Source organism: Chitinophaga terrae (ex Kim and Jung 2007) (assembly GCF_900107795.1).
Taxonomy (GTDB): Bacteria; Bacteroidota; Bacteroidia; order Chitinophagales; family Chitinophagaceae; genus Chitinophaga; species Chitinophaga terrae.
In genome coordinates, this window is the sequence record NZ_FNRL01000001.1 from 1 (window position 1) to 57,671 (window position 57,671).

At 47.0% G+C, this 57,671-nt stretch carries 51 protein-coding genes (1 of these 51 running past the window's edge); 29 read left to right on the forward strand and 22 right to left on the reverse strand.

The annotated features are described in order from the left end of the window. Positions 1–543 precede the first annotated feature (543 nt). On the forward strand, positions 544–1,158 hold the full coding sequence (locus tag BLV62_RS00005; protein ID WP_089757377.1) for a 2,3-bisphosphoglycerate-dependent phosphoglycerate mutase: 615 nt from the start codon (positions 544–546) through the stop codon (positions 1,156–1,158). 45 nt (positions 1,159–1,203) lie between these two features. Here BLV62_RS00005 and BLV62_RS00010 read toward each other — a convergent pair whose 3' ends face one another. From BLV62_RS00010 to BLV62_RS00030, 5 genes are all read right to left on the reverse strand, one after another. Further along, positions 1,204–1,662: a GyrI-like domain-containing protein gene (locus BLV62_RS00010; RefSeq protein WP_089757378.1), complete on the reverse strand. Its 459-nt coding sequence runs from the start codon at positions 1,660–1,662 to the stop codon at positions 1,204–1,206. Positions 1,663–1,726: 64 nt separating this feature from the next. After that, entirely contained in the window at positions 1,727–2,476 is a 750-nt protein-coding gene (locus tag BLV62_RS00015; RefSeq protein WP_089757379.1) for an SDR family NAD(P)-dependent oxidoreductase, read from the reverse strand. Position 2,477: 1 nt separating this feature from the next. Then, the gene (locus BLV62_RS00020; RefSeq protein WP_089757380.1) at positions 2,478–3,161 is read right to left on the reverse strand and encodes a hypothetical protein; all 684 of its coding nucleotides are present in this window, start codon (positions 3,159–3,161) and stop codon (positions 2,478–2,480) included. A gap of 87 nt (positions 3,162–3,248) precedes the next feature. Continuing rightward, positions 3,249–3,533, reverse strand: a complete 285-nt coding sequence (locus tag BLV62_RS00025; protein WP_089757381.1) for a winged helix-turn-helix domain-containing protein — start codon at positions 3,531–3,533, stop codon at positions 3,249–3,251. 5 nt (positions 3,534–3,538) lie between these two features. Then, a complete protein-coding gene (locus BLV62_RS00030; protein ID WP_089757382.1) occupies positions 3,539–4,114 on the reverse strand; it encodes a hypothetical protein in 576 nt (191 codons plus the stop codon). A gap of 91 nt (positions 4,115–4,205) precedes the next feature. Here BLV62_RS00030 and BLV62_RS00035 point away from each other — a divergent pair, with 91 nt between their 5' ends. The 5 genes from BLV62_RS00035 to BLV62_RS00055 all read left to right on the forward strand — a co-directional run bounded on the left by BLV62_RS00035 (position 4,206) and on the right by BLV62_RS00055 (position 8,521). Beyond that, positions 4,206–5,057, forward strand: a complete 852-nt coding sequence (locus tag BLV62_RS00035; protein WP_089757383.1) for a class I SAM-dependent methyltransferase — start codon at positions 4,206–4,208, stop codon at positions 5,055–5,057. A gap of 26 nt (positions 5,058–5,083) precedes the next feature. Next, a complete protein-coding gene (locus BLV62_RS00040) occupies positions 5,084–5,974 on the forward strand; it encodes an AadS family aminoglycoside 6-adenylyltransferase (protein WP_089757384.1) in 891 nt (296 codons plus the stop codon). A 58-nt stretch (positions 5,975–6,032) separates the two neighbouring features. After that, positions 6,033–6,902 (forward strand): helix-turn-helix domain-containing protein, encoded by an 870-nt coding sequence (locus tag BLV62_RS00045; RefSeq protein WP_089757385.1) that lies wholly within the window; start codon positions 6,033–6,035, stop codon positions 6,900–6,902. A 113-nt stretch (positions 6,903–7,015) separates the two neighbouring features. Further along, the gene (locus BLV62_RS00050) at positions 7,016–7,429 is read left to right on the forward strand and encodes an OsmC family protein (RefSeq protein WP_089757386.1); all 414 of its coding nucleotides are present in this window, start codon (positions 7,016–7,018) and stop codon (positions 7,427–7,429) included. A 54-nt stretch (positions 7,430–7,483) separates the two neighbouring features. Beyond that, on the forward strand, positions 7,484–8,521 hold the full coding sequence (locus BLV62_RS00055) for an alpha/beta hydrolase (RefSeq protein WP_211117787.1): 1,038 nt from the start codon (positions 7,484–7,486) through the stop codon (positions 8,519–8,521). Between the two features lie 68 nt (positions 8,522–8,589). On the opposite strand, the gene BLV62_RS00060 is transcribed toward BLV62_RS00055, so the two are convergent. Then, entirely contained in the window at positions 8,590–8,838 is a 249-nt protein-coding gene (locus BLV62_RS00060; protein WP_089757388.1) for a hypothetical protein, read from the reverse strand. Continuing rightward, entirely contained in the window at positions 8,835–9,134 is a 300-nt protein-coding gene (locus tag BLV62_RS00065; protein WP_089757389.1) for a hypothetical protein, read from the reverse strand. Before BLV62_RS00065 ends, BLV62_RS00060 begins: the two co-directional genes overlap by 4 nt. 183 nt (positions 9,135–9,317) lie before the next feature. Here BLV62_RS00065 and BLV62_RS00070 point away from each other — a divergent pair, with 183 nt between their 5' ends. The 7 genes from BLV62_RS00070 (at position 9,318) to BLV62_RS00100 (ending at position 16,279) form a co-directional block, all read left to right on the forward strand. Then, complete coding sequence (locus BLV62_RS00070) at positions 9,318–10,121, forward strand: SDR family oxidoreductase (RefSeq protein WP_089757390.1); 804 nt, start codon at positions 9,318–9,320, stop codon at positions 10,119–10,121. Positions 10,122–10,187: 66 nt separating this feature from the next. Next, positions 10,188–11,096 (forward strand): helix-turn-helix domain-containing protein, encoded by a 909-nt coding sequence (locus tag BLV62_RS00075; protein ID WP_089757391.1) that lies wholly within the window; start codon positions 10,188–10,190, stop codon positions 11,094–11,096. 98 nt (positions 11,097–11,194) lie between these two features. Further along, entirely contained in the window at positions 11,195–12,034 is an 840-nt protein-coding gene (locus BLV62_RS00080; protein ID WP_089757392.1) for an SDR family oxidoreductase, read from the forward strand. A 2-nt stretch (positions 12,035–12,036) separates the two neighbouring features. Next, positions 12,037–12,291, forward strand: a complete 255-nt coding sequence (locus tag BLV62_RS00085) for an Atu4866 domain-containing protein (protein ID WP_089758143.1) — start codon at positions 12,037–12,039, stop codon at positions 12,289–12,291. Positions 12,292–12,305: 14 nt separating this feature from the next. Beyond that, entirely contained in the window at positions 12,306–13,223 is a 918-nt protein-coding gene (locus tag BLV62_RS00090; RefSeq protein WP_089757393.1) for a helix-turn-helix domain-containing protein, read from the forward strand. A gap of 356 nt (positions 13,224–13,579) precedes the next feature. Further along, positions 13,580–14,152: a hypothetical protein gene (locus BLV62_RS00095; protein ID WP_089757394.1), complete on the forward strand. Its 573-nt coding sequence runs from the start codon at positions 13,580–13,582 to the stop codon at positions 14,150–14,152. 6 nt (positions 14,153–14,158) lie between these two features. Then, positions 14,159–16,279: a cation:proton antiporter gene (locus tag BLV62_RS00100; protein WP_089757395.1), complete on the forward strand. Its 2,121-nt coding sequence runs from the start codon at positions 14,159–14,161 to the stop codon at positions 16,277–16,279. 6 nt (positions 16,280–16,285) lie between these two features. Here the strand turns inward: BLV62_RS00100 and BLV62_RS00105 are convergent, their stop codons facing one another. Next, on the reverse strand, positions 16,286–17,233 hold the full coding sequence (locus BLV62_RS00105; protein ID WP_089757396.1) for a helix-turn-helix transcriptional regulator: 948 nt from the start codon (positions 17,231–17,233) through the stop codon (positions 16,286–16,288). A gap of 90 nt (positions 17,234–17,323) precedes the next feature. Here BLV62_RS00105 and BLV62_RS00110 point away from each other — a divergent pair, with 90 nt between their 5' ends. The 4 genes from BLV62_RS00110 (at position 17,324) to BLV62_RS00125 (ending at position 22,531) form a co-directional block, all read left to right on the forward strand. Further along, the gene (locus BLV62_RS00110) at positions 17,324–18,478 is read left to right on the forward strand and encodes an FAD-dependent oxidoreductase (protein ID WP_089757397.1); all 1,155 of its coding nucleotides are present in this window, start codon (positions 17,324–17,326) and stop codon (positions 18,476–18,478) included. A 13-nt stretch (positions 18,479–18,491) separates the two neighbouring features. Then, positions 18,492–19,706: an MFS transporter gene (locus BLV62_RS00115; protein WP_089757398.1), complete on the forward strand. Its 1,215-nt coding sequence runs from the start codon at positions 18,492–18,494 to the stop codon at positions 19,704–19,706. 104 nt (positions 19,707–19,810) lie between these two features. Then, positions 19,811–21,217: an aminotransferase-like domain-containing protein gene (locus BLV62_RS00120; protein ID WP_168927863.1), complete on the forward strand. Its 1,407-nt coding sequence runs from the start codon at positions 19,811–19,813 to the stop codon at positions 21,215–21,217. 87 nt (positions 21,218–21,304) lie between these two features. Then, positions 21,305–22,531, forward strand: coding sequence for an MFS transporter (locus BLV62_RS00125; RefSeq protein ID WP_089757400.1), 1,227 nt, complete (start codon positions 21,305–21,307; stop codon positions 22,529–22,531). A gap of 145 nt (positions 22,532–22,676) precedes the next feature. Here BLV62_RS00125 and BLV62_RS00130 read toward each other — a convergent pair whose 3' ends face one another. From BLV62_RS00130 to BLV62_RS00185, 12 genes are all read right to left on the reverse strand, one after another. After that, complete coding sequence (locus tag BLV62_RS00130) at positions 22,677–24,005, reverse strand: MutS-related protein (RefSeq protein ID WP_089757401.1); 1,329 nt, start codon at positions 24,003–24,005, stop codon at positions 22,677–22,679. A gap of 32 nt (positions 24,006–24,037) precedes the next feature. Next, complete coding sequence (locus BLV62_RS00135) at positions 24,038–25,342, reverse strand: MutS-related protein (RefSeq protein ID WP_089758144.1); 1,305 nt, start codon at positions 25,340–25,342, stop codon at positions 24,038–24,040. A gap of 8 nt (positions 25,343–25,350) precedes the next feature. Next, positions 25,351–27,663, reverse strand: a complete 2,313-nt coding sequence (locus BLV62_RS00140) for a Gldg family protein (RefSeq protein WP_211117789.1) — start codon at positions 27,661–27,663, stop codon at positions 25,351–25,353. Positions 27,664–27,674: 11 nt separating this feature from the next. Next, entirely contained in the window at positions 27,675–28,601 is a 927-nt protein-coding gene (locus BLV62_RS00145) for an ABC transporter ATP-binding protein (RefSeq protein ID WP_211117791.1), read from the reverse strand. Positions 28,602–28,634: 33 nt separating this feature from the next. Then, positions 28,635–29,519 (reverse strand): hypothetical protein, encoded by an 885-nt coding sequence (locus tag BLV62_RS00150; RefSeq protein WP_089757404.1) that lies wholly within the window; start codon positions 29,517–29,519, stop codon positions 28,635–28,637. An 11-nt stretch (positions 29,520–29,530) separates the two neighbouring features. Continuing rightward, the gene (locus BLV62_RS00155) at positions 29,531–31,003 is read right to left on the reverse strand and encodes a RagB/SusD family nutrient uptake outer membrane protein (RefSeq protein WP_089757405.1); all 1,473 of its coding nucleotides are present in this window, start codon (positions 31,001–31,003) and stop codon (positions 29,531–29,533) included. Positions 31,004–31,012: 9 nt separating this feature from the next. Then, the gene (locus BLV62_RS00160) at positions 31,013–34,639 is read right to left on the reverse strand and encodes a SusC/RagA family TonB-linked outer membrane protein (protein WP_168927864.1); all 3,627 of its coding nucleotides are present in this window, start codon (positions 34,637–34,639) and stop codon (positions 31,013–31,015) included. A gap of 430 nt (positions 34,640–35,069) precedes the next feature. Next, positions 35,070–36,305 (reverse strand): FecR family protein, encoded by a 1,236-nt coding sequence (locus BLV62_RS00165; RefSeq protein ID WP_089757407.1) that lies wholly within the window; start codon positions 36,303–36,305, stop codon positions 35,070–35,072. Positions 36,306–36,487: 182 nt separating this feature from the next. After that, complete coding sequence (locus BLV62_RS00170; protein WP_089757408.1) at positions 36,488–37,078, reverse strand: RNA polymerase sigma factor; 591 nt, start codon at positions 37,076–37,078, stop codon at positions 36,488–36,490. A gap of 277 nt (positions 37,079–37,355) precedes the next feature. Continuing rightward, positions 37,356–38,462, reverse strand: a complete 1,107-nt coding sequence (locus tag BLV62_RS00175) for a TlpA disulfide reductase family protein (RefSeq protein WP_089757409.1) — start codon at positions 38,460–38,462, stop codon at positions 37,356–37,358. A gap of 20 nt (positions 38,463–38,482) precedes the next feature. Then, positions 38,483–39,964 carry a RagB/SusD family nutrient uptake outer membrane protein gene (locus BLV62_RS00180; RefSeq protein ID WP_089757410.1) on the reverse strand — a complete coding sequence of 494 codons (1,482 nt, stop codon included), beginning with the start codon at positions 39,962–39,964 and terminating at the stop codon, positions 38,483–38,485. A 10-nt stretch (positions 39,965–39,974) separates the two neighbouring features. Beyond that, entirely contained in the window at positions 39,975–43,400 is a 3,426-nt protein-coding gene (locus BLV62_RS00185; RefSeq protein ID WP_089757411.1) for a SusC/RagA family TonB-linked outer membrane protein, read from the reverse strand. Positions 43,401–43,716: 316 nt separating this feature from the next. On the opposite strand from BLV62_RS00185, the gene BLV62_RS00190 reads away from it, so the two are divergent. From BLV62_RS00190 to BLV62_RS00205, 4 genes are all read left to right on the forward strand, one after another. After that, positions 43,717–44,259 (forward strand): RNA polymerase sigma-70 factor, encoded by a 543-nt coding sequence (locus BLV62_RS00190; protein ID WP_168927865.1) that lies wholly within the window; start codon positions 43,717–43,719, stop codon positions 44,257–44,259. Positions 44,260–44,301: 42 nt separating this feature from the next. Further along, entirely contained in the window at positions 44,302–45,462 is a 1,161-nt protein-coding gene (locus tag BLV62_RS00195) for a FecR domain-containing protein (protein WP_089757413.1), read from the forward strand. Between the two features lie 78 nt (positions 45,463–45,540). Next, positions 45,541–46,122 carry a TetR/AcrR family transcriptional regulator gene (locus BLV62_RS00200; RefSeq protein WP_089757414.1) on the forward strand — a complete coding sequence of 194 codons (582 nt, stop codon included), beginning with the start codon at positions 45,541–45,543 and terminating at the stop codon, positions 46,120–46,122. A 44-nt stretch (positions 46,123–46,166) separates the two neighbouring features. Continuing rightward, positions 46,167–46,955, forward strand: coding sequence for an SDR family NAD(P)-dependent oxidoreductase (locus BLV62_RS00205; protein ID WP_089757415.1), 789 nt, complete (start codon positions 46,167–46,169; stop codon positions 46,953–46,955). 48 nt (positions 46,956–47,003) lie between these two features. On the opposite strand, the gene BLV62_RS00210 is transcribed toward BLV62_RS00205, so the two are convergent. After that, positions 47,004–48,026, reverse strand: a complete 1,023-nt coding sequence (locus BLV62_RS00210) for an LLM class flavin-dependent oxidoreductase (protein ID WP_089757416.1) — start codon at positions 48,024–48,026, stop codon at positions 47,004–47,006. Between the two features lie 138 nt (positions 48,027–48,164). Between BLV62_RS00210 and BLV62_RS00215 the strand changes: the two genes are divergently transcribed. Further along, a complete protein-coding gene (locus tag BLV62_RS00215; RefSeq protein WP_089757417.1) occupies positions 48,165–49,523 on the forward strand; it encodes a S41 family peptidase in 1,359 nt (452 codons plus the stop codon). Between the two features lie 3 nt (positions 49,524–49,526). Further along, complete coding sequence (locus BLV62_RS00220) at positions 49,527–50,576, forward strand: glycoside hydrolase family 43 protein (RefSeq protein ID WP_089757418.1); 1,050 nt, start codon at positions 49,527–49,529, stop codon at positions 50,574–50,576. 145 nt (positions 50,577–50,721) lie between these two features. Here the strand turns inward: BLV62_RS00220 and BLV62_RS00225 are convergent, their stop codons facing one another. Further along, entirely contained in the window at positions 50,722–51,855 is a 1,134-nt protein-coding gene (locus BLV62_RS00225) for a dienelactone hydrolase family protein (protein ID WP_089757419.1), read from the reverse strand. 283 nt (positions 51,856–52,138) lie between these two features. On the opposite strand from BLV62_RS00225, the gene BLV62_RS00230 reads away from it, so the two are divergent. The 6 genes from BLV62_RS00230 to BLV62_RS00255 form a co-directional block, all read left to right on the forward strand. Further along, the gene (locus BLV62_RS00230; RefSeq protein ID WP_225889596.1) at positions 52,139–52,954 is read left to right on the forward strand and encodes an alpha/beta fold hydrolase; all 816 of its coding nucleotides are present in this window, start codon (positions 52,139–52,141) and stop codon (positions 52,952–52,954) included. A gap of 217 nt (positions 52,955–53,171) precedes the next feature. Continuing rightward, the gene (locus tag BLV62_RS00235; RefSeq protein WP_089758145.1) at positions 53,172–54,035 is read left to right on the forward strand and encodes a helix-turn-helix domain-containing protein; all 864 of its coding nucleotides are present in this window, start codon (positions 53,172–53,174) and stop codon (positions 54,033–54,035) included. A gap of 9 nt (positions 54,036–54,044) precedes the next feature. Beyond that, complete coding sequence (locus BLV62_RS00240) at positions 54,045–54,932, forward strand: NAD-dependent epimerase/dehydratase family protein (protein ID WP_225889597.1); 888 nt, start codon at positions 54,045–54,047, stop codon at positions 54,930–54,932. Positions 54,933–55,209: 277 nt separating this feature from the next. Beyond that, positions 55,210–56,100: an SDR family oxidoreductase gene (locus BLV62_RS00245; protein ID WP_089758149.1), complete on the forward strand. Its 891-nt coding sequence runs from the start codon at positions 55,210–55,212 to the stop codon at positions 56,098–56,100. A 1-nt stretch (position 56,101) separates the two neighbouring features. Then, positions 56,102–57,028, forward strand: a complete 927-nt coding sequence (locus BLV62_RS00250) for an NAD(P)H-binding protein (RefSeq protein ID WP_089757421.1) — start codon at positions 56,102–56,104, stop codon at positions 57,026–57,028. A 12-nt stretch (positions 57,029–57,040) separates the two neighbouring features. After that, positions 57,041–57,671 carry the 5' portion of a helix-turn-helix domain-containing protein gene (locus BLV62_RS00255; RefSeq protein ID WP_089757423.1) on the forward strand. Its footprint extends 296 nt past the window's final position, so 631 of the gene's 927 nt are visible here — the first part of the coding sequence; it begins with the start codon at positions 57,041–57,043; its stop codon lies beyond the right edge, outside the window.

A 57,671-nucleotide genomic window follows, 5' to 3' on the forward strand; every position in this document is an offset into this window, starting at 1 on the left:
AAGTGTGTTAATCGTATTAGGTGAGATTGAAATTACTTTGCAAGACGCCTGTGCGTTTAAGATTCTCAAGTGTTAATCGTATTAGGGTGAGATTGAAATTTAAATAAGGGAGTGTATGATTGGGCGATAGAGAATGTGTTAATCGTATTAGGGTGAGATTGAAATCTGTTAGAGGCAATGCACGTCTGGCTGTGTAGAAAGTGTTAATCGTATTAGGGTGAGATTAAAATTAAATTTAATTGTTAAACAAACAATTTGCAACGTGTTAATCGCATTAGAGTTAGATTGAAATGACACATACTCGACCAGGGGACACGCCAGCAAACGAAGCGTGTTAATCCTATCAGGTAAGATTGAAACAAAACGTTCCCGGCGCTGGCATCCCGAAGCTGGATAAATGTTAATCGTAATACTACCAATTACCGCAATAATCACAACGGCAGCCGGTACAAAAATGATATTAATTGTATCACCAAACGCCTAATAAAAAGTGCGCTCACCAAACAATCCCCCCTCCCATCTGTTATCCCACAAAAAAAACATATGCAATCAACCCTCTTCCTCGTCCGTCACGGTCAGTCACTCTGGAACCTGGAGAACCGCTTCACTGGCTGGAAAGACATAGACCTAACGCCAACAGGCATTGCAGAAGCCGAAAAAGCAGGTATTGAATTGAAAGGCCAACACATCGATATCGCATTTACTTCTACTCTCGTACGAGCTCAACATACCCTGGATATTATACTGAAAGCCTGCGACGACCAGCAGATCCCGGTGATAAAAAATGCTGCACTCAATGAACGCTCATATGGCAATTTAGAAGGACTCAATAAAGCTGAAACTGCCAGGAAATATGGCGATGAACAAGTACATATCTGGCGCAGATCTTTCGATGTAGCCCCTCCGGGAGGCGAAAGCCTTAAAGATACTTACAACAGGGTGATCCCCTATTTTGTACATACCATTTTACCATATATGAAAGAAGGCAAAAATGTATTGATCGTCGCTCATGGCAATAGCCTTCGCTCGCTGGTTATGTTCCTCGATCAGTTGACGCCGGGACAGATCATAGATAAAGAAATTGCTACAGGGGTACCGCTTACCTATTACCTGACGGATAAACAAATGGATGGCCTTCAATATGAACCTATAAAATAAAACAAGAGGACGGCTCATAAGCAATTGAGCCGTCCCCACTCCTAACTAAATCGATAAAAAAACATCCACCGTCGCATTCGCCCAATCCCAGCTTCTCGCATCATACACCTCAAAATCAAATTTGTAACCACGGGAAATATCCGAACTCCATATCTCACGCCATTTATCTGCTACGCAATCCGGCATTTTACCCTGCGCTGTTAATTTGTTGTATTCCCCTTCCGGGATAAACAAATGTTCCATGCCTTCGGGAACGGCCGATTCATCATTTACCCGGCTACCGATGAAGTAGGCGTAAGGCGCAGTATGATCACTGTCGTAGTCATAGTATACGGCATATACTTCCTCCCCCGCTTTCTCTTTTACTTTTGCTGCATAATTTCCCTGTTGAAATTCCTGCCACAGGTTACCGCAATCAATGGCTGACTGACCATTGGCATTAGTGGTTTTTCCTTTAAGTTTGATTCCCGCTAGATGGAACCCTGGTTGTTTAACTATACTCATTGTGTTATTGGGATTAAGAACATCAAAAGTATTCAATTATTCCTTACTCCCAATTATTAAATAGCTAGCCGGCAGATATGCCGCCATCAATCGCCAGGGCGGCGCCGGTGATCATCTTGGAGTTATCGGATAACAGGAAGCCAATAAAAGGCACGATGTCTTCAACGGTCGACACGCGGCCTAACGGCATGGTAGCTGCAATCTGTTCCAGCAGCCCAGGAGTTCTGTTAATCCCAGCCAGCCACTGCTCTGTAGCCAGGGCGCTTATCACGAGCGCGTTCACCCTTACCTGGTTGCCGGCATATTCGAGTGCTGCAGCCTTGGTTAGGCCAATCACGCCATGCTTCGCAGCTACGTAAGCGGCTATACCTTTTCCCACTCCCTTTACTCCGGCAGTACTGGCTGTGTTAAGTATACTTCCGCCGGTTGCTTTCATAGCCTGTATTTCATGTTTCAGTGCATAGAAAGTCCCGGTTAGATTAACGTTTATGCTATCCGTGAACTGCGTCGCGGAAGTAGCGTCCAGCGGTGAAAAATAATGATTGCCGCCGGCGTTGTTGAAAGCGGCATCCAAACGGCCATACAGTTTGATAGCAGTATTCACCGCCTGCGCTACCTGTTTCTCGTCTGTTACGTCTGCCTGTATAAAAGTGGCTTCCCCGTTTGTTGAGCGGATTTCCTTTTCAACTTCTTCTCCTTCCTTCTTTCTTCTTCCGCAAAAAACAATCCTGGCGCCCAGGCCTGCCAAAGCCTTTGCCGTGGCGGCCCCTAAACCGGAGGTGGCGCCGGTGATCATAATTACTTTGTCTTTCATACTATTGTCTGTTTTTAGTGATGGTAAAACCGGTAGCTATCAGCCAGATGTAAGAACCGAAGCGGGCAACGGGCAACAGTATCATCAGCGGTGGAAACAATAAACTTAAAGTGGAGAGTTCCGCGATGGCAGCCAGGATAAGTCCTAACCAGGCGACCCATTTAGGAGTGTATTTTCCGAATAAACAGGGAACTGCAATACCAGCCATCAGTAGGCCCAACGCTACAACCTGCGCCACTCCTCCCGTTGCAAAACCAAATAACTGGATAGCGTGCATGGTCGCCAGATCATCTGCTACGCCAGGCTGTACCAGCACCCAGCTACACAATGCCGACAGGGTCATAAACACTGATGCGGCTATACCGCCAAATAAAGCGATGCTTACTCCTGTAACATTTACCCCCAGGAAACTCAGCCTGCTGGTAACGGCAGCGGTAAATAATCCCAGCGGTACGGCTGCGCCAAATTGCAGGAAGGCGCTATACCGGGTCGCATCTGTAAACGTAAACAGCCGATGCTGCGCCTCCGCCAGCGGCACAAAAGGATTCGGGAATCCCATACCTTTTGTTAGTATCCCAAGAAGCATCAGGCTGCCCGCAAAAAGTGAAACATGTACTATCGCCAGGATGCCGGGATGCGGGCCCCTGTGTTTATCAAACGGCGAATAAATAGAAGAAACAGACATAAAACTGGTTTATGGTTAGATAATGGATAAGCATTTTATCATTAATGTAGTTTATATTATAAACTAAATAGGTAAAAAAAATCTGCACTATAAATGCAGGTATTTTTTTATGTCCTCCACATACTTCTCAAAAGCTTTACGCCCCTTATCTGTCAGTTTGCAAATAGTATGCGGATAGTTGCCTTTAAATGTTTTGATGACTTCAATGTACTTAGCTTCACTGAGCTTCCTGATCTGCTGGCTCAAATTTCCCTGGGTAGTTTGTGTGATCTCCATCAGGTAACTGAAATCCGCCTGCTTCACCTTTACCAATGCCGATACGATAGCCAGTCGCACAGGCGTGCTTAACACAGGATCTAAGCCATTATACATTTCGTTTATGCGGTTTTTGAATATTTAAGTAAATAACCAGGCGCCAGGTAGCCGCCTAACACTGCTATCCCCTGCAACAGCGGCTTTGCCGCATCATTTACCATCACGCTGCCAAGCGCCAGCAACAAGAATAATATGCCCCCTGCTATCAACGGTTTAAAACGCATCACCAGGCCGGAAACCATCGTGCCTATGCCGCCCAGCAACAAGGTATACGTAAAAGGCGCCTGTTTCATCAGCAAACTGATCGCCACTACCAACAGGAAACAAATCCCTATCGTGAGCCACATTTGCTTCAGGAACCAGTTCAACCAGGTTTCTGTACCGGCTTTCATTCCCCTGAAATACCGGAGGGTCCAGACCCCCCCGCTGACTACGGCCACCGGGAAGGGAATAAAATACAACCTGAAGTCTGTAAACGTATGTAAAACATAAAACAACACACTGGCCCCGGCTATCAGCCAGCCCCAAAGCAAAAAGCAACTGCTCATCGCTCTGATATTGTCTTTCGTTTTTGCAATAGTATCTGTTATGATCCTCAGACTTTGCTCCGGATCCAGCTTCATTTCATTTGCTTCCATGAAGTAGCTTTTAGGGTTCAGTTACAAATATAAATATAGTTTACGTTATAAACCAAATTATTTTTTCTGTCATTCTGCGTAACTTAATTGCATGGAACAACGTAATATACAACCAGATAACACCGCCGTAAGAACAGCATTGTGGAGGGCCATGCACCTGCTGGCCGACGCGCCTCCGCACGTGATCGAAGACAATGTAGGACTGCAACTGATCGCGCCCGACGAAGGCTGGCAGAAACGACCCGATATGGACCCTTCGTTTACCAGGCGATTAAGAGCATCTATTGTTGCACGCGCCCGGTTTATTGAAGACCTGATCATCGCCGAACAGGAACGCGGCATCACACAATACGTGATACTTGGCGCCGGGCTCGACACCTTCGCCCAACGCCGGCCTGATATCGCAGCACGACTCCAGGTATATGAAATTGACCAACCCGACACCCAGACCTGGAAACAGCAACGGCTAAACGAATCAGGCTATGGCATCCCGGAATGGCTGCATTTTGTCTCCGTTAATTTCGAAACCAGCTCCTGGTGGGATGCGCTCCTGGCTTCGGGATTTGATGTGAACCGGCCTGCCGTTGTAGTTTGCACTGGCGTCACACTCTATTTAACAAGAGAGGCCATTACCTCCACCCTTAAACAATTATCTGCACTGGCCCCCGGCTCCAAACTGGCTATCACTTTTTACCTGCCCCTGGAACTGATGGACCAGGAAGACCAATTCCTGCAACAGATAGCAATTAAAGGCGCCAGGGAAGCGGGAACACCCTTTATCAGCTTCTTCTCCCCGGACGAAATTATTGCACTGGGTAAAGAAACAGGATTGAAGAACCTGGAAACCGTGTCGACACGCGACCTGCAGACCGTATATTTTTCTGGCCGGGAAGACCAGCTTGCCCCTGCAAGCGGGGAAATTTTCCTGCTGGCAACTACTTAATCTATATAATTATTTTATAGCAAAAAATGCAGGCAAGAGACGAAAAATTACAGGCGATCATCAACTGGGCACAGGAGAATGAAGATATAAGAGCGGCATTGCTTACCAGTTCATTGGTGAACCCACTGGCACGGGTAGACGACTTCAGCGACCTGGATATCGAACTGGTATTCGAAGATATCAATCCCTATGTTTCAGATAACCGGTGGCTATCCCTCTTCGGTACGCCTATTTCTTCCGTAGAAGAAGATGAAACCTGTTTTGACGGCAAACATGCTATGAAAATGGTGTTGTATGACGACCACGTAAAAGTGGATTTCAAACTCTATAAAAGATCCACATTCCTGGAAGATATACAGGCGGATGAGCTACATGAAGACTGGGATGTAGGTTATAAAGTATTGCTGGATAAAGATGGCTTGACCAGGGAACTGAAGCCTCCAACCCGACAGTCGGTTATCATCAAAAAACCTACTGAAAAAAAGTACAACCAGGTGATGAATGATTTCTGGTGGGATACCACCTATGTAGCCAAATGCCTGGCAAGGGACGAGATCTTTTATGCCAAGTTCATGTCAGAAAGCATACTGCGGATCGATTACCTGGTTCAGATACTGGAATGGTATATAGCCAGTGAACATAACTGGAATATTACCACTAACAAATATGGGCGGTATTTTAAAAGATATTTGTCTGCCGATCAATGGCAACAGGTAGAGAGAACATTCTCCGGCAGCCGGCTGGAAGATAACTGGAACGCCCTGTTTGCCTTTGCCGATGTTGTGCATTACTATGGTACGCGCCTGGCGGAAAAGCTGGGATATACCTACCCGTTAGCGCATGAACTGAATGTAAGGAAGTATTTGGAGCATACCAGGAGTTTGTCGTCTGTTAAAGCCGCCCGGTCCGCCGAATAGGCTTTCTTTCATATCTTCGCGGTACCCGGCCTGCGGGCCGGGATTAAACTTTCGGGGAATGAGAAACCAGGTATTCGAATCCAACTACAAGAAATTCGGTATGATCCAGCTGAACCAGCAAACCCTGGATCATGTAAATACAGCACAGTATAAGCCTTATATCAAAGTATTGTACCTGCCGGCAGGATATGCGCTGACCGTGGATTTCCGGCAATTTACCACCACGCAGCCCAGTTTGTTCTTTATCCACTTCAACCAGCATATACAGATAGAAAAAGCCGGGAAGCAGCCGGGCTATTTCATTTACTACAACCGGGATTTCTACTGTGTGCAGATCCACGACGAGGAAGTAGCCTGCGATGGTTTGTTGTTCAACAACATCTATAATCAACCTATGACGGAGTTGCCGCCGCGGGAAGACAAGATCGTCACGGAAGCATTCGGGGAGATCAGCGCAGAACTGGACTCAGAAGAAAGCACCCGGGAAGAAATGATACGCACCTATTTAAAACAGGTGATCATCCGCGCTACCAGGCTATGGAAACAACAACAGCTTGGCAGCCTGGAATCTGCTCCCAGCGCGGAAATTGAGTTCTTTCGCCACTTCAGCCGCCTGGTCGACATCCACTTCAGGGAAAAACACGGCGTAATGGACTACGCCGATCTCCTGGCCATCGCCCCTAAAACACTATCCAAGAAATTCAATAAACTGAACCTGAGCCAACCTAACGATATCATTAAAGACCGCATTCTCCTGGAAGCCAAACGGCTGCTGGTGTATTCCTCTCTCAGCATCAAGGAAATAGCCTATAACCTGGGATATGATGATCCCGCCTATTTCAACCGCCTTTTTACCAACCGCATAGGCGCCACGCCTGCAGCTTTCCGCAAACAATACAACGGAACCCGGGAGGTCATTTCTGAATAAATTTCCCTTCGGGGGAAAAATGTACAATTTTAATCCACCTTCTGATATTGAAGATGGAATCGCCACGCCCTAGCTTTGCATTATCAAATCACTCAAACACAAAAACGAACAATATGAAACGCAAAGCATTGGCCGTATGGAACGGCGACATTAAAAACGGCAACGGACATCTTACCACCGGCAGCACTGTATTAAACCAAACACAGTATTCTTTCAACAGCCGCTTTGCAGACGGCATAGGCACCAACCCTGAAGAGCTGCTGGCAGCGGCCCATGCAGGCTGCTTCACTATGAAACTGAGCCTCGACCTCACAACTGCCGGTTTTGTTCCCGAATCGCTGGAAACTTCTTCCGTAGTAACACTGGAAAACGGCAGGATCACGCTCTCTGAGCTAACACTCACCGCAAAAGTTCCCGCGATCTCAGAAGAACAATTCCAGGAAATTGCCCGCAATGCCGAAAAAACCTGCCCTGTCAGCCAGGCTTTCAATTTCAATATTACCCTTCAGGCGAAATTAGTACAATAACAACCATTCATATCATCTACCTTATTATTTAATTAACGTTAAACGGAACCTTTTATGAAAAAGTCAATTCTTCCTACAGCTGCTCTTATGTTATCCGCTTCTTTGGTTAACAACACCAATGCTCAACAGGTACATGCCGCCGATGATCCGGCTATCTTCACCTCAGTTAGAACTTTCCTGCACCAACTGAACAGCGGCGGCGGAAAGCCGGTAGAAGAGCTGAGTCCTGCAGCCGCAAGACAAGTGTTATCAGGATTACAGCAATCCGTTAAAGTAGATTATTCAGGAATTGAAGAAAGTGAAAGAACTATCACCCAGGATGGACAGTCGGTAAGGATCCACATCGTAAAACCTAAAGGGGTAAAAGGAGAACTGCCGGTATTTATGTTTTTCCATGGCGGCGGATGGGTGCTGGGCGATTACCCCACACACAGGCGAATGGTACGCGACCTGGTGGTAGAAAGTGGCGTAGCCGCCGTTTTCCCTGATTACACTCCTTCCCCCGAAGCGCATTACCCTGTTGCCATCAACCAGGCATATGCCGCTACCAAATGGGTGGCATTGCATGGTAAAGAAATTGGACTGAACGGAAGTAAACTGGTTGTAGCCGGCAACAGCGTAGGCGGCAATATGGCAGCGGTAGTAGCTTTAATGGCAAAAGAAAAAGGCAGCCCGGCTATCAGGCAACAGGTACTCTTCTGGCCTGTTACAGATGCCAATTTTGAAACCGGTTCTTACAAAGCCTTTGCTGAAGAACGTTTCCTCAGCCGCAATATGATGATCTGGTTCTGGGATAACTATACCAAAGATCCGAAACAACGTAAAGAGATCTATGCTTCTCCGCTCAATGCCACCCTGGAACAATTGGCTGGCCTCCCTCCTGCCCTGGTACAAACAGCGGAAAACGACGTATTGCGCGATGAAGGCGAAGCATATGCCCGCAAACTGGAAGAAGCTGGCGTACCTGTAACGCTTACCCGCTACCAGGGCCTGATCCACGATTTTGGTTTGCTGAATCCCATCGCCGGCGTACCCGCGGTAAAAACATCCATTACCCAGGCGGCAATAGTGATCCGGAACGCAGTAAAATAACTATATAAGCAAAAAACCTCCCGGGGTATTTTACTCCGGGAGGTTTCCTCTTTTTCGATAACCTGCTATCAATGCATATTTTCCATTGTAAAGCTGTAATTATCTTTGGCAGATGGAATACCCCCGCCTACCGTCACGTTCTTTACCAGGGTAACAGCATTCTTCACAGTTACATGATACTTGCCGTCGCTGCCCTTGGTCACATCCGCAGTACCGCCATTATTCACGCAACTGTACATGATAGAACCGGTGTTGACAGCAGTACCTACATTGCAATCCAGGTGCAGGATGCGGGTACCGGGATTAGCCACCATCATTTCTGTGCTGCCCAGGGTATAAGTACCTTCTCCCAGGCTGCTGAAACAGTAACCGAACTTCCGGAAAAGGGCCCGTAATCACCGCCCTGTCCTACGGTTGTACCAACAATCACTGTCAGCAGGCCGTTATTGCCGCTTTGGGACGTTTGCTGGGTAGAACTGCCCAGCGTATAGGCATAATCGCCTATTTTCCAGTTTGCAGATCCATCGCCGGCGGGTTTGTTGTCGCTGCTTTTACCGCATGAAAAAAGGCCAATGGATGCAATGGCCAAAAGGATCGGTAATAGTTTCTTCATGGTTAAAATTTCCGTTATGATTTGGGTCAGAAAAAATATGGCTTGCAAATATAATGCTAAAGCTTATCTCCGCTTCAAATCCTTATCCACAGGCGCTTCGTCATTTTAACTACAACCAAACTCAATTTGGCTACGTGGCCCTTCCCGTTCCATTGCAATTTTGTGTTATCAAATTAACAACAAATGCAAAAGACAATTTTCATAACAGGAGCGTCAACAGGTTTGGGTAAAGCAACCGCCAAACTATTTCAAAGCAAAGGCTGGAAAGTGATTGCCACCATGCGCGATCCTTCCAGGGAAACAGAACTGAACAACCTCGGCAATGTAACTTTATTGCCCCTGGATGTAACCGATCCATCACAAATTGAGTCGGCCTCCCGGGCAGCTATCGCTCAAGGAGTAGATGTTGTGTTCAATAACGCGGGATACGGATTGATAGGCCCCCTGGAAGCGCTGACCGATGCGCAGATCACCCGCCAGCTCAATACGAACCTGCTGGGCGTGATCAGGGTCACCCAGGCTTTCATTCCTTATTTCAGGGAAAAGAAAAATGGCCTGTTCATTACCACTACTTCCATAGGCGGACTGGTAGCTTTTCCCCTGGGATCTACCTACCATGCTACCAAATGGGCTTTGGAAGGCTGGAGCGAAAGCCTGGCTTTTGAACTGGATCCTTTCGGAATAGGTATCAAAACAGTGTCTCCCGGCGGTATTTCTACCGAGTTTACCGGCCGCTCCCTGGACCTGGCCAGCAGCCCGGCCTATGAGCAAATGGTACAAACAATGATGGCCGGCGTAGGCGATATAATGGAACATGCCTCCTTTCCTGAACAAATTGCCGCAGTGGTTTATGAAGCGGCCACCGATGGCAGGAACAAGTTGCGCTACCAGGCCGGCGAAGATGCTAAAGCGCTCTACGCTCAAAGGCTGGAAATGGGTGATGAAGCGTTCAGGGCGATGTTCAAAAAACAGTTTTTTGGTGAATAGACCTTCCGCGTGGCTGCCCGGGTATTAAGTGCCGGAGCAGCCACCAGGTTTTTGTATTTTTGTATTATGGAAAAGAAAACTCCTTTACGGATTTCCACAATTTCGGAGCTGCACGCGATGTTGCAGCTGCCGAAGCCCATGCATCCTTTGATCAGCCTGGCGGATAACTGCCAGATGAACGCCGGCGCCGAGATGCTGGATCATCCTTTCTTCCTCAACTTCTATAAGATCTCCTATAAATACTCCTCTACGGGCAGGATAGGGTATGGCCAGGGATATTATGATTTCAACGAGGGAGGCATGATGTTTACAGCGCCCAATCAACTGATCTATGCAGACCCCGGGGCTAAATACTCTGGCTATACTTTGATGTTCCATCCCGACTTCATCATGAATTACCCGCTGGGCAGGACCATCAAAAAATATGGCTTCTTCTCGTACGAAACGAATGAAGCCCTGCATCTGTCGGAGAGAGAGAAAAAAGTGATCCTGGGATTATTCGGGAATATCGGCGAGGAGTTGAATACCTCCATTGATGAGATCAGCCAGGACGTACTGGTATCTTATTTAGAAGTATTGCTAAACTACAGCAACCGTTTCTATAAACGCCAGTTTATAACCAGGAAAGCGGTTAACAATGATGTGCTTGCCAGGATCGAGCAACTGCTGGAAGCCTATTTTGACGACGCAAAAGCGCTGACCAACGGCTTGCCGACAGTAGAATACCTGGCTTCGCAGGTGAACCTCTCGCCCCGTTATTTGAGCGATATGCTCCGGGCGCTGACAGGACAGAACAGCCAGCAGCTGATCCATGAAAAACTCATAGAAAAAGCGAAGGAAAAGCTCTCGTCCACCGACCTGTCGGTGAGCGAAATCGCCTATGAGCTGGGATTTGAGCACCCGCAGTCATTCAGCAAACTATTCAAGACAAAAACACAACTATCCCCGCTCGAATACCGGCATTCTTTCAATTAAAAACCGGATTCCCGATTTAGCTACATCATTTCCTGATACGGCTACGTGGGAAAACTGCGCCCTAACCATCTTTGCATCATCAACAAAAAACAAAAAAGATGGAAACAAAAAAAGTATGGTTAGTAACAGGCGCTTCAAAAGGTTTGGGCCTTGCTCTGGTAAAAAAACTATTGAAAGAAGGTTTCCGTGTTGCAGCAACCACGCGTAATACCCAGTCCCTCATCGGGGAACTCGGGCAGCCTTCAGAAACCTTCTTACCCCTCGAGGTAAAACTAACGGATAACGATGACGTAAAGAAAGCGATCGAAAAAAGCATTGCACATTTTGGACAGCTGGATGTTGTTGTAAACAATGCCGGTTACGGGCAGATCGGTACATTGGAAGAGCTGACAGATGAAGAAGCGAGAACCAATTTTGATGTAAATGTTTTTGGAGTGCTGAACGTGATCAGGAACGTTATGCCTTACCTCAGGAAACAGCAATCCGGTTATATTTTCAACATTGCTTCGGTAGGCGGTTATTTTGGCGGTTTCCCCGGTTGGGGCGTCTATTGCGCTACCAAGTTTGCGATGGCCGGTTTTACAGAAAGCCTGGCGGATGAGATCAGGGAATTTGGCGTAAAAGCCACTGTAGTGTATCCTGGCTATTTCCGCACAGATTTCCTCAACCAGGGTTCTATCAGAACTCCTCAGCAACCCATCGCCGAATATGAAGCGGCGCGGAAACTGGAACAGGCGCACCTCGACGATATCAATGGCAACCAGGCCAACGATCCCGACAAAGCAGCCGATGTGCTGATCGCCATCAGTAAAGAAAACAATCCACCTGTTCACCTCTTCCTGGGTAATGATGCTTATGAAATGTATAAAAAGAAAAATGAGCTCATTGCCAAAGATGTAGAACAATGGAAAGCGCTCACAGTATCAACAGCCATATAGTTATGAACCCGACGATAGAAGAAACCAAAGCATACCTTGGCATGTGGGTAACCCGCGATGGATATGTACGGCATGAACTGCTGCCGGGCAACCGTTACGACGAAGCCAGGGGAAACCGCAAAAGCGCTTACCAGGGAAGTTACAAGGTAAGCGGCAATCATATCGATTATAAAGATGATACAGGTTTTACGGCAGATGGAGAATTCAGGGACGGCATACTGTATCATGGCGGTATGATCCTGTACAAGGAAAAATAATTAAGTAAATTAGCATGATGAACCAGACATTCCGCTTTAACTCAATATCCGATTTTCACAGCTTCTGCGGCCTGCCGAAGCCAGAACACCCGCTGATCAGCCTGATAGACTACAGCAAGGTAGTTTATCCCATCAACGACAGCGAAATGAAATGGATACAGAATTACTATTCTGTAGGCTTAAAGCGGAATGTCAATGCTAAATTCAACTACGGGCAACAACCTTACGACTTCGATTCGGGCGTACTTACTTTTATTTCGCCTCTCCAGTTCCTGAGGGTCGAGATCAACCCTGACGCAGTGGTAGAACCCACCGGCTGGCTGTTGCTGATCCACCCGGATTTTATCTGGAATACCTCACTGGCTAAAAAGATCAAATCGTACGACTTTTTCCAGTACGCGGTAAATGAAGCTCTTTTTCTTTCTGATAAAGAAGAAAAGATCATTGTGGATATATTGCAGAATATAGAAAAGGAATACCAGTCGAATATCGATAAATTCAGCCAGGAGCTGATCATTGCGCAGATAGAACTCCTGCTCATTTATTCTGAGAGGTTTTATGAAAGACAGTTCCTTACCCGTAAGAAATCCGGGCACGAACTGATCTCCCAGTTCGAAGAGGTGCTGAACAGGCATTTTGAGAATGGCGATATGCTGAGGAATGGCATTCCCACCGTTACTACAATTGCCGAGCAAATGAACATCTCTCCCAGCTACCTGGGAAAACTGCTGCGGATGCATACCCAGCAAACAACGCAGCAACATATCCAGAACCGCCTCATCGAATTTGCGAAAGAACGCCTGAGCACTACCAATATGTCGGTCAGTGAAATTGCCTATGAACTGGGATTTGAACACCCTCAATCGTTCAGCAAACTGTTTAAACAAAAGACTAACCAGTCGCCGCTCGAATTCAGGCAGTCATTTAATTAAAGAAGGAGCTTCCGGAGAAGCCTTTATTACTTCGCTTCCAGCTCCACTTTCAGCGTCTCGAACAACCCGTTTACCTCCAGCACGGTGAGTGCCTGTATTGTTTCACAGAAAAGCAGGAAGCGACAAACGCAAATTCCTCATCGCTGAGTGGTACAATTTTTTCTATATGCGTTCTGAGTACTTGCATTTATAATACCTTATTTGCCAGGCGATCGTTGGGTTTGCAGTTTTTTTACTATATTCATAATACAGGTCATGCAAGATAACAATTGGCCGGCATGTTAATCCATTACTTCGAATGGGGCATCCAACGCATCACTGATGCCGCCCGGTTCTAAACCAAAACGTGTTCGGGTATGCTGAAATTTTTTAAAATTATACCATTTTTTGCCTGGTTGCTATTATGCGCCTGCGGCGATAGCGGCAGGGAGAAAAGCCTGGACGAAAGGGAGCGCGCGCTTGCAGAAAAGGAGCAACAGTTTGCCTTAAAACAACAGGACTACGAATCGCTGTTACGAATGCGCGATAGCATCCTGGCTGTAAAAAATGGCGATTCTGCGCCCACCGCCTGGCCTGCCCGCATTCATGGGTTATGGACCAGCAAACTGGTATGTATCGCTTCCCAATGCAATGAATATGTGATAGGCGACCAGAAAACAAATGAGATATGGGATTTTACCAACGACTCGTTACGTACCCTGGTGGCTATTCTAAACAACAAAACCCTTGTCAGGGTATACAAAGGGATATACGACTCAAGTACTATCCGGTTGCATTTTACCACCGACTCACTTTCCAAACGCCCGGTTACCATGAATGTACTGCTTGACCAGATTTCGGGCGAAAGCATAAAAGGTACGCAAACCATCACTATCGACACTACCTGTACGGCTAAGTTTTCAGTGGAGTTGTCCCGTATTCAGAAATAGATAGCCATGTTCTTACTTAACATACATAACATTACACTACCGATATCCGACCCGGTGCTGAAGTTCCTGCTCGAGCTTGTGATCATCCTGGGTGCGCCATTGTTGCTTAACAGGATCAAAGTGCCTCATTTGATTGGGCTGATCATTGCCGGCGCCATTGTGGGGCCTAATGGTTTTAATCTCTTAGCCCGCGACAGCAGCGTTGTGGTAACCGGTACCACCGGCTTGCTTTATATCATGTTCCTGGCAGGACTGGAAATTGATATGGGAGACTTTAAGAAGAATAAATGGAAAAGCCTGACGTTTTCGGTTTACACCTTCGCTGTTCCATTTCTTCTCGGGTACATAGGAGGATATTACGTCCTGCATTTTTCTGTGCTTACCTCTATTCTGTTTGCCAGTCTTTTTTCTTCCCATACCCTTATCACCTACCCGCTGATCAGCAAAATGGGGATAACCAAGAACCGGGCGGTGAACATACTCGTTGGCGGCACCATGGTTACAGATGTACTATCGCTGCTGGTTTTGGCGGCGGTGGTAGGCCTTACCCAGGGCAACGCCACACAGGGTTTCTGGATACAGCTCGGCATATCGGTGATCGTTTTCGGACTTATTGTGCTACTGATTTTCCCGATTATAGGCAAATGGTTTTTTAAGAATGTTGAAGACAAAATTTCGCAATACATCTTCGTATTGGTGATCATTTACCTGGCAGCCCTGATAGCGCAGATAGCGGGAATAGAAGATATCATTGGCGCCTTCTTCGCCGGGCTGGCCTTAAACAAGCTGATTCCAAGATCCTCTTCCCTGATGAACCGGGTTGAATTTGTAGGTAATGCCATCTTCATTCCTTTCTTCCTGATAAGCGTGGGCATGCTGATAGATTTCAAAGTCTTTTTTAAAAGCTGGGAAACCATCAGCGTTGCCGCCATTATGTTAATTGCATCAATAGGCGGAAAATACCTGGCGGCATTGCTGACCCAGAAAACCTTCCGGCTAACCAACGATGAGGGTACGCTTATTTTCGGTATGAGCGCCGCCTCGGCCGCCGCTACCCTGGCTTCCGTAATGGTAGGTTACAATATTATTATCTCTGAAAATGCCGCCGGGGAGCCGGTGAGGTTATTGAACGAACATGTGCTCAACGGAAGCATCCTGCTGATCCTGATCTCCTGTACCGTTTCCTCGTTCGTGTCGATGTCGGCTGCGCAGGGCATTTCGGCAGCTACCAATGAAGACACCGTAGCAGAAGGCAGCGATGAAGAAAGAATACTGCTGGCCATCAAATACCAAAGCATGGTAGATGTTATGGTTAACTTAAGCCTGCTGCTGAAAGCAAAAACCAATACAGAAAACCTGTTTGCATTGAATGTAGTGAATGAAGAGAAGAATGAATCGTCTGTCAGGAATGCAGAAAAGGTATTGAAAGAAGCCGAAGACGCGGCAGCAGCGGCCGATGTGAAACTGCAGTCGATCATGCGGTACGACTACGATGTTATTTCGGGCATCAACAATGTGATAAAGGAAAAGAAGATCACCGACCTGGTTATCGGTCTTGAACATGAAAGACAGATCACGCCGGCGTTTGTATTCAACCTGCAGAACGGGTACCTGCAAAACGATAATATCAATGTGCTGGTTTATCATGCTGCCCAACCCATTGCAACGGTCAACAGCTATACAGTGCTGATACCAGAGCTGGCCCACCAGGAACCCGGCTTCTTCCATATACTGCTGCGTATCTGGAACATTGCCCGCAACTCGGGGGCTACAATGAACTTCTATGCCAGCACCCCCATCCTGGATATACTAAATGCCATCAATAAAAAATCCTCTATCGAAGCTACTTTCAACCCGATTAAAAACTGGGCTAAAGCAGAGGAAATAGCCGGGTCGCTGAAAGAGAACGAAGCCTTGTTCATCATTATGGCTAAGAACGGGATGATCTCCTACACCCCGCGAATGAAAGCAATCCCCGATTTCTTAAACAAGAAGTTACAGGACAGGAATTTCATGCTTCTTTTCCCATTTTCCGAATCTGATACTAATGATTATGAGAAGAGGGCAATTAATAACAACAGGGATTTTATTGAGATAGGGAAGATAATCAGGAAGGTGTTTAAATGATGAGGCCTACCCCATCGCATACTTCTTCGGATTTACCCCCACATGCTCTTTAAACACCTTCGCAAAGTGGCTCAGGTTACTAAACCCTAGCTGGTAACCTACATCAGAAACAGAAAGATGCTCCTCTTTCAGTAAACGCGCCGCCTCTTTCATCCTGAACTCCTGGTAATAGCTGAAGATACTGTTACCGAAGATCTGCCTGAACAGCCGTTTCAACTTGGTAGGACTCATATTAGCAGCAAGAGCCAGTTCATCGATCACCGGCGGAACGTCTATACGCGCCAGCATCCGTTCCCGTATTTTGTAAATTGCCTGGATATCCTTACTGTTTAAAGCATACAGATGTTCTTCATCCCGTTTTTCCAACTCCATTAACAAACGGCAAACCAGTTCCTCCGCTTTTATTCTCAGGAAAAACAATTCAAAAACTTCATCCACCTGTTCTGTCATCATTTCATCTACTACCTTCTGTAATACAGGATGGATCAACTGTTCGAACAACAAAGGCTGGGTATTCTGCAACAGGCTTTGCAGGGCCGGCGACTTATTCGAAGATTCGAAAATACTGTTCAGGTAACCTGCATCCACTTCTATATTTATCGATGAAGTACTGGACTGAATGGGGATAACAGCATCTGTATCCAATGTGCTGGTAGCTATCAGCACCGATGGAAAAGCAGGCGGGCGATCTTCCTCCATTTGGAAAATATGCTGAAACTTGAAGAGGATCATTTTTCCTACCATATGCACTTCGGGATTATGCAGTATCACCTCTTCTTTAAGCTCGTAGTTCAGGATCAGCATGCGTATATGCTCATTAAACACGTAGCCCCTGCAATATCCCTGGCCGTATGGTTCGGGAATCTTCATCCGCCCGTTCCTCAGCTTTGTACCCAGCAACCGGGCAAATGCCTGTAAGACCGCAGGTTCGGTTGGCTGTTTTCCTTTCTTCATAAAAAGTCTTTTACAGCTATTTTTTGGTCAAATGTAGGTATTTAAGCGCTAAAGTACCAGGTAACTTTGCATTGAATTAAACATCCGATCATGTTATTAGCAAACAAACAGGTAGCGATCGTAGGCGGAGGCCCGGGAGGCCTTACCCTGGCCAGGCTTCTGCAACTCAAAGGCGTTAACGTGAAAGTTTACGAAAGGGATACAGATAAAGATGCCCGCCTGGTAGGTTCGCCGCTCGACATGCACGAAGGCTCGGGAATGGCCGCATTGATCAAAGCCGGGTTGCTGGACGAGTTCAAAAAGAACTTCCGCCCCGGCGCTGACAAAAAGATCATCGTAAACGAGCAGGCGGTAATACAGTTCAGCGATCATGACACCAAACCGGTTGAAGACTTCGGGAATGCGGCATTTCACCCCGAAATAGACAAGGGGCCGTTGAGGAATATATTGCTTGACTCCCTCCAACCTGGTACCGTATTATGGAACCGGCACTTTATTTCACTGGAGGCGGCAGGTGAAGGCTGGCAATTACGTTTTAAGAATGCAGATCCTGCGTATGCCGATATTGTGATTGCGGCCGATGGAGCTAATTCCAGGATCCGCCCCTACCTTACAGACGCCAGGCCGTTTTACACCGGTATCACGATGTTGGAAGGCAATGTACATAACGCAGAAAAATCCGTTCCCACAATTTACACCTTATTGAATGGCGGAAAGCTAATGGCCTTTGGGAATGAAAAGAACCTCTTAATGGGCCTGAAAGCAAATGGCGATCTTACCTTTTATGCCACATTTAAACCAGCGGCAAATTGGGCTGCCAGCAGCGGTTTGGAGTATTCTGACAATAAGCAGATGCTTGCCTGGTTCAGGGAAACATACACCGGCTGGAGCAGCGCCTGGTATCAATTGTTCGAAAAGGCATCAACCCCGTTCATTCCCCGCCCTATTACCTGCATGCCTTTAGATCAAAGCTGGATACCCCTGCCTAACCTTACCATGATCGGCGATGCCGCACATGTAATGCCGCCGTTTGCAGGCGAGGGCGCCAACATGGCCATGCTCGATGCGCTTGAACTGTCTGAATATCTAACCACCGGCAAGTATTCCGCTATCCACGAGGCTATTACAGCCTTTGAAAACAGTATGCTTAAAAGAGCGGCAGTTGCTGCACGTCAGTCGCTCGATAACGGTGAACGCATGCACTCCGCGAATGCGCTGGAGCAGATGTTAAAAATTTTCAGTTAATCCCTTTATTAAAATGAGATCGAAAAACAATTTATGGATCATTATCGCTATCCTCGCCCTGAACTCCATTGGTCTGTCGATAGTCCTCCCCCTGCTGCCTTTCCTGGTAGCTAAATATTTGCCCCCTCACCAAGTGGTAGTAGGGATGAGTTTACTGATGTCTGTATTCGCTGCCTGTACCTTCTTTGCCGCGCCTATCCTGGGCGGGTTAAGCGACAGGTATGGCAGGAAGATCATTCTTATAATCAGCCTGCTGGGATCTGTTGCCGGGTATGTGATATTCGGCATAGGCGGCGCCTTATGGATCCTTTTCCTTGGGCGGATCATAGATGGGCTCACGGCCGGTAACATAAGTACTTTATTTGCCATCGTATCAGATAGTACCGAGCCGGAAGAGAGAACTAAATGGTTCGGGTATATTGGTTCGGTAATGGGTTTGGGGAAGATAGGCGGACCAGCAATAGGCGGATTGCTGGGAAGCATTGCGCTTTCTTTGCCGTTTTTTGTAACCGCCGGCCTGATTTTTATTTCCGGTTTGCTAGCCTATTTCCGCTTACCTGAAACACGGCCGGCAGACAAAAGAACGCCACGCCTTACGGGCGCTGGTTTCAATATCTTCACCCATTTCAAAGAGGTATTCGGGCTTCGGGGGCTTGCCATGTTATTCGTGTCAGGTACGCTCTTCTATGCAGGCCAGGGTATCTTCCAGTTTAATTTCACCCTCTTCCTTAAAGACGTATATAAATGGGGACCTGCCATTATCGGCAGCCTGTTAACGATCGTTGGAGTTTGTGATATTGCCACACGCGCCTTGTTATTGCCCTGGCTATTGAAAAATTTCAGCGAACAGCGTATAGGCATTACCGGGCTCGTTGGACTGGCAGCAGGACTGGCATTGATCTGCACCTGCGCTTTTGTTCATTCAGTATTGTTAATTTCCCTGGCCATTATATTTATCATTGCAGGAGTAGGATTGTTTGAAAGCATTTATAACGGAAGACTTTCCCGGTCGGTTGATGAAAGCCAACAGGGAAAATTGCAGGGAGTGAACCAAAGCCTGCAATCGGCCAACAATATGCTTGTTCCTTTAGGCGCTGCCGCCATCTATTTTCATAGTCCCGCTATGTTGTATGCTGTGGCCACCTTTATTGCCCTGTTTGCGATGTTTACCTATTCGAAGTACTTGCCCGTTAAAAAAGCAGTTATGGAAAGCGGGACATTGGTCTGAAAAAACAGGTAATCTATCCTGTGTTCCTTTATTCTTTTTCTCCAACTTAAATTCCATAGCTTTACAGTACAGGTAACGAATATGTAATATTTAGCAATACAGATGTGAAGACGTATAAATTCGAGGTGTTCACCTCCGACATAGAAAAAAATATCCTGGAAGGGATCTTCAAACCCGGCCATAAGCTGCCCTCGGTCCGTGAACTGAAAGAACAGTACCGGACCAGCATCAGTACTATACAAAACGGCTATGAATATCTCATTATCCGTGGACTGGTAGAAAGCATACCTAAATCGGGATATTATGTCAGCAACCGGCCGGAAGGTTCTAAACAGCAGGCAAAAGCCAGGCATAAACCAGTTGTGAGAGATGCTGTTTTCAAGCAACACCTGGGACTTACGACCTCGCTGAGAGCAGGCCGCAAGTTATCAGAATTTAACGTAGCAGCCCCGGGCGACCTCTTTATGCCCCAAAAGTTGTTATTGCGTACTATGCAGCAGGTGATCCGGGAAAAAGGCGCAGCATTGCTTCGCTATTACCCTTCCAACGGATCGGCAGAACTGCGGAACATTATCGCCAAACGGGCTACCGCTTACCAAACTATCATGAACCCCGACGAACTACTTGTTACGGATGGCGCGTTACAGGCCCTATATATAGCCCTGGCGGCGGTTTGCCAGCCGGGAGATGTGATCGCAGTTGAAAGTCCCTGCGTGTTTTCCGCATTGGAAGTGATACGGATGCTGAACCTTAAAGTGATTGAAGTACCGGTAGACCCGCGTACGGGGTTCGATGTTGATTTCCTGAAAAAGGCTTGCCATAACACCGCCATTAAAGCCGTAGTAATAACGCCCAACTTCCATAACCCAACAGGCAGTTTGCTGGGCAACGAACAAAAACTGGCGATATTATCTATTGCACATCAGTATAATGTTGCCATTATCGAGAATGATATTTACGGCGATCTGAATTTCCAGGGTCCCCGCCCTTCTACCATAAAAGGGAGCGACGACAGTGGCCTGGTACTCACCTACTCCTCCTATTCCAAAACCCTGGCGCCGGGAATAAGGCTTGGATGGTTATCGGCCGGCCGGTTTATGGAACGCGCAGAGCAGATCAGGTTCGCATTGGGCAGCAGTGTTTCTCCCCTGTACCAGGAAACTATCAGCCGCCTGTTAAGCAGCAGCAGTTACGACAGGCATGTGCGTGCATTCAGGATGCAACTGGCGAAGAATGCCTACTTCGCCATCAACCTGCTGGCCGACAATTTCCCTAAAGGTACTGTTATAGCAACACCTGCGGGCGGCTACAATCTATGGGTGAAAATGCCTGAACAGACAGACATGGCAAATTTCTACCACCAATGCGAAAAGATCGGCGTACGCTTTACTCCCGGCTACACGTTTTCGTTTGCCGGCAGGTTCGACAAGTATTTCAGGGTAGTATTTGCAGATAAATTTTCTCCTAAAAGAATTGAGGCCATTAAACTGGCGGGAAAGCAGTTTTCTTAACTGGTCTGTACTGGTTGTTTTTTCAGGATGTGTACAGGATGCGCCTCCGTGATCCAATCTAATTTTGCTTTACAATTATGAAAGGCAATGAACATCAGTACAAAAGTTACATCACAAACGGGCGCAATTTCAAAAGACCAGCTTATACCCGGCGCCAGGGCTACAAAGAGCGAAGTGGTCCTCGTATCGCTGGCTACATTTATCATCTTTTTCCAGGCGTTTATGGTAGCGCCGCTGTTGCCGGAACTATCAGGTTTCTTTGGCAGCACCGTTCAGCAGATCAGCTTCATAGAACCTGTGTACTTGTTAGGATACGGCGTATTCACCCTGGTGTACGCCCCGCTGAGCGATCGTTACGGGCGGTATAAGATCATCGTATTTTCCTTCAGTCTTTTCCTCTTCTTCACCTTTTGCACAGCCTGGGTAGAAAATACCACGCAGATGATCTGCATACGGCTACTCACAGGAGTTTGTGCCGCAGGTATTGCCCCTACCACCATCAGTTGGATCAGCGACCGGTTTCCTTACGGCGAACGCGGGTATGCGCTGGGTATTTTCTTTGGATGGATGGCCGGCGGCATGGCGTTTGGCTCCAGCGTGGGCGCACTGCTGGCCGGCATCATCGGCTGGCGCACCTTATTCTGGCTCGTAACCTTTGCTGGCATGATCATATTGCTTTTGAACATCCATCACCGGCAACGGCTTTTCCCTGACCTGCGGGGTTCCGCAGCCGGCCGATCCCTGTTCAGGGTTTTCAAAGAAATACTATCACTGCCCCGAGCCAAAGGCACGTATTTTTTTGTGTTCGAAAATGGGCTATTTCATAGCGGTGTTTTTGCCTGGCTGGGCGTTTACTTTCATCAATACTACCAGTTGAATGAACAGGGCATTGGCCTGGCCCTCCTGGGATATGGCATACCCGGCCTGGTTCTTGGTCCGGCGCTTGGCCGCATGGCCGATAAAATGGGCAGAAAAAAGATCATTCCGCTGGGCATAGTCCTGGGCGGCGTCACGGTAATTGCACTGAGTTTCGTGCCCCCGTTATACGCAGCATGTATCCTTGTGACTATATTGTCGCTGAGTTTCGATCTCACACATCCTTCACTGGCAACTATCGTAACTTCTTTCAGCAAGCAAAACGCCGGCGGTTCAACGGGGCTGTTTGCCTTCTTCCTCTTTATGGGATATGGCTTTGGCAGCCTGTTATTCAGCCTGCTGGTGTCGAGCGGGTTGATTGAAACATTACGGGTGTTTGGCGGAATGGCAATCGTAGCATCGGTTGTGGCAGGAAGATTTTTCCGCAGGGGACATTGAGCAATGCCTGCTCTCTAAAAAAGGCCGGCCGGAAGAACTGGTATCTTCACGACCGGCCAATGTAAGGCTTCATTCAGTTAAGCCCCAATAGCGGAAAGAAAGGACATAAAGTCAAAATAAATTACCAGCAGCAGAAGGATCACGGTCAGCTTCTCACTCCCTGCGTTATCAATTCCAAAATACCTTCATTCTCAATGATCATCATTCCCTGCCTGTCTTCCGTAATACCTTTCTTCAGTTGGTAAGTATAACGCGGACGGCCATTCTCCATCACCGTTGGCATGTACTCAAAGTTGATGTGCTTATTTTCCATCAACGCGGCGCCAACTTCAATAATATGGGTTGAAACGATGAACAGGCAGTTACGATATTCGGCGAAAGCTGCGGTAACAGCTAATGTACCATCATAAGCATCTTTTACATTGGTACCCTTGAACAATTCATCAAATATCAATAAAAGGTTCTTACCGCTGGCAACTGCATCTGCCGCCTCTTTTACACGCATGACCTCCGCATAGAAATGACTGTATCCCAAACCGATATTATCGGCAGTATTAATAGAAGTATAAAGACCCTGGCGAACAGAAAACGTTAACTCCGACGCCGCTACCGGGAAACCCATATGGGCCAGGTACAAACCTATACCGATGGCTTTCATCAGGGTAGACTTGCCTGCCATATTTGCACCTGTAAGAAAAAAGACATTGTTACCGGTATCCATCTTCACAGTATTGCCTACTGCTCCTTCAATTGCAGGATGCCTGAGATCTGTGGCAGAAAACAGGTTGGCCGATGCAGGTTTTGCTTCTGCATAAGCAAAACCTCTTGTACGCGCTACATCACTCACCGCAATAAAAACATCTGCTTCGTAAATAAATGAGAGTACTTTCTCAATTTTATTACGGAACTTACTTCTCAGGAAATAATCGTACGACGCCATTTTCTGTAATGGGAGCGCCCTGTATATATCAATTTCACATAATTGTACAATTGTTTTATCGGCCATTATTTCCCTTACATCCGCAATCCTGGCTTCGTAAGCAGCTGGGATATTCCCCATCCTGCCTATAAACTCCCTGCAGCTACGCAGGGTACCAATTGCAGCGTGCAACCCCTGCACTATTTTTTTCAGCCCCTCATCATGCACCAGCGAAGAAAGCGCCATTTTTACCAACAAGTTGCCAAGTGCCAGCAATTCACTGTTCCCGGTACCGCTGTCGATATACTCCCGGACATCTGCCAGTTGCTGCGGATCGAAAGTAAAAGTAAGCGCCTGCTCCTGGAAGTAGCGGATAATACTGCTACGCGCATTTATCGCCTCTGCATCTTCCAACGGAGACCGGAACATCTCATCCAGCATCTGGGCGCCGCCCTGGCTCTTCACCTTATTGAACAGGTGATAAACAGAATCCGTACGGAACTTGCCGCTAAGGTTCAATTCCTCCCGTGTTTGCCTGTCTATATGGAAACTCATCTTTTATATTTAATTAAATAACTGTTATTCAACTACGCGTTAACCTGCTTCTTCCCGTTCCTCAATACTTCCAGTATCCCTGCATTCTGTATGATCACCATTCCATGCCGGTCGGCAGTAATGCCTTCTTCTAACCGGTAGGTATATTCCGGCGTATGACCGTTCATGCGGGTTGGCAGATACGAAAAGCCTACAGCGGGTAGTTGAGCCAATTCTTCTCCTGCTTCCACGATGTGCGACGAGATCACAAACATGCTGGCGGGGCAGTTCGAAAAAGCGCCTGTAACAGCCACTGTTGCTTCGTGTGCATCCTTTACATTAGTTCCCCTGAATAGCTCGTCAAAAATTACAAAGAGGGATCTTCCTTTATTCAGTTCGCTGGCAAGCTGTTTAAGTCTCAATACCTCTGCATAAAAGTGGCTGGCGCCAATACCCAGGTTATCAGGCAGGTTGATGGTAGTATAGATGCCGTCCATTACCGTAAATTCCATTGCAAGCGCCGCTACCGGGAACCCCATATGCGCCAGGTAAAGCGCTGTTCCCAGCGAGCGAAGGAAAGTAGATTTGCCCGCCATATTTGCACCGGTAAGAAATAAAACATTCCGGTCGCCCCCTAATACTATATCATTGCCTACGGCATGCTCAACACAGGGATGAAAAACGCCTTTCAGTTTTACCTGTTTATTAGCGGTATCGTGTACCACGGGAAAAGCAAACTTCCTGGTATTAGCTACCCGGGCCACTGTCAGGTAAACATCCAACTGGTATATCTTTTCCAGTACCTGTTTTATGGCATGATGCTCCTGCATCCTGAAAAGGTTATCATACGCCGTGGTAACAGCATACGACAACCTCGCTTTAAGCGGTTCTGCGAACACAGATCTGAGGGCCGGCCGGTCGAGCAATTGCGCGATCTCTTCCCGTTCGGCTGCATAAGCCGAAAGACCTGTTACCGATGGCTGACTGATAAACGCCTTTGCCTGCTGCAACAGGGTAATAACGGCTGTTGTACCCTGTTGCAGATCTTTTTCACTTAATTTTTGCATAGCCGCTTCACTTGCCGGGCCAGGGATGTTAGCAAGGTATTTTTCGGCCATATCAAAAGATGCCGCTTCAAAAGGAAATGATAAACCCCGCTCTGCAAACTGGCGGATCAGGGCAGTTCGGTTCCGGATCGCGATCACATCAGACAGCGGATGCCTGAACATAAATTCCAGCAATGCTTCCCCTCCCCGGGTTGCCGTCTGGTTATAGATTTCATAAACGCCGCTATAATCGCCCTTCCTAAAAAAACGGAGATCTTCGATCGTCTGTTCATCTGTCTGCAAATACTTCATACTATTCATTATTGTCTTTTCCGGCGGATTAATAATACCGTACCCGTCATTAATAACAAACCCGGGATCAGCCACAAATAGATAGTTTTCTCTACGATGGCGCCCTGGTAGGTGATCCTCAGCTTATCATCTTTGGGCGGGGCGTAGTGGGGATAAATAGGAAAGTCGTTGTTATCCATCCAGCTATAAAAGGTTTGTTCTATACCCAGGTTGGCGCGGAGCCAGTTGTTATCCATAAAATCTGCATCGCCGCAAACAATAATGCGCTGTTCCTTATTGTTTATGTTCCGTTTCAATTGCAATGCTGTGACAAAGCCATCGCTTTTTACATCGCCTTCAGCGGGATTAAAAACAGGAGCGGCAGAATCGATCACCAGTCTGCCGGTTTTCAACCAGGCATTAGTATCGGCCATGAGCAGGGGTTGCATATGGAAAATACTGCTGTCAAACTGCACCAGCGGGGCCGCACCTGGCATTAACAGGCGTGCCGTATCCCATTCGGTTCTCAGACCCACCAGGAACGATTGTTCTGCCAGCCCCGTAGCTTCACGGGTAATGTATGGCGTAAGCATATCCGGCGTATAGTTCCTGCTCAGTTGAACAATTGTTCCATCCAGCATCCGTATGCCCATTGATTCCAGTACCGGGTTTAATATGGATTGTTTCCCGGGCTCTCCTGTTATCAACAGGTTGCCGCCATTGTCGGTATACGCTTTAAGCTTGTTTTGCGAAGTTTCGCTGAGCGCGGTTTTCGGATCCGCCAGTACTACAATATTGGCATCTTTTGGAATATCCTGGTTTTCCAGGCAAATTGTATCTATATCAAAGCCGTTATTGATCAGGGAACCGCGCGACTGTTTATCAGTACTATGCCCCGAGTATTCCCGTTCTCCCAATTTATATACACTGCGTTCCAGGTTTCCTGTAAGGAAAATCACCTTCGGCATTTTTGCAAGCTGAAGCCGTTTCAATGCTGCTGCTACCTGTGTTTCATTAGGCCAGAATGTATTATCGATAAAGGTGCGTAAAAAGGTTTTCCTTCCTTTATACGACAGCTCCATTACTACCGCATAATTTTCCGGCTCCAGGTCAATTTCCTTATGGACTTCTTCCGGTGTTTGGAATGCAGACAAAGGCTGATCAAAACCCTTGGCCACTTCCTTCGCGATCTCCTGCAGGTTCTTGCCGGGGAAGCGCCGGTACAGCATACTGTCATGCTTTTTTACATCATAATAATAAACATACCTGAACGACAGATTGGATTTAAAGCGCAGATAGGGTTCCCATAACCTTGTCAGGTAATCGTTCCGTTTTTCCGGAAATCCAAGTGCGCACCCTTCCGCAAAGAGGTTTGTATAAAGGGTTACCTGCACCGGTTCGTCGCCCAGGTCTTTAATGATCTTCTGGGTGTTCTCCCGCAAGGTATGTATTTTACCTGCCGTAGTATCCCAATAGGCAATAAACCCGGGCCGGGAGCCTGCAAAACCTATTAAGACAGCCGTAGCAAATACCAGAATATACTGACCTAGCCTTAGCGGCCATGGCTGATAACTTCTGGCGCCTTTCAGCCGGATCAGGGTAAAGCCTACAAATATGTAAATAACTGCCAGGAAATAGAGGATGTCTTTGGTCGTAATAAGTCCTGTAAGCATTTTACCCGTTCTTCCGGAAATAGAAAGGAAGTAGGTAAGATCTCTCACAAAATCATATTGCTGCCACAATGTTCCGATCCGGCCCAGCACCAGCACAACAATAAAACTACCAATGGCTGATACTATAGGGTAGTTGCTCAGGCTGGACATGAACAGCCCGATTGCGGTATAGGCGCATACCAACAAATAGAAGCCCAGCGCGGAAGACAATAGTATTCCATAGTCGGCCGACTGTATATTCAGGTATCCTGTCAACAGGAAAATCCCTATAATACCCAGCAACAGCAGGTTATAGAACATAATGGCCAGGTATTTCCCCAACACAATATCCCTCGTTTTAATGGGTGAGGAATACAACAGCTTTATTGTTCCGCTGTTCATTTCCCGGCTGATAAGATCCATCGTCAGCAACGGAACAAATAAATAGAGGTTCTGAAGGATGTTTGCAAAAATGCTTTCTCCCATCAGGAATAGTTCCGCTGTGAATGAACTGCCGGTACCTTTAAACTTAGGATCGTTGTTCACGCTGATATCGTACCATTTTGCCCTGGGCAGCAGCGAATTCATATAAAAATAGGCTATCTGTATCCAGAAGGCAATTGTCAGGAACCAGGCAACGGGAGAATAGAAAAGATTTCGGAGGTCGGTTTTGGCTATCTTAAAGATCATTAATATCGTTTTTAAGCTGGAATCTGATTGGATAACTGTTTAAATATGTCGTCGAGCAGGCTTTTATCGAGGCTGATCTCGCGAAGTTGCCATCCGCCATAGGTACTGGCTTCTGCCAGCCGTTCGGCGATTTCTTCATCACCATCGAAATATACCCGCACCTGTTTTGAATTCAGGAAATCAACTTTCGTTACTCCGCTGATCTTCAGGAGATCTGCCGGCGCCGGCGCCTTTTCAAGACGCAGCAGGAGGCTGTGAGGCCGTACATAGTTGTTGAAGGCGTCCATGCTGTCGGAGAAAATGATCCTCCCTCCTTCCAGCATCACTACTTCCCGGCACAGCAAATGAATTTCAGAGAGGATATGTGACGACAGCAGCACCGTATGGTCTTTACCTATTTCCCTTATGAGTTTTCTTGCCTCAATAAGCTGGTTCGGATCAAGGCCATTTGTAGGTTCATCCATTACAACCAGTTTTGGTTTATGAATGATGGCCTGGGCAATGCCTACCCGCTGCCGGTAGCCGCCCGACAGGTTCCTGATGAGGCGGTTGCTGAAATGCGCCACTCCGCATCGCTCTTTGGCTTCACTTACTGCCTTCTTTATTTCGGTCTTTTCGATCCTTCGCAACTGTGCAGTATATGTCAGGTATTCATCCACGGTAAAATCAAGATATAGTGGCGGATGTTGCGGCAGGAAGCCAATATGCTTCCTTGCCTGTTCAGGCTCTTTCCGGGTATCAATGCCCTGGATATATACGCGTCCTTCCGTTTGTTTCAACACCCCGCAAAGGATATTCATTGTAGTGGATTTCCCGGCGCCGTTGGCGCCCAATAAACCAACCACGCCCGGTCGGTTGATTTCCAGGTTGATGTCCCTGATCGCCCAGGCACTTCCGTATTTATGGGACAGTCCTTCCAGTTTAACAATAGCGCTCATAATTTTCTTTTGTGTATTAATAACCTGTCTACTCTATTCAGGCTTGATAAATCCAAGTGTTTTAAATACTTCCATGATGACTTTATATTTTCTCATCACCAGGGGATATTGACCGTATTTGTCGTTGAATGCAGCAGTTGTCTGGTTGAGGATCTCTGTGAGATAACGATCCAGGTCCTGGGCCTGCGTACCGATAGAATAGTAGTCTTCAGATTCTGTTCCATCACTCAGAAAGCCATATTCTTCTTTCAGGCGATAGGGAATATAATCGCCGTTGAACTGGGTTCCATTGGCTGTTTTGCCATAGTAGACAGAACTGACTTTATAAAACTCCGTTAACAGGTTGGCGTTGGCATTCAGGTATGGAATTAATATAGTCTTGAATATATCGGCCTGGTAGGCTTTTTTCCCTGCCGCATCCAGGTTCCGGATACCAGGCACAAACCCCAGGGCTACGGCTTTCAGACCGCGGTAAGATGATAACATTACCTGGTTGTAGCGCCAGGGCGAATCATATGTATACAATGAATCTGCCAGGAAGAAGGCATACGGCTTCATTGCGGCGCCGAGATATGGCACTACGCTTTGTTTGATAAAATCCAGTCCCAGCAGGATATCCGCATCTTTCTTAATCTTTGTGTACGTGACCAGCGAGTCAATAACCGTCAGGTGATACCACAATTGCAGCGTAACCAGCGGGGCTGTTGTCACGGTATCATTGTATAATACAGCAATGCCGGTTTCCTTGTAATACAGGTAGATCTGGTGATCGGCGGCATTAGCCGGGTTATCATGCCTTGCAAATGCATCCGGCATATCCGGTGAAGGTTGAAGGCTGGCTTCCTTCCTGCAGGCAAAACAACACAGGAAGAGTATCAGGCTATATATTGGCAGGCAATTTATTTTTATCCTAGTCATAGCGTCTATGATTAAAAAGTTCTGTCAGGTCGTTGCGGATTTTGTTTAAGCACTCCCTGGTTGAAAATGATAACATCAGCAGGTATAGGGAATAAATAGGCCGGATCATTAGGTTCCAGTACTAATGAGGCTTTTACAAACGGGCTTCCGCCGAAGAAAACATCGGAATAGTTATGCGTGATCTTTTTCGAAAAAGGATAAACCGGGTTAACGGCATACCGTTTCAGATCGAACCAGCGGTGACCTTCAAAACTAAGTTCCCGCCGGCGTTCGTCGCGGACAAATGCCGCGAGTGCAGCGCCGGACAGATCAACCGGCTGGAAATAATCCGGCGAGAAACGCGTACGGCGAAGGGTATTGAGCACCTGGTTTGCTTCCTTATCTTTTTTCAGCATTGTTAATGCCTCCGCCTTGTTCAGATAGGCTTCCGCCACCCTCATGGTAAAAACATCCGATGCTGTTTCTGCCGGCGAAATATTATTCAGCGTAGAGCTATATACTTTTATATAGCGGTATTTGCCGGCGTTCATTTCAAAGAAGGCAGTTTTCCGGAGATCATTCCCCGTATAAAGCGCCATCAGTTCATCAGAGGGTTTCATAGCTTTAGGCGGAAAAACTTCCGGCATAATTCCCATCATCACGTTTCCGTCCTGCGTGAATAAGACTTCGGGCGATTCCTTTGTCAGGAAACTGGTATGCGGAATGTAGGCTGCGAGTTGAGATAATACCGGTTTCCTGGCCAACACTTTATCTGCCGCCTCTATTGCTTTATCCCAATCCTGCATATAGAGATAGACCCTGCTTTGCAGGAGGTTCACTGCGTTGATATCTGCCCGGTAGGTAGTGCGTTGCGTTACTCCTTCCAGGCATTGTTCTGCTGTTTCAAGGTCTTCTACCATTTGCCTGTAAACGCTGTCTACTGTTGAGCGGGTAAAAAAACGGTCTTCCACGTATTCGGTGATCTTTAACGGCACTCCCATATCTGTAGTCGCAGTGGATCTATTATATGCGCCGGCATATATGTTCACCATATAGAAGTAGTAAAAAGCACGCATGAACAGCGCTTCGCCGCGGATCCGCTTTAGCTGAACGGGGTCGTCTTTCGATGTTGTTGCCTGGTAAGCGACAATATTAGCTGCGTTGATACGCCTGTACATTGGCGCCCAGGTATTGTCTGTGAGCTGCATGAAAGTATTGGCAGTAAAAGGATTCGCCTGCCAGGTATAAAACCCGAATATATCGGCGCGGGCGTCAATAAAGGAGACGGAGCCTACGTAGTCGGCGATGTCGTCGTCCATGGTATTCAGAAATTTGAAAGGCAGATTCTTATTGATAATGTAAACCTCTCCACGCAACACTTCGTCGAGCCGCTGCCAGGTTTTGGCATATGCCAGGGTTTGCGACTGTTCTTCCAGGAACTTTTTACAGCCGCTGAACAGGAGAAGCGCGAGTATGATAACTATACAGGAACGGATACTTTTCATAATCTTGTATTAAAAGGATACATCTATAGTAAAGGAATAAGTGGGCCGTGGCGATACCTGTATCAGGTCTCCGAAGGCGGTTTGCTCAGGATCTTGCCCGTGCAGGTCTTTGCTTGCCCAGGTATGAACATTCATTGCAGAGAACATGATATTGGCAGATTTAATGTTCAGGTATTTGCTCACATTATCGGGCAGCGTGTACCTGAAATTCACTGTTCTCAGTTTCAGGTAGCTGCCGCTTACCACACGGATGTCCGAGTTGTCGTACATCTCCCAGATATTCCTGGCGTAATTGAAAGGATAGCTCATAGACCAGTGGTTGAGGGTTTGAGAGAAATCGCGCCCGCCGATGAGCGCAGGGATATTGGTAAAGGCTTCATCCCCTGGTTTCCTCCACCGGTTCTCAAATTCGAGTCTTACATTGTTTTCAGGCATCGGAGCGGCTACACCGGAATTGATCTGCTGAGATGTGGCCGTATAGAGTTTTGTTAACCTGATCTTGCTGCCCACGCTGTATGCCAGGTTAAAGCTCAGGGCAAATGCTTTATAGCTAAAGGTATTGAGCACACCTCCCTGGATAGTGGGGATACGGTTTCCTGAAGGCACCATTACCTGCTGAAAAACCTGGTCTGCTTCCATTCCCCTGTACTTATCGCGGAGCGCCTGGTCGTCATTCTTAAAAATTGGTTTACCGGTTTTGGGATCAAGACCATCAAAGGCATAGGAATAGAAGGTATTTACAGCCTTTCCATCGATGATCTGTTTGCCGGTAAGGTAATCGGTATACAGGTTAGCATTCTGGCTGCCCAGGTACTTGTTAAGCCCATAGTGATTAATACTGTTAGACAGGATAGAATTCAGCACCTGCCCTAATTGCGGATCTATACGCCAGGAAAAACCATTGGCGCTTCCTTTGGGTCCTAGGTTATTGATAGGCATAAAGCTGAATGCCAGTTCTATTCCCTTGTTACGGATAGTACCGGAATTCACTATATAGGTGCTAAGCCCGTTGATATCTGCCACTCTTTTATCCAGGAAGGCATTTTCTGTCTTTTTGTCGAAATAGTTGATATTACCCTGGATCTTATTATTGAACAGCGAAAATTCCAGTCCTATGTTTAATTCTCCATTCTTTTCCCATTTCAGATTCGGGTTAGGGTAATAGGCGATGGTAGAATAATATTCCTCGCTGATAGGATCAAGCGCTCCCTGGTTGATGATGAGGTCGGGAGTCTGGTTATCCAGCATATTACCCTGGTAGCCGTAAGATGCTTTCAGCGCCAGCATATTCACCTGTCGGGAATTTTTAAAGAAGTCTTTATCTATATCCCAACGCCCGGATACCGACCAGGTAGGAAGAAATTTCTCGCGGCTGCGGCTGCCGAATTTGTTGGAGAAATCTGTACGGGTATTAAAATTCAGGATGTATTTATCGTTGAACGTATACGCCGTTGCCAGGTAGCCGGAAACGATATTGGTCAGGTTATTCGTAACCTGGTCTACATTGTTAATAGTTGCCCATTGCGCATATACCGGGTATTTAACCGGGTCTACCTGTGCAAAGGCCTGACCACGATCTTTCATATACCCTCTTCTGACCATTTTCAGGCCGTTATACTGGTTGGAAGACATTTCTCCCCCCAGTGTTATATCCAGCTGATCACGATTGTGAGCGCCGATAGGATGGGTGAAATTTGCCTGTCCGCGAACCAGGTAAGAGCGGTTACGCACATTACTTGAATGATATTCGCCTCCATAGGGCATCAGCGTTCTCGAAGGATCGGCCGGCATTCCGTACTCGCTTAAACGTATTTCTGCGGCAGCAAAAGTATTTTCTTCGTAGACCGTTCGGTCTTCGGTATTGCTGTTATTAAAGGATAGCAATACTGTTCCGCTGAGGTATTTATTTAACTTGTAATTAAGGTTTGTATTAAGAGCGATCCCTGAACCGTCTATATTATTCCGGGAATGCTCCATTTCGTTCAGGATATTAAAATTGAAGTAATCGAAGGCAGAGCCGCTATACCGCTTGTAATAATTCAGGCTTCCGTCTTCGGTATATGCGGGTACTGCCCGGCTGGTATTGTATGCGTAAGAAAGAGCGTTCACCGAGCTTGCTACAAAATCCCTCTTCTCTGTATTGCCCCTGAAGTTCAGTTCCCAGTTCAGTTTGGGTGTAAGCGCAGTGTTTAACTTAATCAAGGCAGAGTACTGATCGATCTTGTCTCCTCTTATCGTACTCCGTTGGGTAGCGGCGCCTACGGAAGCAAAGTATTTTGTTTTCTCATTACCGCCGGAAACACTGAGATTATTTTGAGTAGAAATGGCATTATGAAGAATAACATCAAACCAATCTGTATTCACTGTTTCCAGGCGATGTACTTCCCGTTGAAATTCCTCGTAACTATATTCTCCGTTATACAGTTTAGTCAGCGCGCCTTCGTACCCAACATAGTTGATGTGCTCAGAATAATTTAGTCCATTTGCGATCAGGTCTCTTGAGAAATCCATCCGCTGCCTGGAGTTCATCACGTTTACGTTGGCGTCTGAATAATGGGGCCGCTGCACCAGGCTGGTAGATTGATTGAAGTTAACAACCGGTGCGCCGTTCTTGCCTTTTTTTGTAGTGATAACGATTACTCCATTCGCTGCTCTCACGCCATAAAGAGCGGTTGCGGAAGCGTCTTTTAATATATCTATCTGCTCAATATCAAAAGGTTTTAGCCCTGAAATAGCGTTCCCTAACCGGTTTACAAAATCGAGATCATTGATGGTTGCCGGGTCAATATTCACCGGGTCGTTTACTACCACGCCATCTACTACCCAAACAGGTTCGCGGCTTCCCAATAAGGTAGAAGTACCACGGATACGGATCTTCGGAGATACGCCTATATCGCCCGAGGGGTTCATTACAAACAAGCCCGGCACACGCCCCTCCAATGCCTGGTCTATAGAGAACATACCGGGGCTCAGGATATCTTTCGCTTTTAATGTAGTAATAGCGCTGGTGAGGCGGCGGCGATCCAGTTGCTGGTAACCGGTGCTCACTGTTACCTCGTTCAGTTCAGAAGTGGATTTGGAAAGCGAGATACTTAAACTGCGCCCGTTGACTTTGACCTCTTTCTTTTCGTACCCGATCGAAGAAATAACAAGCAACGCGTGATTCCTGACATTCCGGAGTGCGAAATCCCCGTTTGCATTCGTAGTGGTTCCCTGGTCTGTACCTTTTATCATAACACTTGCGCCGATGACCGGGGCGTTATTTTCATCCAGTACTTTTCCTACAACCCAGAACAAAGTATCAACGGGCGGGCCGCTCTCCTCTTCCGGCTTCGCTATAACCGCTTTGGGAGAAACAAAAATGCTTTTGCCTTTGATAGTGTATTCGAGCGGTTGAGCTTTGAATACTTCTACCAGGAATTGATCTAAGGGCAGGTTTTGCGCATTAAGAGAAACAGGACGGGAAACCTGGAGTACAGATTCAGGATACAGGAAGAGATAGTCTGTCTGCTTCTCAACAGATTTAAATACAACTTTCAAGGATACTTTCTCTCCCTGGAAAGTTACATTCTGTGAAACGCCTTTAGCGCAGACGGTCAAAATACCAACCGTTAATAGAAGAGTTGTTAGTTTCATGACTAACATGATTTTGGTGATGTGGTGATTGCTTCTGCGAACCAGCCATTCACAAATAGCAGTTTTTACCATACTTTTGTGTTGTTTGGGTGATAAATAGGCAGTCCTCCAGGACTTTTGTTTTGTGTTGCCCAAACTTTCCGCCGCCCTGGCCTGCACGCCAGGGCGGTTTTGTGTCCGGCAATTTTTTTCTGTCAGGAACAAAGACTCTCCGGGTCAAAATATTTCATTTGACCTGAGCCCTAAAGCGCAGTAGCAACTTAGTTATCTGGTAAAGTTTACCAGGCCGTTCCCGGACATTCCGGCAACCTTACGGCCGGCTTGAGAATGGTTGACATTTTCGGATTTGCGACATAGACAATTGGTTGTTTAAACTTATTAGCCGTAAGACACAACTAAGCGGCAACGGCGGCAGATTGTAACAGGTATTTTAAAAGACTATCAGTTTTCTTCCCTGCAATTCTGTTCTTACACCCATTTTTTGCAACGCTTCCAGTACATCTTTTAAGTTTACGTTTCTATACATCTTACCCTGGAAGGTGATATTCGAATTAGGACCTCTGTATTCGACTTCAATATTATACCATCTTGTTAATTGCCTCATTACGGTTTTCAGATCAGCGCCGGTAAAATCAAATATCCCGTTCTTCCAGGCCAATACCTGGTCGGTATCCACTGAGGAATTTACCAAAATTCCTTTCCCGGCGGCTGATTGCCTGTCGGCGGCGGCTATAAGAGCCTGTTGCCCGGGTTTCAGTACAACTGTTTGGTTATCTCCCACTATTCTCACACTCCCCTCGAGAAGGGTTGTATTAATGTTATCTTCGTCTTCGTATGAATTGATGTTGAAGCTGGTACCCAGTACCTGCACCAGCGCTTTCCCGTTTACATCTACCATAAAAGGCTGCTGTTCCTTTTTAGCAACTTCAAAATAGACTTCACCTTTGATCTTTACCTGGCGTTTATTGCCTGCAAAAGCCGCAGGAAAAGTAATTGAAGAAGAAGCGTTCAGCCAGGCTTTCGTACCATCCGGCAGCACCAGTTGATACTGGCCGCCGTTAGGAGTTGACATGGTATTCCATAACATTTCGCTTTCTGTTTGGATACCTGCATTATAAGCGATCTGCCCGTTGGCAAGCTTTACTACCTGGGCATTACCCTGTTGCGCAAGTTTCCCGTTAGCTGCACTATCCAGTGTTATTTTGCTGCCATCGGCCAGGGTCAGGGTAGCCAGGGCGCCCCCGGGGCCAATATCAGCCTGCAAGCTTTTGCTATTTTCAACAGGGAGCGTTTGCTTCCCGATCAATTTCCAATAGTAAGTTCCTGCTGCCAGTAATATAACGGCTGCAGCAGCCCATTGCCATTTTCGCGCAAAATGGAGATGGCGGACAGGCCGCACTGCAGGTTCATTATGGTTGGCATCTGTAAATTCTTCTATGCTGTTGGCCTTAAATCGTTGAAATGCGGCTTCGGTATGCCGGTCGTCCATTACGATAGAAAAGTATTGATCAATTTCACTTTTGTCACGGATCTGGTTAAACAAATTCCTGTTAACGGCCGACTGTTTCAGCCATTGCTCTAACAACGCCTCTTCACCGGCGGTGAGTGAACGACCGCTGAAATGACTGTACAGGATATCTTTAATCTGATCAATATTGACTTTCATGCTTTGTTATTGTTTTTGCCCATTGGATGATCTGCTGTACCAGCGCAATACATCATCACATCCATATAAATGGATGCTTTGCAGGGAGCTTTACAAGTATAATCTGCCAGGTATGATTCATGGCTACAGATTGCCCTTGTATGGTAAGTAAACGACTGAACAGGGGTAAGCATCACAAAGAATTAATAAAAAATTGAAAAAAATATCATCACCCTGCGTTTCTGGAGGATCAGCCGCAACTTTTCGAGCGCCCTGGCTTTTTGATTACGGACGTTGTTTGGCGTGATATGAAGGCTTTCAGCGATTTCATTGGTATCAAGCCCTTGTACAAAGATCATTTTCAGCAGTTGTACCTGGGCGGCGGGTAAAGTAAGTATCTCTGTATATATCCGGTTAAAAAGATCTTCCTTTATGATCTTTGCTTCCAGCATATCTTCTATACTATCCTGGTCATAGGAGATCTCTCCCTGTTTAGACGACTTTACTTTCAGGTGCTTTTGATGGTCGTAACATTTATTCCTGGCAACGGTAAACAGGAATGCACTTACTTCTTTAATGGTAGCGTGCCTGAATTGCTCCCTCCGGCGCCAGAAGACGGAAATGGCTTCCTGGGCGATATCCTGGGCTTCTGCGGCATCTTTCAGGACATCCAGGCTGAAATATCTTAAACGGGGATAGAAAGACTGGAAAAAGCATTTCATCGCCGCTTCGCTTCCATCCGCTATGTTCGCCAGCAAGTCTGGATGCTCAATATGTATGTTACTGTTATCCAATTTTTTCGATTACATTCAACAGGTAAATTATAAGATAATCCAACAACCGGGTTGGGTAAGCAGCTTCAGATGCCGTAGATGCAGCAATTAGCAAAATACAAAGTTTATTTTATTTTTATAGGCATACCTCCCGGGGATGGAGGCAATAATGACCACTTTGGTTGCTTAAAAAAAAGCCGCCTTCATAGCGAAAGCGGCTTATACATGGTTGGCCTTAAAGGTTATCTACTATAGTTCCGGTTTTTTATGCCAGGAATATAAAATGTATGAATGTTATTTATTCCAGAATCTCCGACAATTTTTTCTCCAGGGCCGATCCCCGCAGGTTTTTGGCAATAATGCGCCCATCAGGTCCTATCAGCAGATTTTGCGGGATAGACCTGATGCCATATTGAGCAGCTACTTCGTTCTTCCAGCCTTTCAGGTCACTTACGTGTATCCAGGGCATAGCGTCTTTTTCAATAGCCGACAGCCAATTGGCTTTGTTCTGATCCAGCGATACCGCGAGGATCTCCAGGTGCTTATCTTTAAATTTATTATATGCTTTCAGCACATTAGGATTTTCGGCGCGACAAGGGCCGCACCAACTGGCCCAGAAATCAAGCAATACATACCTGCCTTTCAATGATGAAAGGGTTACTTTCTTTCCATTCACATCCATTTGTTCAAAATCCATAGCCTGCTGGCCAACGGCAGTTTTCCTGCTCAGGGCAAGCTGTTCTGCCATTTCCCTACCCTCCTCCGATTCGCGAAACTGTTTAGCCATCTTGCTGAACAGCGGCTCAAAAGTAACGGGATCTATAATTGTCGAATGCTGTTTCAACAGGTCCCAGCTTACATAGGAAGCGGGATGGGCGCTGATGAAATCTTCCTCCAGCTTACTTCTTTCATTATTAATAACTGTTGCCTGGTCCATGATGGCGTGTAATGCAAGGCTATCCCTTTCTGCTGTTGCTTTGTTGTACTTCGCTAGCAACTGATCCATTTTCACCTTCGCAGGTTTCAACTGCTGGTTCAGCAAGTTGAAATCCGCCTGGGCTTCGCCTCCGTTGATGGTTGCCGTTGCGGGTGCTGGCCCGTTAACGCTGGTCTTACCCGGTTCTACATACAATTCTACATATTCGAGGGAAAACCCCGGGTAGGCGCCAGGTTGCAGGGTTTTCACCATTAGCATACCTTTTACCGGCCGGGAAACAGTACCGCTGAAACTGAAACTTCCGTCGGTTGTGTGTACAGAGTCTTCCACCCCCTGCTGGTCTTTATACGCTAAAGTAATGGTAGCCGCCTTTATGCTAGTAAAACGCCCTTTTATTTCATATGTTTTCTGCGCCAGGATCGGCGATACCTGGAATATGCACAGGATTAATATTATTATCTTCTTCATAATTCTTTCTTTAAATACGTTTATTGGTAACCGTTATTCTGAACCAGGAAAGGATTATTGATGATATCTGTTTGCGGAAGCGGCAGCAATAGCCAGTCTTTTTTCCAGGTACCTCCTTTTAAAGGCGTTATTACTTTCATCACTTCTTCTGCCCGGCTAATTGCAGGGTTGTCTTTTCCCGGCCATCTTTTCAGATCAAACCATCGATGGCCCCATTCGGTGAACAGTTCCAGTCTTCTTTCCTTTTCCAGGATACCCATGGCGGCGGCTTTTGTTGCAGCGCTGGTATCGGCCAGGTTAGCCCGCGACCTGACTGCGTTAATATCTTTTACCCCATTTTCAATATTATTCTGCTGTATCCTGGCCTCTGCGCGGATGAAGTAAACCTCGGCCGTACGTTGTACCACGAAATACTCCTGCACGGTAGAGAGGCCGAACACGTCGGTCTTATACTTAAAAGGAAAGTAATAAGTTTTACCACCGGCAGTTACAGATTCCAGCCATTGGGCTTTCCGTTTATCGGTGGCGCTGAACGCGTTCACTATGCTATCGCTCAGGTAATTGCTCAGGTCATAGCCGGAAGGTTGCGGTCCTAAACCATATGCCTTCAGCACGGCAGGATTGAAATGCCCGCCATCGCCGGTAAATAAAGAAGTAACGCCGGCGGCAACAGCCCCATATGCAGGCGCAAATTCCCAAAGCGCTTCAGCAGACGCAGGTTGCCTGAATACCTGGTTAAGATCCTGTACGAGGTTGTAACTGGCAGGTTGATCGATCACCGCAGTAGCTTCAGCCTCCGCATCCGCCCATTGCCCGGTATATAAATACACTCTTGCCAGCAACGCTTTTGCCGCGTACTTATTCGGGCGGAAACGCTGCGTAACGATAGCGCCGAGATGGTTCCTGTACTCAACCGTCAGCAGTTTATCCGCTTCTTTCAGATCTTCGATCACCTGTTTATACACGTCGTTAACACTGGTTCTTCCAGCTACCCGGTTCACCTGGTAATTGGTAGAAGTGATCAGGGGAACAGGGCCATACATGTTTACCAGGTAGAAATACATAAATGCACGCAGGTATCTTGCTTCGCCGAGGATCTGCGATTGGATGTCAGGCGTAAGCGAGGTAGAAGCCGATGCTCCTTCTATGGTTGCATTTACATTGTAAATATTGCGGTAGAAGCCCGACCATATATTAGCAGGGATGGTATTAGAGCTGAGAAGACTGTTAGACCAGATCTCTATGTAATCAGGCAGCATGCTAACCGTATTCAGTTCATCGCTCAGCAGGCCGCTCACGATGCTGACTCCCCTGCCTCCCTGGAGTATGGAATACGTGTTCCCTAAGTCCGACAGCACGGCATTTACAGTGGCAATAGCAGAATTATCTTTCTCAAAAACCTTTGCAGCATCCACAGAAGACTCCGGCGACGGCGTATCCACAAACTTGGTGCAGGATGCCAACAGGAAGATGATGCAGGTTATAGCAGTTAATTTTTTCATGCAGTTGTTTTTAAAGGTTCAATTCAATACCAGCTGTCCATACCCTCAGCAACGGGTAATTGCCCGACTGGTTCTCCGGGTCCCAACCTTTGTAGTTTGTGATGGTAAAGATGTTCTGGCCCTGGACATAAAACCTGCAGCCCTGTATGCCGCCTCTCCTGGTCATTTTTTCAGGAAGTGAATAGGAAACAGAAATATTTTTCAATCGCAGGAACGAAATAGTGGCATAGTAAGAAGGATTCCAATCCGTTCCTACATTGGCATAACTGGCCTGGCTATTGGGATTGTTGGTCAGTTTTTGCACGTCGGTTATATCTCCTTTCTGTTGCCAGCGGCGTTCGTACCTGTCCACAGGCATATTGCTGGCTTTCCCGTTTGCGTTGAAAAGGCTGCCATAGGTAACGGCCCCTGTTTGTTTCCCGAAATTCAGGAATAAGCTCAATTCAAATTGTTTGAAACGGAAGGCATTATTGATCCCCCCGAACAATTCCTTTCCTGTATTGATGGCTATTACCCGGTCGTTGATCATCAGGTAATTGGCATAGGAAGTATCTATCCCTCTTGAATAGCTTCTCCATACATTCAAACCGGTTATAGGATCTACGCCTACCTTATCGTAGGTTTTTACAATACTTAGCGGCAATCCTTCAACATAGGTGTAGGCATAGGGAGAACCGGCGAGGTTAGGGTACGACACTAATTTATTCCGTGGGAAACTGATATTGAATGAAGTATTCCAGGAGAAGTCTTTCTTCTTTATGTTGCTTGAACTGAATTCCAGTTCCAGGCCGGTGTTCTGGATAACGGCAGGCAGGTTAGACTGTATGCTGGAGAATCCAACGGTGCTGGGTAAAGGAAATTGCACTAACTGGTTGGAAGACCGGTTCCTGTAGTAGCTTGTAGAAAGGGAGATCCTGTTGTCCAGGAACGAAAGTTCCAGTCCAACTTCCGCTTTCTTGTTAGTTTCCCAACTGTATTCGTTGTTGAAAAGTCCCGAAGGGGCGAGCGATAGTCCCCCGTTATATTGGTTGGTAGCATTGTATAACGAAAGATAGCCATAGTCGGGGATGATATCATTGCCTGTAGTACCATAGCTGGCCCTCAGTTTACCGAAACTCAAAAAAGGAAGCGCATCTCTTACAAGATCTTCATCGCTGAAGATCCAGGCGGCGCCTGCAGATGCAAAATTGCCGAACCGCCTGCCCGGTGCAAATCGCCCGGAGCCATCCCGCCGGGCTGTGATGTTAATAATATACTTTGAATCGATATTGTAGTTAAGCCGGCCGAAGATAGCGTTATAGAGATATTCTGAGTTCTGGGTATAGGAGTAGTCTACCTGTCCGAAGTTCGTGTTCCCCATCAATGCGTCATCGGGATAATTGTTCACCTGCAATATCAGCCCGTTGGTTTTGCTTTGTTGAAATGTGGCGCCAACAAGCGCTTTGAAGTTGCCGGGTCCCAGTCTTGTTTCATATTCCAGTTGCGGCTCCGCACTCCAGGTACCTGTCATTAATTTCATATGCCGGGAACTCCTCAGGAACTTTCCTCTTGTCAGCCATTCGGTTGGATCAAAAAAGTCCTGTGGTCTTTTAGACACTGCATCCGTTTGTACCTGGTTGTAACCTAAGGTAGCCTTCACCTTAAAGCCATTGAACAATTTGTAACTGAAAGCCGCGCTGGAAACAAGGCTACGGGTATTGGCATCAGATATTTCCTTCAACCTGGCAATGGGGTTCTGGAAAGTTCCGTTAGGTCCCCAGTTCAGTTTGCCGGTAGAGTCGTATAACGGCGGCGCGATGGGAGGCAGTGTTAAAGCATAGGCGGCGATACTCCAACCGGGCAACCTGTTGTTATCGAAACCATAATTCACTGAAAACTGCGCCTGTAATTTTTGATTGGCTGATTGATGATTTACATTCAGGCGACCGTTGTAGCGGGTATTGGCCAGGTCGATTGGAAAGATGGAAGTTTCCCTGGAATAATTCCCCGAGAAGAGAAAGGAAGTATTGTTATTGCCCCCGGATATAGACAGTTGGCCCCGGGTGTAATTGGCGGCGCCGCCCAGCAATACATCCTGCCAGTCGGTACTCCGGGTAGTATCCCACGATACCAGGTCGTAAACAGTACTGGGGTTGGCTGTAGCGATGGTTTGCCCATCGTTCTTAATAGCTTCATAGCGCATATCCAGGTACTGCCGTCTGTCTAAAACATCTACCTTCCTGGATATTTTAGCAATACCGGAAGAAAGGTTAAGGTTGACAGATGTTTTCCCTGCTTTTCCTTTCTTCGTGGTGATGAGGATCACGCCGTTCCCTCCCCGGCTTCCGTAGATGGAAGTAGCGTCGGCATCTTTCAGTACTTCGATACTTTCTATATCATTTGGATTGATGCTGTTCAACGGGCTTGTGCCCACATAGCCCAGCACCTCGAAGCTGGGCGGGTTGTTGCCCGAACTGCCGGAAGGAGTATCGAATATGCCGGAAGGATAGGGTGTTCCGTCGATAATGATAAGCGGGTTGTTAGCTTCGGGGCGTACGCTGTTCAGGCCGCGCAACCTCAGCGTGAAGCCGGTACCGGGCAAGCCGCTTTCCTGTACCACGTCGAGGCCCGCTACCCTTCCTACCAGGGCGGCAAGCGGGTTGCTCACAGGTTGACTGGCGATATCCTTTGAGCTTACTTTCGTGATGTTGCCGATCATCTCCTTTTTTATCACATCATAATAACCTGCTTTGATCACTACATCTTCGAGGGATGTTTCCGCAAGGGGCAGGGTAAGCTCCAGCGACGGTTGATCGATCATGGCTGATGTTACTTTAAATTCGGTTGTTTTAAAGCCCACGAACGATATTACCAGAACGGTTCCCTGGTTGGCGTTGATAGAAAAACGGCCCTCAGCATCGGTAGCGGCGCCGGTGGAGGTACCTTTTACCCTTACCGAAGCGCCGGCCAATACATTGCCGTCGGTTCCCTTTACGACGCCGGAAATGGGTCCGCCTGCGGCTGCAGCCTGCGGCGATGGAGAGGCAGGTTTTTCCGTTGCAGGAGGGGCAGGTACAACCCGTATCACGTTTTCCCTGATATTCCATTTCAGCGCTTTGTCTTTCAGTAAAGCATCCAGTACGTCGGCCACTTTCTGGTCTGTTACCGTGATGTTCACTTTCTGATCTTTAAGCAGGGTGTTCTCGTACATGATCACCACATCGGCCTTTGCTTCAATAGCAGAAAAAACTTTGCGGATAGGGGCGTTCTTGAAATCCAGGGAGATCCTTTTCTGTTCATTACCCTGCCCGTAGCTGGAAGCGGCAATGAGTGCCTGTGCAGCTATGACGATCAGCGTAAGGATAAAAAAACTCGTTCTCATAATAAAACGTATGCACGGTTTACCGGCAGCAGCCAGCAAGCGGCCGCCGGTATGATAAATACCTGTTTTTTGCATAAATTGCGGTTGTTCGAATTGTTTTAATTAAAGTGATTCAGACAGGAACCCCTCCTTAGCTGTCCAGGCGCCGAGGGGTTTTTCTTCCTTAAGGAGCATTGCAGATATACATTCTTACATTATTGATTTTGGTGATAAAATTTTAAACAGATACGCTGAATACCTTTATTCAGTTCCCCCTTTCTAAAAAGACGATTACCCGGGATGAAATCACTAGTCGGGAAATAATTTTTTTTGAGCAGATGGTAAAAGCCCGGCTACCGGGGATGAGATAAAGAAAGTTTAATTACAGCTATAGAGTAATAACAGATTGCAGGTGTACGACAACCAAACAGGTTATACGAAATTACTGGAACGATTAAAGGCATCCGACCTGGAAGCCTTCGGGGAGTTGTATGTGCAGGTACGGGAACGTTTGTTTGTATATGCTTTGTCGTTTTTAAAAGATGAAGATATTGCCCAGGACCTGGTACAGGAGATGTTTGTAGACCTTTGGGAGAACCGGCAGTTCGAACATATTCACAGCGATCTTATTGGCTACCTTGTAAGAACAGTACGGAACCGGAGCCTGACCTATATCCGGCAACAGCAGAACCAAGCCAGGCTGAGGAACGAACATTTCGGCACAGGAGAGTCGTTGACCGAGCCGGATTCGATAGAAGCATGGGCATTAGGGGAAGAAATTGAGGCAGCCATCGCCCAGCTGCCGCCTATGGCCGCCAAAGTATTCAGGCTGCATTACATAGAAAAACTCAGTTATGCAGAAATTGCCGACCAATTGCAGATAAGCGTTAATACCGTAGGCAATCATATTGCCAGGGCGTTGAAAGGCCTGCGGGGAAATTTGAAAAAAAATTAGCAACCGATTAGTGATTCAATCCGAGTTAATAGTCATTATAGTATGATGGATCAGTTAACCGACGACGAAAAATTTCTGCTCCTTGGAAAAGTGACGGGTACTCTCAGCCCGGCAGAGGAGGAAGCGCTGGAGCAATTGTTCCTTACCAATCCTCATGCCCGCCCGGCTTACGATGCGCTGGCAGCTTCTTTGCCGGCCAGCGATGTAGCTACCGGGTTTGCCCATCGTAAAACCCATTCTACCTGGCGCGACCTGGAAGCGGAGCTCAGGCAGCAACAAACGCCTGTGCCGGTTGTTCCTCTCTTTAAAAGAAAATGGCTGGTAGCAGCCGCCATTGTTGCAGGGCTGCTGGTGGCGGCAGGCATTATCTTCTGGCAGCAACAACTGGCCAAACCAGGAAAAAGCTACCTGGCTGCAGCCCCATCAAAAGCAGGCATTGAATTAAAACTGGCGAATGGCCAGGTTGTTAACTTATCAGAAGAGCATGGCGCCATTAAAGCCGGAGATGCACAGCTCAACAACAGCAATAAAAGCCTTTCTTTTGCCCCCGGCCCCTCTCCTTCCGCCGAAGAACTGAATATCCTTACCGTACCAACGGGAATGGATTACAAAGTAAACCTGGCCGATGGCACAGAAGTATGGCTGAATTCCGCTACTCAAATATCTTTTCCTCTTGCTTTTACCGGCAGTTCGCGGCAGATCGCTATTAACGGGGAAGCCTATCTGAAAGTAGCCAAAGATCCCTCCAAACCGTTTATCGTGCAGCTGCCGCACAGCACTGTGCAGGTACTGGGAACAGAATTCAATGTAAATACCTATGATTCCGGTATCGTGAAAGTAGCCCTGGTAGAAGGTTCTGTAAACCTGCAGGCGCCTACAGGAAAAAGTATGCTCACGCCGGGCAAACAGGCTGTATACCACGATGGGCAGGCCATTACACAGGCAACCTTCGATGCACGTAATGTACTGAGCTGGCGTAAAGGCTTGTTCTATTTTGAAGATGCCAGCCTGGAGGAGATCGGTAAAGTAGTGCCACGCTGGTACGGTATCCGGGTAGTGATAGATAACCCGGCTATCCGGTCGCGTACTTTCAGCGGGGTGATTAACCGGAATCGCCCTGTTTCCGTTTTCATGGAAGATTTAAAGGCCATATCAGGGATTGAAGCGTATAGGGATCAGCAGGGGGTGTTGCATTTCAGGTAGAAGAACAAGTGTACAGGCCAGAAAAAATTGGTTTTTGAATTCTTTCCCCTATTTTTGTATCAATCATTACAAAAATACATGAAAGGAAGGCCAACCAGGCACCAGGACAAAGAACTCATACTAAAAGCACAGGAAGTATTCTGGCAACGCGGATTCAACGGCACCTCCCTCGCCGACCTTAGCAATGCAACAGGAGCCGGAGCAGGAAGCCTGTATAATACCTTCAAAGGCGGCAAGAAAGAGCTCTTCAAAAAAGCGCTTCAGCAACGCAGAGAAGACCTGGAAGCCTTCAGGCAGATGCTGGCAAAAAGCGAAGACCCCGTAGCTTTAATAAAAAAGTTCTTCATGGATTTGGCGAATGCTGATAAACAAGCGCACGACAAAGGATGTATTGTTGCCAACTCCATCGTGGAAATGACATTTATTGATGATGAACTAAAAAACGAGGCTACCCAGATCCTGAAAGAAACTGAACAACTCTATGTTTCCGTTATTGCCGCAGCGCAGAAAAAAGGAACACTGACCACAAAAACACCAGCCGATACCTTAGGCAAATTCCTTATCACCTTTTGGTGTGGCATCAATTCATTAAGACGAATTTACCCGGATAAAAAAACATTGAAAGAACAGATTGCATTTCACCTGCAGGTGCTGAACTAAATTTTTTTACTTATTTTTTGAACGATCATTACAAAAATAACCACATGGATCTACAGCTTAAAGGCAAAAGGGCATTTATCAGCGGCTCTACACAGGGTATCGGTTTTGCTATTGCACAACAATTATTGCAGGAAGGAGCGGAAGTTATTATTAACGGGAGAAATGAGAACAAAACCAGGCTCGCCTGTGAGCGGCTCAGAGAACAGTTTCCCGACGCCGTTGTATTTCCCTGCCCGGCCGATTTTTCCAACAGAAGTGAAGTAATGCAACTCCTGGATGAATTGAATAACATAGATATCCTTATCAACAATGTCGGGATCTTCGGGGTAGAGAACTTCTATGAAATTTCAGACGAAACCTGGTACGATTACCTTGAAATAAACCTGATGAGCAGCATGCGCCTATCACGGAAACTGCTGCCGGCAATGATCCGGAACAATTGGGGAAGGATTATTTTCATCAGCAGCGAATCCGGTGTCAACGTGCCTGAAAACATGATCCATTATGGTACAACAAAAGCCGCGATGAATGCTTTAAGCAACGGGTTATCCAAGCTCACAAAAGGCGCAGGGGTAACGGTGAACACCATACTGGGCGGACCCACCTATTCCGATGGCGTTGCCGCGGTTGTAGAACAAATTGCGGATGCGCAGCAAATTGACGCAGAATCTGTAAAACAGGCTATCATCCTGCAATCCAATCCTCATATCCTGTTGCAAAGATTTTTAGACCCTGCGGAAATAGCGAGTCTGGCAGTTTACCTGGCAAGTCCCCTTTCTGTAGCTACCAATGGGGCTGCGCTCCGTGCAGATAGCGGGGTGTTGAAAGTTTAAAAAGCGGGCATTTTAAACAATGCCCGCCTTCATGATTTTTGGGTGCGTTTAACGCCAGCCTAATCCAGGCGCTACGTATTTTAAAATGGAAGACAGTATATGCACGTTATACTCAACTCCCAGGGTATTGGGTATGGTTAAAAGAAGGGTATCCGCTTCCTGGATCGCTTCATCTTTAGCCAATTCTTTAATGAGTTGATCCGGCTCGGCTGCATAACTTCTTCCGAAGATGGCGCGTTTGCCTTGTTCTATCATCCCGATCTTGTCGGACTTATCAGACTCCTGGCCGAAGAAATAGCGGTCCTGGTCCGATACCAGCGCGAAAATAGACCGGCTCACCGAAACCCTTGGTTCGCGGTTATGTCCAGCTTTCTTCCAGGCTTCTTTGTATAACCTGATCTGTTCTGCCTGTTGCACATGGAATGGCTTCCCGCTCTCGTCATATTTGAGGGTAGAACTTTGCAGGAACATTCCATTCTCTGCCGCCCATACAGCGGTGGCATTAGAAGCAGCTCCCCACCAGATGCGCTCACGCAGCCCTTCCGAATGAGGTTCCAGTCGCAATAAGCCCGGCGGGTTAGGAAACATAGGATATGGATTAGGCTCTGCAAACCCAACGCCCTTCAGCTTATCCAGGAATTCCAACGCTTTACGGCGTCCCATATCTGCATCGGTTTCTCCTGCTGCCGGTTCATATCCAAAATATCGCCATCCATCGATCACCTGTTCCGGCGATCCCCTGCTGATACCTAACTGCAATCGCCCTCTTGAAATCAAATCAGCGGCGCCGGCATCTTCTACCATATATAGCGGGTTCTCATAACGCATATCAATAACACCGGTTCCGATCTCTATTTTGCTTGTTTTGGCGCCGATAGCCGAAAGCAAAGGAAATGGCGATGCCAGTTGAGCTGCAAAATGATGTACCCGAAAATAGGCGCCGTCTAACCCGATTTCTTCAGCGGCAACGGCCAGGTCGATCGACTGAAGCAACGTATCGCTGGCTGTACGCGTTTTATAGGCTGGATGGTTAGACCAATGCCCGAACGATAAAAATCCTATTTTCTTCATAACACATTTTTCAGGGAGAAAATTAGACCAATATTATCCATTTTTTCTGGTACAGCAATTTCTTTCCCCCATGCACTCCCGTGTTTTAACGGTGAGATAATATTTTCCCTATCTTCACCCCGCAAGCATTCTAAACAGATGATCAAATACTTTTTATTCTTCATTTCATTCATATATTTTCAAAACGCTTCCGGGCAAGAATATCTTTCGAAAAGCGAAGCCATTGAAGACATCGATCACTACACCCGTACCATGCAGGCTTCTCATTACAATCCCTTTTTCTATATCACCAAACAGGAATACGAGAAACAACTCAACACACTGAAGGGGATGTTGGGGGATTCCATCCCGGTAAAACAATTTGCACTGCTGCTGCATAAGATCACGTCGCTGCTCAACGATGCCCATAGTACCTTGCAGCTTAGTCAACCGGTTTTTGGAGAAGAATATAAAAAGACACAGTTCTTTCCTTATAAACTGATCCATCATGGCAACAAGTTGTATGCACCTGTTGGAACTGACATTCCCGCCGGCAGTGAAATTGTTGCTATCAACGGGCAAAAGATCCCGGAACTCTACAGCGACATACAAAAAATAATTCCGGGAGTAGCAGCTTTTAAAGCCGAAGCAGCCTGCCGCCTTTTCTCCTATTTTGTATTCCTGCATGATATAAAGCCGCCGTTTACAGTAGAGTACCGTGCCCCAGAAAATAAACCCGGTAAAATAACCATCAACGAAGGCGTTACCTACAGAGCTGCCCTGTCAGCCAATTTCCCGCATATCGCCAAGCCTTTCGATTTTAAGATCATAGATACAAAGCTTGCCTGCCTGGATATACGTACGCTGAGTGCAGGTATTAGCCAGTTGAAAGCCTTCCTGGATACCAGCTTCGCAGCTATAAAGGCACAGGACATCCATACGCTGGCCATAGATCTCCGTCAAAACAGCGGGGGCAATACAGAGCTGGGCGAACTGCTTTTCAGTTACATCACCCGCCGTCCTTTTTCGTTTGGCGCCAAGCACTGGAAGATCAGCCAGGCCTATAAAGATGTATTAATTGCAAATGGAGATACTGCAGAGGTTTACCTGCAAAAGCCCAATGGAAGCACCTGGCAGGATGCGGCAGTATGCAAGCCCCGCGAAAATAAGTTCAAAAGTGACGTTGTTTTCGATGGCAAAGTTTATTTCATCACAGGCCCATTCACCTTCTCCAGCGCTATGGCAGTTGCGGATGTAGTGAAAACATACAACCTGGGAACTCTTATTGGAGAAGCGCCCGGGGAAAGAGCGATGGACTTCGGAGAGGCATTCAGCATTCAACTTCCTCACAGCAAATTCAGGATACAGTCCACAACTTCGTTTAGCCTCGGCGCCCGGTGCGGTGAAACAAAAAACAGGCTGGTAGAACCGGATATTCTTTTACAGGCTACCTTACCTGAAAAAGTGGAGCAGAACGACCCGGTGATGAAATACCTGTTGAAGAATACCATAAAATAAGCGATGATCCAACATAAAAAAAAACAGCGTTTTGTTGCAACACTGGTAAATCTCAGGAATGATTATTATTTTAACCCCATGTGGTTTACTTCTTACAGATATTTACGCGCTGTGGCCATTATTTCCGCTTTTATGGCTGTTACAGTTACAGGCAAGGCCCAGCAACCCTCTATTTTCCTTGCCGACCCTACCATCTTCGCCGACAAGGGAACATTTTATTTATACGGAACCGGCAGCAGCCAGGGCTTTCCCTATTACACCTCGGCAGATGGAAAAATATGGCGGCAGGAAAAAGATTCAACCCGTCGCCTTGCCCTGAAACGCGGAGAGGCCTATGGCAATACCGGTTTTTGGGCGCCCCAGGTATTTAAACGGGGAAACAATTACTACATGGCCTATACGGCCAACGAACAGATTGCGATTGCCAGGGCTACAAGTCCGGCCGGCCCATTTAAACAGGATACCCTCTTATCGCTGAGCAGTTCAGGAAAACAGATCGACCCGTTCGTATTTTTCGACGAAAGCGGCAAGATATACCTCTACCATGTTAAACTGCAAAAGGGAAACCGGATCTTCGTTGCAGAAATGAAACCAGACCTGAGCGACGTGATACCCGGCACAGCTCATGAATGTATTTCCAGTACCGAAAAATGGGAAAACACGGCCAATGCCGAATGGCCGGTAGCGGAAGGACCTACAGTTATGAAACATAAAAACCTCTACTACCTCATTTACTCGGCCAATGATTTCCGGAATAAAGATTACGCCGTCGGGTATGCTACTTCTTCTTCCCCAACAGGGCCCTGGAAGAAATATCCAGGCAACCCGATAATCAGCCGGCACACGGTGGGATACAACGGTACCGGGCATGGAGATGTGTTCTACGGCAAGGATGGCAGTATGTACTATGTTTTCCATACCCATCGCTCCCCCGATACAGTAGCTCCCCGGGCTACTGCCGCTGTAAAGCTGCGGTTTCGTTCAACCGCCAACGGGGAAGACGTACTGGAAGCAGACAGTAAATCCTTCCGGTGGCTGGAAGTAGCGCGTTAAGCGGATCACATCTCTTCAGCGTTGCCGCTACTCCTGGCAACGCTGTTACATTTGGATTAATTAGTTGCTGAAATCATTAAAAAGTTATAGGCAGAAAAAATTTACACCGGGCAAGACGATGGCTATTCAGAAAATAGATTTTTTGCTACTTTAAAAAGTCCGCAAAGAAGCTGCGCAAGACTTTAGGTCCCTCTTCCGGATCGTATATAAAACTATGGGAACCTTTCCTGATAGTCTGAAATTTCCATCCAACGGCTTTCTTTTTATTCTGGTTGTATATCCTGATAACATCCTCATACCTGAAGGTTTCGTCGTCTTTCGAGTGAAGGGTATATAACGGATGTGCGGAAGTTATTTTGCTGAAATCAATCTCCCCTATTTTCAGAACCGGGTTGGCAGCAAATGCATAGAATGCCCTGAAGGGAGTTGATTCCCGGGAAGCAAACCAGAAAGTGGCGGTGCCGCCGTTAGACATTCCTCCCAGGTATATTCTTGCAGTATCAACATTATATCTTTCTTCTACCTTCTTTACAATAGTAAAAACATTCTCAAATGCCTTAACCTGGTTCACCCAACCAAAGTCTTTCCTGGCAAAAGGATAAATAATAATGCTGTGAAACTGTTCGCCGATGGAAAATATCGGTTCTGTAGCAACATTGGGATCTTTATAATAATATTCACTGACAGCATTTACTCCGCCATGCAGAAAAACTATGGCAGTAGCAGGTTTAGACGGGTCGTAACCTTTAGGCACATATACGATATATGGCGCCTGCTGTTCATCCGCCTCTGTAAAATACAAGGCAAAGCCTTCTGGCGCCTTTTGAAACGGTACCTGTGCTTGTATTTGATGGTCGACGATGGATTTATTCCAGGTTTCCGTTGCTTCCTTTCTTTGCTTTTCCTTTACAGCCAAGCGCTGTTTCATCTCCTTCAAGATGGCCTTAAAATCGTCGGTTTCGGAAATGTTCTTAAAAGACTCGTTGGTTTCCAGGTACCTGATCTCTTCCTGGTCTTTGCCCAGCCCCAGCTCATAGCTTTTCCTCAGCCATTTGAGCGCAAGCGGGATGTCGTTACAATTGGCGGCGGCGCTTACCCCGCTTATATAATCGTACTGCCCAGGGGTTGCTTTTTGGGAAAAGGCAGCTTTTAAGTTAACCAGGGCTGCGCAATAGTCTTTTTTGTTTAAGTTGCTGGCTGCACTTGCCCTCAGTTCCTCAAAAGATTGTGAAAATGCGAGATTGCAAAACAACAGGAACGGTAATACCAGGAATTTCATGTTCAAATTACATATTCCATAAGTTACTTATCATTTTCAAATTTGCCAATTTTTAGTTCAGTGTAACGACATTGGCGCCGGGCAGCACTCGTCGGATACTGAACCTGATAAATGATATTTTGTCGGGATTTACCGCTAAAGTTGTCGTTTTCACACAGTATCAAATCCTAAAATACTCCGCACCTTTGTATTGTCACTAACAACCAAACTAAACTCGGGCAACTTTATGAAAAATTTACTCAACACAGGAAATCTTATAAAATCACTCATAATCGCAATCATTATGACCGCAGCATCTTCATCAAATGCGCAACAGATCAAACCTACCAGCAGCGGCTATGCACCTGCCAATGGTATCGAAGTTTATTACGAAGTATATGGCGAAGGTATGCCTATCATTCTGCTACATGGCGCTTACTATACCATAGAGTTGAATTGGGGCAGGTTAATACCGGAACTGGCCAAAACAAGAAAGGTAATTGCTATAGAACTGCAAGGCCATGGGCATACCCCGTATTCAGACAGGAAACTGTCCCGGGCTACTTTAGCCAGCGATGTAGAGAAAGTAATGGATTACCTGAAAATTGACAGCGCCGATGTAGCTGGTTACAGTTTTGGCGGCCAGGTAGCCTACCAGTTTGCCATACAAAGCCCTAAACGGTTAAGAAAATTGGTCATCATTTCCGCTGCCTATAAAAGTGAAGGCTGGGTACCGGAAGTGATCAATGGTTTCAAAAAATTAAAGCCAGAGCTTTTCGCTAATTCGCCCTTACAAGCGGCCTATGACGCCGTAGCCCCGGATAAAACAAAATGGACAAAATTCCTGGAACAGATGATGGCCTCCGCCGGACAGCCTTTCAACCTGGGAGACGACAATATCGCGAAGATCACGGCGCCTGTGTTAATTATATCAGGAGACAATGATGGGATGGATAAGGTTGAACTGGCAAAAACATATAAGCTGTTGGGAGGAAATGTTGCCGCAGACCTGCAGCCGATGCCGAAATCACATTTAGCCATTGTTCCCAACCAAAGCCATGTTAGCCTGATGCAGCAGACGAAGACGATATTGGATTATTTGAACGGTTTTCTTCAGTAATGGAAGATGGGCATAGTTTGACTGCTGTAAGCGAAAAACACTGATCTCATTACCAATCTCTGAACTCTTGATATAAAAGCCTTTGGATAATCTCCGAAGGCTTTTTGTATTCTGCGGGAAATGGGGATTAGGTTCGACCCGGGATTCTACGGCGATTTTCTGTTAGCCTTGTAAAGCAAGAAGCTGTATTTTTATAAACAGCAACTAACCAGTGATCGTGGATAAGGTAAAAAAACATAGGCTACCAACACATTTCAGCCAGAACAGCAAACTGCCCATCCGGGTGGTGTCGCCTGCTTTTGGGCATTTGTCGGAAGAAGCGGCTAAAAATTATCAGCCGAGCCAGCGACTCTCTTACTATTTCTTCCTGTTCGTCCTGAAAGGTTCTTGCCAATATAGGGTCGACGGGGAAAAAATTACAGTGGAAAAAAATGAAATGTTGTTCTCCCTTCCTAACCAGTTCCAGGACTTCCCTGAAAACTTACAGGGAAGGGACTATTACAAACTCGGATTCGATGATGAATGTCTTTACCGCCTGCCTGGAAAATTTCCGTTCCTTTTGAATCCCCTCAGCCAGCAAAAGATCTGTTTTTTACCTGGTGCTGCAAACCGGCTGCAGGCTATATTTAAAATCCTGACAGGTCTGCTGCGTACCACTGATAGCGATCCTGATCTTATCCTCGCCTACCTGAACAGCCTGCTCGCAGAAATCAATTCAGCCTATTTCAGGTCGCAGAAATGGCCCAGGGGTGAAGAGATTGATAAGTTCATCGAGTTCAAGGTGTTTGTTGAGTCTAATTTCACAAGTCAACCCTCCATAACCACCATTGCAGAGGAGCTGGCACTCGGAGACGATGCTTTGTATCGTATTGTAAAAAAACACTCGGGCCTTTCGCCGAAGGAGTTTATAACCCAACGCCTGATTTTAGAGGCTATGCGCCGTATACACCATCAGCAGAGTACTTCCGTAAAGGAGTTGGCTTACGAGCTCGGTTTTAACGATCCAGGTTATTTCTCCCGCTTGTTCAAAAAAGTTACCGGTAAGACAGTGGCAGCTTTTTACCAGGATTTGTCCGGATAAAAACGGTTTTTGTCCGACTTCCGCCAATTGATTAACCAGACATTTGTGTTCATAAAAATCTTGAAATTTATGAACAAACAATCTGGTAAAATCCTGGTAACCGGTGCAACAGGCCTTGTTGGCTCGCGGCTGCTGCGCCGACTGGTGGAATCAGGCTATGAGTGTGCAGCATTAGTGCGTGGGAAGCAGGTTACTGCTGGCGCAACAGCTATCGAAGGAGATCTTTTTGATACCGTAAGCCTTGAACAGGCTGTGAAAGATACAATAGCGATCATTCATCTTGCGGCAGTGTTCCGCTCTGCAGACACTGACCTGATCTGGAAGAGCAACCTTGATGGAACGCGCAACCTGATCAATGCGGTGAAGAAAAATGCCCCAGGCGCGCGCTTCATCATGGCAAGTACGAACCATGTGTATAACATCGATAATCCGCACCCTGGCCGGGAGGATGATGCGCTCAACCCACAACATGCCTATCCCGCCAGCAAAGTCGCGGCTGAAAATGTGCTGCGTGAGAGCGGGTTGAAATGGGCCGTATTGCGCTTTCCTTTTGTGTATGGCGATGGCGACGGCCATCTCGAAGAACTTCCCAAACATGTATTGGCAGCTAATTTTCATCCGGCTATGAGAATGAGCACGATCCATCACCGCGACATCTACACTGCAATGAAAATGGCCCTTGACGGGAAAATGGATGGACGCATTGTCAACATATCCGATGAAGCCCCAACGTCGTTCTATGAGTTGTTGAAAATAGTAGGGCAACCTATGGCGTCATCATCCAAACCTCTCACAAATCCCTGGTATCTGCATGCCGACAGTTCACTGGCGCGAAGCCTGGGTTTTCGCCCGTCTGTGAGAACAGTGTACCAGGCGATTGAAGAAAAGCTACTCTAAAATCAATCCAGTCCAGACGTCATGTGCCGGTAATCGGCCTGGGCTATCCGGGTGTCACAGGCTTCCTTGGCAGTAATGGCTGAAGAGAGCTTGGCGGCAGAATTCAAGCCACAATGACGGTCAGATTGTTTTTACGAAACGCATCAGCGCAACACCCTAAAATCGTCATTTCTGCTACGCTGAAAAAAGTATGGTTTCGACTAAACCAAACATGGATTTGGATAAATTTTTTTCCCCGTTACAGCGGTACTTTGTATCCATAAAAAGCAACCAGCATATGAAAGTATTTGTTACAGGAGCCTCCGGCTTCGTAGGTACCGCTGTTGTGCAGGAATTATTAAACGCCGGTCACCAGGTATTGGGGCTGGCGCGTTCAAAAGCATCAGCAGAGAAATTAGAAGCGGCAGGCGTTCAAGTTCATTACGGCGACCTGGAAGACCTGGACAGCCTTCGACAAGGTGCAGCCGAAAGCGATGGTGTGATCCATTGTGGTTTTGTCCATGATTTTACCCGCTTTGCCGAAGTTTGCGCGATCGATGAGCGGGCCATAGAAACAATAGCCAGTGTACTGGCGGGTACAGACCGTCCGTTAATTGTCACTTCAGGTACCGCATTGGTAAGCCCCGGGAAAGTAGCGACCGAAGACATGCCATCACCATTCAACCCTGCCTGGCCCCGAGCTTCGGAACGGGCGGCAGAAGCAGCCGTAGCTGCAGGCGTACGTGCGGCTATCCTGCGCCTGGCGCCTTCGGTACATGGGAAAGAAGATAAACACGGCTTTATCCCGATCCTGGTAAACCTGGCACGGGAAAAAGGTTTCTCAGCCTACATTGGCGAAGGCCGGAACCGCTGGAACGCCGGGCACCGGTTAGACGCTGCGCAGCTGTACCGTTTAGCGATCGAGCAAGCGACGCCCGGAGCGCGTTTCCACGCCAATACAGAAGAAGGTATACCCGTTAAAACCATTGCCGAAGCCATTGGAAAACAATTGAACCTGCCGGTAAAATCCATCCCCCCTGAACAAGCCGCCGAGTATTTTGGCTGGTTTGCCCATATGGCAGCCATCGACTGCCCCGCTTCCAGCAAGTGGACGCAGGAGCGCCTGAACTGGCGCCCGTCAAACCCTCTCTTGTTGAATGATATTGAAAACGGCATTTATACCCAGTAAAATGAAGCTTATTGTAACCGGTTCCCTGGGTAATATCGGCAAACCGCTGACGGAGATATTGGTAGCCCAGGGACACAATGTAACCGTAGTGAGTAGTGACAGGAGTAAAAAGGCAGCCATTGAAGCCCTGGGGGCTTCGGCTGCCATCGGCTCCATTGCTGATGTTGATTTCCTTACCGCCGTATTCCGGGAGGCGGACGCGGTTTATGCCATGATCCCGCTCAGCTTTACAGAACCGGATCTTGGCGATTATTTACGCCGGATGGCACGGAATTATGTACAGGCATTAAAGGCTGCAAAGACGAAGCGCGTTGTCGTGATGAGTGGTTGGGTAGCCGACCTGGTAAAAGCCGAAAATGTGGAAAGCGAGTTTGAAGGCCTGGAGACTTCTATTACCATTATGCGTCCCGGATCTTTTTATACAAACTTTTACCAGAGTATTGACCTGATAAAGGGCAAAGGCCTGATGGGCAAACTGCTTACGCTGCGCTATTCCGGCTTTTGGGCATTGTTGACGGGAAAAACCGGCTTGCTGATGGGCAACTATGGAGGGGATGACCGGATCATTTTTGTCTCGCCGCAAGACATTGCCGACGCAGTTGCCGAAGAACTTGTGTTGATGCCAGGGCAAAAGACTATCCGCTATGTGGGCAGTGAAGAACTGACCTGTAACGAAGCGGCCCGCATCATCGGAACGGCAATCAACAAGCCCTGGCTGAAATGGGTGTTACTGACAGACAAAGCCATGCTGCAGGGGTTAAGAATGGCTAAAGTGCCCCAAAAACTGGCCGAAACTTTGGTGGAGATGCAGGCCGCCATGCACAGTGGCAAACCACTGGAAAATTTCCATCGAAATCAACCGAAAATGGGCAAAGTTAAACTTTCAGAATTCGCAAAGGAGTTCGCCCAGGTATACCAGCAAAAATAAGTACCTTGTATTATGAGCAGTACACCGCTTCTTCGTTTCAGCACAATCAGTGAATATCACCGTGCGGCCGGCTTGCCCAAACCGGTGCATCCGCTGATCAGTGTTGTACGCATGGAAAATATCGATATGCCGATTGCCGAGATCCCGTTCCGCATGGTCCCTGATTTTTACTGGATCTCGATGAAAAAGAAACAGCATATCAAATTCCGCTACGGTCAGCAAACCAGCAACTTTGATGAGGGCGTGTTATTCTTTATGTCGCCGGGCCAGGTGTTTGGCGTGGAAAGTGTGGAGCATGCCGCGGATTTTCAAAAGCCCGAAGGCTGGATGATCCTTATCCACCCTGATTTTTTATGGAATACATCGCTTGCCAGAAACATCAAGCGGTACGAATTCTTCAGCTATTCAGTGAACGAGGCGCTGTATCTTTCCGAAAAGGAAGAGGCGATGCTTACCGCCATCGTTAACCAGATCGAACTGGAATACAGCACAGCTATTGACCACTTCAGCCAGGATGTGATCATTGCACAATTGGAGTTATTTTTAACCTATTCGCAACGGTTCTACCAGCGGCAATTCATTACCCATAAAAAAGCCAATCATGAACTGCTGACACGCCTGGAAGATTACGTGGACAATTATT

What these genes read in the sequence shown, in the direction of transcription:
- BLV62_RS00020 (WP_089757380.1), bottom strand. Translation starts at nt 3,161, where the DNA reads ATGTCTGTTTCTTCTATTTATTCGCCGTTTGATAAACACAGGGGCCCG.
- BLV62_RS00175 (WP_089757409.1), bottom strand. Translation starts at nt 38,462, where the DNA reads ATGAAGAAGATAATAATATTAATCCTGTGCATATTCCAGGTATCGCCG.
- BLV62_RS00005 (WP_089757377.1), top strand. Translation starts at nt 544, where the DNA reads ATGCAATCAACCCTCTTCCTCGTCCGTCACGGTCAGTCACTCTGGAAC.
- BLV62_RS00060 (WP_089757388.1), bottom strand. Translation starts at nt 8,838, where the DNA reads ATGATGGTGGCTAATCCCGGTACCCGCATCCTGCACCTGGATTGCAAT.
- BLV62_RS00230 (WP_225889596.1), top strand. Translation starts at nt 52,139, where the DNA reads ATGACCGCAGCATCTTCATCAAATGCGCAACAGATCAAACCTACCAGC.
- BLV62_RS00065 (WP_089757389.1), bottom strand. Translation starts at nt 9,134, where the DNA reads ATGAAGAAACTATTACCGATCCTTTTGGCCATTGCATCCATTGGCCTT.
- BLV62_RS00050 (WP_089757386.1), top strand. Translation starts at nt 7,016, where the DNA reads ATGAAACGCAAAGCATTGGCCGTATGGAACGGCGACATTAAAAACGGC.
- BLV62_RS00245 (WP_089758149.1), top strand. Translation starts at nt 55,210, where the DNA reads ATGAAAGTATTTGTTACAGGAGCCTCCGGCTTCGTAGGTACCGCTGTT.
- BLV62_RS00185 (WP_089757411.1), bottom strand. Translation starts at nt 43,400, where the DNA reads ATGCAAAAAACAGGTATTTATCATACCGGCGGCCGCTTGCTGGCTGCT.
- BLV62_RS00025 (WP_089757381.1), bottom strand. Translation starts at nt 3,533, where the DNA reads ATGTATAATGGCTTAGATCCTGTGTTAAGCACGCCTGTGCGACTGGCT.
- BLV62_RS00095 (WP_089757394.1), top strand. Translation starts at nt 13,580, where the DNA reads ATGCTGAAATTTTTTAAAATTATACCATTTTTTGCCTGGTTGCTATTA.
- BLV62_RS00205 (WP_089757415.1), top strand. Translation starts at nt 46,167, where the DNA reads ATGGATCTACAGCTTAAAGGCAAAAGGGCATTTATCAGCGGCTCTACA.
- BLV62_RS00105 (WP_089757396.1), bottom strand. Translation starts at nt 17,233, where the DNA reads ATGAAGAAAGGAAAACAGCCAACCGAACCTGCGGTCTTACAGGCATTT.
- BLV62_RS00015 (WP_089757379.1), bottom strand. Translation starts at nt 2,476, where the DNA reads ATGAAAGACAAAGTAATTATGATCACCGGCGCCACCTCCGGTTTAGGG.
- BLV62_RS00195 (WP_089757413.1), top strand. Translation starts at nt 44,302, where the DNA reads ATGATGGATCAGTTAACCGACGACGAAAAATTTCTGCTCCTTGGAAAA.
- BLV62_RS00090 (WP_089757393.1), top strand. Translation starts at nt 12,306, where the DNA reads ATGATGAACCAGACATTCCGCTTTAACTCAATATCCGATTTTCACAGC.
- BLV62_RS00220 (WP_089757418.1), top strand. Translation starts at nt 49,527, where the DNA reads ATGATCCAACATAAAAAAAAACAGCGTTTTGTTGCAACACTGGTAAAT.
- BLV62_RS00225 (WP_089757419.1), bottom strand. Translation starts at nt 51,855, where the DNA reads ATGAAATTCCTGGTATTACCGTTCCTGTTGTTTTGCAATCTCGCATTT.
- BLV62_RS00140 (WP_211117789.1), bottom strand. Translation starts at nt 27,663, where the DNA reads ATGATCTTTAAGATAGCCAAAACCGACCTCCGAAATCTTTTCTATTCT.
- BLV62_RS00075 (WP_089757391.1), top strand. Translation starts at nt 10,188, where the DNA reads ATGGAAAAGAAAACTCCTTTACGGATTTCCACAATTTCGGAGCTGCAC.
- BLV62_RS00010 (WP_089757378.1), bottom strand. Translation starts at nt 1,662, where the DNA reads ATGAGTATAGTTAAACAACCAGGGTTCCATCTAGCGGGAATCAAACTT.
- BLV62_RS00110 (WP_089757397.1), top strand. Translation starts at nt 17,324, where the DNA reads ATGTTATTAGCAAACAAACAGGTAGCGATCGTAGGCGGAGGCCCGGGA.
- BLV62_RS00055 (WP_211117787.1), top strand. Translation starts at nt 7,484, where the DNA reads ATGAAAAAGTCAATTCTTCCTACAGCTGCTCTTATGTTATCCGCTTCT.
- BLV62_RS00035 (WP_089757383.1), top strand. Translation starts at nt 4,206, where the DNA reads ATGGAACAACGTAATATACAACCAGATAACACCGCCGTAAGAACAGCA.
- BLV62_RS00125 (WP_089757400.1), top strand. Translation starts at nt 21,305, where the DNA reads ATGAACATCAGTACAAAAGTTACATCACAAACGGGCGCAATTTCAAAA.
- BLV62_RS00100 (WP_089757395.1), top strand. Translation starts at nt 14,159, where the DNA reads ATGTTCTTACTTAACATACATAACATTACACTACCGATATCCGACCCG.
- BLV62_RS00155 (WP_089757405.1), bottom strand. Translation starts at nt 31,003, where the DNA reads ATGAAAAGTATCCGTTCCTGTATAGTTATCATACTCGCGCTTCTCCTG.
- BLV62_RS00030 (WP_089757382.1), bottom strand. Translation starts at nt 4,114, where the DNA reads ATGGAAGCAAATGAAATGAAGCTGGATCCGGAGCAAAGTCTGAGGATC.
- BLV62_RS00045 (WP_089757385.1), top strand. Translation starts at nt 6,033, where the DNA reads ATGAGAAACCAGGTATTCGAATCCAACTACAAGAAATTCGGTATGATC.
- BLV62_RS00180 (WP_089757410.1), bottom strand. Translation starts at nt 39,964, where the DNA reads ATGAAAAAATTAACTGCTATAACCTGCATCATCTTCCTGTTGGCATCC.
- BLV62_RS00115 (WP_089757398.1), top strand. Translation starts at nt 18,492, where the DNA reads ATGAGATCGAAAAACAATTTATGGATCATTATCGCTATCCTCGCCCTG.
- BLV62_RS00215 (WP_089757417.1), top strand. Translation starts at nt 48,165, where the DNA reads ATGATCAAATACTTTTTATTCTTCATTTCATTCATATATTTTCAAAAC.
- BLV62_RS00150 (WP_089757404.1), bottom strand. Translation starts at nt 29,519, where the DNA reads ATGACTAGGATAAAAATAAATTGCCTGCCAATATATAGCCTGATACTC.
- BLV62_RS00085 (WP_089758143.1), top strand. Translation starts at nt 12,037, where the DNA reads ATGAACCCGACGATAGAAGAAACCAAAGCATACCTTGGCATGTGGGTA.
- BLV62_RS00210 (WP_089757416.1), bottom strand. Translation starts at nt 48,026, where the DNA reads ATGAAGAAAATAGGATTTTTATCGTTCGGGCATTGGTCTAACCATCCA.
- BLV62_RS00250 (WP_089757421.1), top strand. Translation starts at nt 56,102, where the DNA reads ATGAAGCTTATTGTAACCGGTTCCCTGGGTAATATCGGCAAACCGCTG.
- BLV62_RS00070 (WP_089757390.1), top strand. Translation starts at nt 9,318, where the DNA reads ATGCAAAAGACAATTTTCATAACAGGAGCGTCAACAGGTTTGGGTAAA.
- BLV62_RS00200 (WP_089757414.1), top strand. Translation starts at nt 45,541, where the DNA reads ATGAAAGGAAGGCCAACCAGGCACCAGGACAAAGAACTCATACTAAAA.
- BLV62_RS00130 (WP_089757401.1), bottom strand. Translation starts at nt 24,005, where the DNA reads ATGAGTTTCCATATAGACAGGCAAACACGGGAGGAATTGAACCTTAGC.
- BLV62_RS00165 (WP_089757407.1), bottom strand. Translation starts at nt 36,305, where the DNA reads ATGAAAGTCAATATTGATCAGATTAAAGATATCCTGTACAGTCATTTC.
- BLV62_RS00145 (WP_211117791.1), bottom strand. Translation starts at nt 28,601, where the DNA reads ATGAGCGCTATTGTTAAACTGGAAGGACTGTCCCATAAATACGGAAGT.
- BLV62_RS00040 (WP_089757384.1), top strand. Translation starts at nt 5,084, where the DNA reads ATGCAGGCAAGAGACGAAAAATTACAGGCGATCATCAACTGGGCACAG.
- BLV62_RS00080 (WP_089757392.1), top strand. Translation starts at nt 11,195, where the DNA reads ATGGAAACAAAAAAAGTATGGTTAGTAACAGGCGCTTCAAAAGGTTTG.
- BLV62_RS00160 (WP_168927864.1), bottom strand. Translation starts at nt 34,639, where the DNA reads ATGAAACTAACAACTCTTCTATTAACGGTTGGTATTTTGACCGTCTGC.
- BLV62_RS00135 (WP_089758144.1), bottom strand. Translation starts at nt 25,342, where the DNA reads ATGAAGTATTTGCAGACAGATGAACAGACGATCGAAGATCTCCGTTTT.